Consider the following 42,761-nt stretch of genomic DNA (forward strand, 5'->3'; position numbering starts at 1 on the left):
CCGCAGCCTGAACATGTTCAGCCTGATCGCCCTCGGAACCGGTGCCGCCTATCTCTACAGCGTAGCTGCCACGCTCGCGCCCGGCCTCTTCCCCGCCGGGTTCCGGGGCATGGATGGCGAGGTCGCCGTCTATTTCGAGGCAGCCGCCGTCATCACCGTGCTGGTCCTGCTCGGCCAGGTACTGGAATTGCGGGCGCGCGAGCAGACCGGCGGCGCCATCCGCGCCCTGCTGAACATGGCGCCGAAGACCGCGCGGCGCCTGACGGCCAATGGCGAGGACGAGGAGATCCAGCTGGCGGAGGTGCGGGTCGGCGACCGGCTGCGGGTGCGCCCGGGCGGGAGCGTGCCGGTGGATGGCGAGGTGCTGGAAGGCAGCGGCGCCGTCGATGAATCCCTGGTCACCGGCGAATCCCTGCCGGTGGAGAAGGCGCCCGGCTCCAAGCTCATCGGCGGCACGGTGAGCGGCACCGGCGCGCTGGTGATGCGGGCGGAGAGGGTGGGGGCGGACACCATGCTCTCGCGCATCGTCGCCATGGTGGCGGAGGCGCAGCGCAGCCGGGCGCCGATCCAGCGCCTGGCCGACAGGGTCGCCGGCTGGTTCGTACCGGCGGTGGGCGCCGTGGCGGCGCTAGCCTTCCTCGCCTGGGCCGTCTGGGGCCCGTCTCCGGCGCTCTCCCACGGGCTGATCGCGGCGGTCTCCGTCCTCATCATCGCCTGCCCCTGCGCGCTCGGGCTCGCCACGCCCATGAGCATCATGGTGGGCGTCGGCAAGGGCGCAGGCGCGGGCGTCCTCATCCGGAATGCCGAGGCGCTCGAGCGCATGGAGAAGGTGGACACGCTGGTCGTGGACAAGACCGGCACGCTGACCGAGGGCCGGCCCAGGGTTGTGGCCGTGGTCCCGGCGCCGGGCCTGACCGAGGCCGAGCTGCTGCCGCTCGCCGCCAGCCTGGAGCGGTCGAGCGAGCATCCGTTGGCCGCCGCCATCCTCGCCGCGGCCAGGGAACGCGGCATGGCCTTCGGCGAGTCCGCCGATTTCGCCTCCGCCACCGGCAAGGGCGTGACCGGCATGGTGGCGGGGCGCCGGGTCGCGCTGGGCAATGCGCGGCTGATGCAGGAGCTCGGCGTAGAGCTGGGTGAACTGGCCGCCCGGGCGGAGGAGCTGCGGCGCGAGGGCGGCACCGCGCTCTTCCTGGCCGTGGACGGCAGGCCCGGCGGCGTCATCGCGGTGGCCGACCCGGTCAAGGCGACGACGCCGGCCGCGCTGGCGAGCCTCCGCGCCGAGGGCATCCACATTCTCATGCTGACCGGCGACAACCGCATCACGGCCGAGGCGGTCGCCCGCAGGCTCGGCATCGAGGAATTTCAGGGCGACGTTTTGCCGGAGGACAAGCACCGCATCGTCCGCGAGCTGCGCGCCCAGGGCAGGGTCGTCGCCATGGCCGGCGATGGGGTGAATGACGCGCCGGCCCTGGCCGAGGCCGATATCGGCATCGCCATGGGCACCGGCACGGATGTGGCGATGCAGAGCGCCGGCGTGACCCTGGTCAAGGGCGACCTCGCCGGCATCGCCCGGGCACGGAAGCTGTCCCATGCCGTGATGCGCAACATCCGGCAGAACCTGTTCTTCGCCTTCCTCTACAACGCGGCCGGGGTGCCGCTGGCCGCCGGGGTGCTCTACCCCGTCTTCGGCCTCCTGCTCAGCCCGATCGTCGCGGCGCTGGCCATGGCGCTCAGCTCGGTGTCCGTCATCGGCAACTCGCTGCGGCTGCGGCGGGTGCCGCTATAGCGGTACGCTGCCGCAGCGGCGGCGCGGCTACCCCTCGCGCTTCAGCCCCCGCTCCACCACCCGGGCATAGAGCGCGGCACCATAGGGAATGGCGGCGTCGTTGAACTGGTAGCGGGGGTTGTGCGGCATCGCCCCCTCCCCGTTGCCGACATGGATATAGGCCCCCGGCACCTTCTCCATCATGAAGGAGAAATCCTCGGAGCCCATGCCCGGCGGCTTGTCCCGGGCCACCTGCGCCTCGCCCACCAGCTCCAGCGCTGCGGCGGCGATTGCCTCGGTCGCCTCCGCATCATTCACCGTCGGCGCGAAGATCAGCCGCCAGTCCAGCCGCGCCGTGGCCCCGAACCCTGCCGCCACGCCGGCCGCGACGCGCTGCAGCCCTTCCTCGATCTGCTGCGCCACCTCGCGGGAGAAGAAGCGGGCGGTGCCGGAGATCGTCGCGGTTTCGGGGATGACGTTGTAGGCCTCACCGCCCACCACCTTGGTCACGCTGATCACCGCCGCCTCCCGCGGATTGATGTTGCGGGAGACGATGGATTGCAGCGCCGCGGTGATATGACAGGCGGCCAGCACCGGGTCGATACTGACCTCCGGCCGCGCGCCATGCGCGCCGCGGCCGGCCACATGGACGTCGAAGAAGGCGCCGCCGGCGGCGGTCGGCCCTGGGCGGATGGCGTATTCGCCCACCGCCATGCCGGGGCGGTTGTGCATGCCGAAGATCTGGTCGCAGGGGAAGCGCTCGAACAGCCCGTCCTCCAGCATGGCCAGCGCGCCGCCGCAGCCTTCCTCTCCAGGCTGGAAGATGAAATGGACGATACCGTCGAAGTTCCGCGTCTCCGCCAGATACTTCGCGGCGCCGAGCAGCATGGTGGTGTGCCCGTCATGCCCGCAGGCATGCATCTTCCCCGGCACGGTGGAACGGTAGGGAACCTCGTTCAGCTCCTCCATCGGCAGCGCGTCCATGTCGGCGCGCAGCCCGATGGCGCGGTTGCCCCTGCCACTGCGCAGCACGCCCACCACGCCGGTGCCGCCGACGCCGCGATGCACCTCGATGCCCCAGCTCTCCAGCTTTTCCGCCACGATCGCCGCCGTCCTGTGCTCCTGCATGCCGAGCTCCGGATGGGCGTGCAGATCCTGGCGGATGGCGGTCAGCTCGGCATGGTGGCGGCGGATGGCATCGAGTGCGGACATGGCGGGGCCCCTGGCGCGAAAGCCGACATTGTGCCGCGCCGCGCGCCCCGCCGCTAGGCGCCGCGCCTCAGGCCAGCGCCACCTCCCGGTACCCGTCCGCCGCGACCTCCTCGCACCATTCCCGGTAGGCCGGTGCGCTGCCGGTATAGCGGGCGACGACGCGCTGCTGCTTGCCGGCGACGTTGCGGTTCACCCCCGTCATCCAGCTATCCACCTCCATGGAGAGCAGCCCCCTGGCGCAATCCATCACATGCGCCATCCAGGCAGCGGTGCCCTTCTCCCCGGCCTCCGCCCGCTGCTTCCCCGCCGCCTGCATATGGCCGAGCAGGCGGGAGACCCAGTCCACATTGTACTCGATGCTGCGCGGAATGTTCCCCAGCGCGGTATGCGGGCCGAGCAGCATGAACATGTTCGGGAAGCCCGGCACCATCATGCCGACGAAGCTCCGCGCCCCGCCCGCCCAGGCCTCCTTCAGCGTGCGGCCCCCGGTCCCGCGGAAGTCGATCCGGTCGAAGGCGCCGGTCAGCGCATCGAAGCCGGTGGCGTAGATGATGATGTCGAACTCGAATTCGCGCTCAGCGGTCTTCAGCCCGGTCGGCGTCACCTCGGTGATCGGCGTCGCCCTGGTGTCCACCAGCTCCACATTCGGCTGATTGTACACCTCATAGTACCGCGTCTCCAGCGGTACCCGCCGTGTGCCGAAGCCGTGATTCGTCGGAATCAGCATCTCCGCCACCTTCGGGTCCTTCACCCGCTGGCGGATCTTGTTGGCGACGAAGGCGGACATCTCGGCATTCGCCGTGCGGTCCGTCAGCATGTCGCGGAAATTGCCCACCCAGATGCCGAAACCGGGGGAGTTGTAGAGCTTCTCCCAGAATTCCTCGCGCTCGGCCTGGCTCACCTCGAAGGTCGCCCGCGGATCCGGCGTGTGCAGGAAGCAGGAGAAGGTCTCCTCGCAGCGGCGGAAGATCTCGTCGTAGCTGGCCTTGATCTGCGCCTGCTCCTCCGGCGTGATCTTGCGGTTATGCAGCGGCGCGCACCAATTCGGCGTGCGCTGCAAGACGGTGAGATGGCCGACATCCTTCGCCACCTCCTGGATGGTCTGCACCCCCGTCGCCCCGGTGCCGATGACGGCAACGCGCTTGCCGGCGAAGCTGATCGGCTCCTTCGGCCAATGCGCGGTGTGGAAGGCGCGGCCCTGGAAGCTTTCCATCCCCGGGTAATTCGGCAGCGTCGGCGCCGAGAGCGCGCCGATCGCGGTGATGAGGAAGCGCGCGCTGTGCTTTGCCCCGCCTTCCAGCGTGACCGTCCAGGTGAGGCTCGCCTCGTCCCACTCGGCCGCGGTGACGCGGCTGTTGAACTGGATGTCCCGCCGCAGGTCGTATTTGTCGGCGACGAAGTTCAGGTAGCGCTCGGTCTCCGGCTGCGGCGCGAAATGCTCGGACCAGCTCCATTCCTGCAGCAGCTCCTTGTCGAAGGAGAAGCCGTAGGAATAGCTCTCGGAATCGAAACGGGCGCCGGGGTAGCGGTTCCAGTACCAGGTGCCGCCGACGCCGCTGCCGGTCTCGAACACCCTGGCCTTCAGGCCGAGCTGCCGCAGACGGATGAGCTGGTACATGCCGGACATGCCGGCGCCGATGATGATGGCGTCGAAATCAGGGGCGGGCATGGCTTGGGTCCTCCGTTTGCCCGAAGCTAGGCCGCGGAGGATGCAGGGGGAAGGGGCGGGGGCTTTGCGCTGGCGCGAGGGCAGGGGGCGCTGCCCCCGTTGGCGGCAGTGCCGCCAACCCGCCGGGGCCAGGACCTGGCCCCGGACCCCGGTTCGGGTCTGGCAGGCTTGAACACAAGGGGCGGGCCTTCACCAGAAGGGAACAGGGGCCGGCTCCCCGGGCGAAGGCTTGCATCATCCATGTCAGGGCCTGCACGAGGGCATCGAGGGCCTGTCCCAACAACCCAGAACTACGCGAATCCCGCTCCCGCAACGGCCGTTGCGCCGCGCCTGTCGCTCACCCCGGGGCGGAAAGCCGCAGCCGGACCTCGGCGGCTGCGTCGCCTCCAACACCATCCGCATCCTCGCTGCCTCGTTCGGGCCAGGCTTTGGCTTGGAATTCCACTTGAAAATAGGAAAATATTCTGTTACGCTCGCGCCTATGCCTCACACCCACCTCCGCCCCCACCGCTATACTCCGAACCGCCCCTGGCAGCCGATGAGCGACGAGGAATGGCTGGCCCTCGCGCCTTACGTCCTCCGCCGCTCCGGCCCCGGCCGTCCCATCCCGGAACTCCGCCAGCGGATGGACGCCATCTTCCACCTCGCCTGCAGCGCCGAGCCCTGGCGCGCCCTGCCGCCCGCCTTCGGCAAGCCGGACACCGTCTCCCGCTGCTTCCGCCGCCTGACCCATGCCGGGCTCTGGCAGCGCCTGCTGCGCGCGCTGGTGGATTTGTCCGAAACCCACACGCTGCGCGCCATCGAGGCCTGGATCACCCGCGCCTGCCGCCGCGCCGCGCGCATCCTCGGCCTCGGCTTCATCGTGCTGATCCGCCGCCTCGGCCTCCGCTCCGCCCTCAACGGCCCGCCCTGGCTGCTGCCGGACCCGGAATTCGCCGAGAAGCTGGTCCACGCCATCCCGGAGCTGGATGCGCCCACCCAGGCTGGCTTCCGCCGCTTCTGCTGGCGATTGCGCATGCTGCTGCGCCTCCATCGCGTCGCCATGGGCCGCAGCCGCATCCCTCGCTGCCTCCGCCTCGCCTGGGCCTGAGCCACCGGATTGCGCCTCGCGCCCTGGGACGGCATGCTTCCCCGTCGCGGCGACCACCGCGCTATAACCGGCGGTTTATAACCGCCCGCGAGGAGAGCCCCATGGCCTATCCCAAGGTCCAGCTTCATATCGACGGCACTTGGCGTGCCGCCCGTTCGGGCAAGACCATCCCCGTGCTGAACCCAGCGACCGAGGAGGTGATCGGCGAGGTCGCCCATGCCGGCCGCGATGACCTCGACGAGGCGCTGGAGGCCGCCGAGCGCGGCTTCGCCGCCTGGAAGAAAGTCTCCGCCTTCGAGCGCGCCAAGCTGATGCGCAAGGCCGCCGACCTGCTCCGCAGCCGCGCCGATGAGATCGCGAAGCTGATGACCATGGAGCAGGGCAAGCCGCTGCCCGAGGCGAAGGCCGAGACCCTTGCCGGCGCCGACATCATCGACTGGTTCGCCGAGGAAGCTCGCCGCGCCTATGGCCGCGTCATCCCGGCCCGGGCCGAGGGCGTCTACCAGCTCGTCGTCAAGGAGCCGGTCGGGCCGGTCGCTGCCTTCACGCCGTGGAACTTCCCGATCAACCAGGTGGTCCGCAAGCTCTCGGCGGCGGTCGCCACCGGCTGCTCCATCATTGTCAAGGCGCCGGAGGAAACCCCGGCCTCCCCGGCCGAGCTGGTCCGCTGCTTCATCGATGCCGGCCTGCCGAAGGGCGTCGCCCAGCTCGTCTACGGCATCCCGGCCGAGATCAGCGAATACCTCATCCCCCACCCCACCATCCGCAAGGTGACCTTCACCGGCTCGACGCCGGTCGGCAAGCAGCTCGCCGCGCTGGCGGGCAAGCACATGAAGCGGGTGACGATGGAGCTCGGCGGCCATGCCCCGGCCATCGTCTTCGACGATGCCGATCTCGACCTCGCCGCCCGCACCCTGGCCGCGGCGAAGTTCCGCAATGCCGGCCAGGTCTGCGTCTCGCCCACGCGCTTCCTGGTGCAGGAGAAGCTCTACGAGCCCTTCGTCGAGAAATTCGTCGCCCATGCCAAGGCGGTGAAGGTCGGTAACGGCCTGGAGGAGGGCGTGCAGATGGGCCCGCTGGTGCATGAGCGCCGCATCCCCTGGGTCGAGGGGCTGATGGCCGATGCCCGCCAGAAGGGCGCCGAGGTGCATACCGGCGGCGAGCGGATCGGCAACAAGGGCTATTTCTACGAGCCAACCGTGCTGACCGGCGTCGGCAAGGACGCCCGGATGATGAATGAGGAGCCTTTCGGCCCCCTCGCCATGATCGCCCCCTTCAAAGAGTTCGACGAGGTGGTGGAGGAGGCCAACCGCCTGCCCTACGGCCTCGCCAGCTACGCCTTCACCCGCAGCGCCAAGACGGCGAACGCCATCGCGGCCAAGGTCGAGAGCGGGATGATGACGATCAACCATCTGGGCCTTGCCCTGCCGGAGGTACCCTTCGGCGGCATCAAGGACAGCGGCTACGGCTCGGAGGGCGGGTCCGAGGCAATCGAGGCCTATCTGAACACGAAGTTCGTGTCGCAGGCCGGGCTCTGAGCCATGCCGGCCGGGGCCACGGCGGGGGTGAGGCGGCGACGCCCTGCCCTGCCAAGGGCCCTGGCCACCCTGTTCCGGCACGGCGGGCAGGGCCAGGGACCTGATGGCAGCCCCGGCCTTTCCGCCGAGCGGAGCGCCAGGGCGGGCGTACCTGTCGCGGCAAGGGCCTACCGGCGATGGTGGCGAATAGGTCCTGGCGGGCGACATGCATGGTCGATCTCCGTGCGGCATCGCAACACGCAAGCTGCGTACCGACTGGGAAAGCGGTGGCGAGGCCACGGCGCCGAATACCAGTGATGGCCGAGCGGATGTCGCCGGCCACCATGCCTGAGCGGTATCCTGGCTCCTGTGGAGCATGACCGGCGTTGGGCGGCCGATGGCGGCAGCCTGGACCGCACAATGGCGGCACGGCGCCTACCGTATGGCGTTTCGCGGCAGTGGCTATAGAAGGCCGGTCAACTACGCAGGAATTCCAGCAGCGCGGTAGCCACGGCCTCTGGCTGTTCCTGCTGCACCCAATGGCCGGCGTCGGGGATGAGTGTGACCTTCTCCATACGGGTGCAGGCCGCGCGCTGCATCCGCTCCAGCGCGCCCGGCACCTGCTGGGTGCCCCAATCGCTGGCGCCGGCGATGAAGGTGGCCGGAATGTCGATGGTGCGGCCGGCGAAGACCTCCGCCTCTGCCTCGAACAGCCCGCTGGTGCGGCAACGATACCAATTCAGCCCGCCCTGGAAGCCGGTTCGCGCGTATTCGTCGCTGTAGACGCGAAGTTCCGCCTCGGGCAGCCAGCGGCAAGCGGCGATTGCGGCCTCGGTTGGCATCTCCGGCGCCACCTGCGCCGCCATGCCGCGATCGAGATCCATGACATAGTAGCGTGGCAGCTTGGCCAGTTCCCCCGCTGTCCAGCCGGCGAGAAGAAAGGGCCGGTTCGCTGTCCAGTCCGCGCTTTTCACATGGTAGTAGGCCCGGAGAAAGGCATGCAAGCCCTGGGGCGCCTGCCACATCTCCGCATTGGCCGGCGGCGTCGAGTAATACCACTGGTAGTGCTTGCGGCCGAGTGCGGTGAGGGCTGCATGCACATCCGCTGGCCTGGGGCGTGGCGCCTCACCGAGCGGCAGCGGCGGCACGCCGGTGAAGGGGGCACTCATCAGCGCGACGCGGCGGAAGATGTCGGGCCGCAGCAGCGCGCACCAGGCAGCGACAGGAGACCCGAAATCATGGCCGACCACCGCGGCCGCCTCTCGATGGCCCAGGGCGGCGACCAGCCCTAGCGCATCCCGCACCAGATTCAGCATGCGGAAGGGGGCAAGGTCGGTATCGTATTCCGCGCTCCAGCCCTCGGTGCGGCCATAGCCGCGCTGGTCCGGCGCCACCACGTGGTAGCCGGCCGCCGCCAGGGCCGGCATGACCTTGCGCCAGGAATAGGCCAGTTCCGGGAAGCCGTGCAGCAACAGCAGAAGCGGCCGGTCTGACTGCTCATGCCCCGCTTCCAGCAGGTGTAGTCGCAGCCCGTTGATGCCTTCGATATGGCGGGCGCGCAGGCCGGGCGGCAGCAGCGTGACGTCGAGCGGTGCGATCATGGCCGTTCCCCTTTGGCGCCATGATGCCGGAGCGGGAAGGCGCGTTCAAAATCCGCTTCGTCAAAGCCGGCGTCTTGCCGCGATTGGCCGTGAGCCTTGGGGGCAAGGGAGCAGCCTTCGCCAACTGCCTCATCGGCGGGCGGCAATGTAGGGCTTGGGCGTCTCCCCGGCTCAGCCATGGCCCTTTGCTTACCCCGACCGCGGTCAAGTTTCGCTTGCGGGCTCAGGGCGGCGGATCGGGTAACGCTTTGCCTCATTCTACAATGCATTCCAGGCCGCGGCGGGCGAAGGCGACCGACAGCTCCCCCACCTGTGCCGCATTTGCTGCGGCTGCCGTGCCAGCCCGTGCCCGGGCCGCGATGCCTTCGAAAATCACGGCGAAGCGGAACATCGCAAAGGCCAGGTGGAAAGGCTGCAGGCGGGGCGCCGGCCTGCGGCGGCTGGCATAGTAATGCGCCACGAACTCGTCCTCCGCCGGAATTCCGAGCGCGGCGAGGTCAAGGCCCCGCATGCCGCCATATTCCTCCGGCAGGCTTCGCCAGGCGATGAGGCTGAAGGCGAGGTCGGCCAGCGGATGGCCGATGGTCGATAGCTCCCAATCGAGGACGGCCACCACATGGGGCTGGGTGGGGTGGAAGAGCACATTGCCCGGGCGGTAATCGCCATGGACGATGGCCGTGACGCCATCCTCGGGCGGAATATGGGCGCCCACCCAGGCTGCGAGCCGTGACAGTTCGGGAATCTCTCGGAAGCGTTGCGCCTCCCACTGCTTCGTCCACCGGCCGACCTGGCGTTGGAAGTAGCTACCCGGGCGGCCGAACCCTTCCAGCCCCACGGCCTCCCAGTCCACGTCGTGCAGCCGTGCCAGGGTCTCGGCAAAGGCGAGATACATGCCGCGCCGTTCCGTGACGCTGGCACCAGGCAGATCGCAGCGATCGAAGACGCGGCCCTCGACGCGTTCCATGACGTAGAAGGGGGTCCCCACCACATCCGGCTCCGCATGGAACAGCACCACCGGTGGAACCGGCACATCGGTCGCCGCCAGCGCCTGCAGGACACGGGCCTCCCGGTCAACGGCGTGGGCGGAAGGGAGGACCTCACCCGGCGGCTTCTTGCGCAGGACCAGGCGACGATTGGCATAGGTCACGAAGAAGGTCGGGTTGGACTGTCCGCCGGAGATCCGCGCCAGCGATATGGTGCCCTCCAGGCCCGGAACGGCCCCGCGCAGGAAGGCATCAAGCCGTGCCGTCTCGAATTCCACCGCCTCGGTCACGCTCGCTTTCCCTCCCTGCCGTCGCGTGACAGCATGGCGTTGGCCGTGCAGCACGGCAACAGCAACGGGTCAGGCTGTTGCAGGGCAGGTGCCCGGGAGGCGCAGGTCGGGGTTGTTGCGCTTCCATAATGCGAGGCCGAGAAGGTGACCTGCGCCGAGGAGCGTTGCCGAAGCTACGGCCCTTCCACGAAGGCCATGATCTCGCCGAAAAGCCTCTCCGGGGCGTCGACCCGCATGGAGTGGCTGCTGTCCTCCAGGATCAGGAGGCGCGAGCTGGGGATCAGCTTATGGATCTCCTCAGAGAATTCTGGCGGGCAGATCCAATCATGGCGGCCGGCGAGAATCAGGGTCGGTGCCGTGATGCGCCCGAGCTCGGGCCGCAGGTCGAAATGGCGCAGGAAGCCGTCCGGGCGGAAGGCGCGGTTCAACGCTTCCGGCGAGTGAATGGTCCTGGCGATGCCGTCCTCGGCGGCGGCCGCATCGAAGCGCAGCGAATAGAGCGGGCCCATCACGCGGTAATACTGCTTCAGCTCTGCTTCATCCTTGAACCCGCCCTGCCAGACCTTGGCGCAGAGGGCCTGCTGTTCTGGCGAACCCCGCTCCACCAGGATCTCCTGGGCCCGCGGGATGAAGCCGCCATGCGATGCGGTGACTACCAGGACGAGATGCGAGACAGCGTCCGGGTAGCGCGCCGCATGAGCCATGGCCACCATCCCGCCATAAGAGGTGCCGATGGACACGATGGGACCGCAGCCGAGATGACAGCGAAGCGCCTCCATGTCCTCGACATTCTCATCCAGGGTCCAGCGCGCAGGGTCACCGCGGCCCGAGCGGCCCTGGCCCCGGTGGTCGAAATAGACGACCTGCATGGCCTTGGTCAGTGCGGCGTAGCTGGGCTTGAAGCCGCTGTGATCGGAACCAGGGCCGCCATGCACGGCAAAGCCGACAGGGCGCTTACGCATTTGCGACCCTTCGGGGATGAAGCCGGCACCTTCAATGTCGAAGAAGATCCTGGTATCGCGGATTTCAGCATACATGCGGCCTCTCCTCCGAATGGCGCCCGCCCTGGCTCCGGGCCCAGCCTCAATCGGCCGTGGCGCCGGACGCGCGGATGATCGGGATCCAAAGCGCCAATTGCTCATCCCAGAACGGCGCCAGCATGGCGGCGCCGTCGCCGCGTGGGTCAACACCGGCCTCCTGCAGCCTTCGGGTCTGGCTCTGCACGGCGGCAATGCTGGCCGCCTCCAGCCGGGCCAGCAGGGCTGGAGGCGTGGCGGCAAGGGCGAAGATGGCGTGCCAATTATAGGTCTCGTAGCCGGGCAAGCCTGCCTCCAGCGCCGTTGGCACCTCTGGCAGGGCAGGGCTGCGCTCGGCCGTGGTCACGGCCAGCGCGCGCACCTGGCCGGCGCGCACGGCCGGGATGACGCTGGCCATGGTGTCGACCATCATGTCGACCGTCCCGGCGACGAGGTCCGCGAAGGCTGGCCCGGATCCGCGATAGGGCACATGCGTGGCCACCGCACCGGCGCGGCTTGCCAGCAAATGCGCCGAGAGATGCGTAATGGTGTGCCGGCACCGGAGGAGGCATAGGTGATGCGGCCCGGCTCGGCCCGCATCCTGGCGATCAGTTCCTGCAGGGTCCGGATCGGCAGCCTCGGATTCACCATCACGATGTTCGGCAGGGTGCCAATGAGCACCAAGGGCGCGAATGCCCGACGCACGTCGAAGGACAGGTTGCGGTAGAGGCCGGCGTTCAGCACCGCCGAGGAGAGGGTGTGGAAGATGAAGGTGTAGCCGTCCGGAGCGGCGGCCAGAGCGGCTTCGGAGCCGATCACCCCTCCGGATCCCCCTCGGTTCTCGACGACGACGGGTTGGCGAAGCGCCTCCTGCATGCCGAGTGCGGTGATGCGGGCGACGACATCGGCGGAACCGCCCGCGGCGAAGGGCACGATCATGCGAAGCGAATGGCTCGGAAACTCCGCCTGGGCGCGGGCAATGGCGGGCAAGGTGAGACCGGCGAGAATGCTGCGGCGGAACATGGACAGATCCTCGGCTTCTTGCCTCCTTCACTAGGCGGTGCGGCCTCAGCGGAGCAATACATCTCGTTGCCTTAGCGGAGAGCTCTGGGGCCGATTCCGCCATCGAGCATGGTCGACCAAGCCTGTTCGGGTTGGTGTTCGGGATCCGGAAGCTGATTCCACACCCGGAATCGAGGCGTTCCCTCCTTGCGCTTCGGCGCTCGGCCAAGCGGTGCGGCCCGGGTCGACTGTTTCCGCTTCGGTGTGAGTCGGTACCTGCCTCCAGCCTTGGCCTCTGGCGTCAGGAGCCGGAATCGTATCGAGTGCAGGCGGGGACGAAGTGACCCTGGGAGCCTTGGGCTCTGGGTGTTCCGCGCTGCCGAACCGAGAGCGCCTACCGGCAAGGGCATCGCGTCTTCGGCTCAGAATTCGCCTATTACACGAGGTATGCCGGAAGCAAATGATTGTCTACGATCCGGTGTTACAAGCGGGTCACGCTTGGCCGGTGAGATGCGCCGCCTCGCGACCGGCGGTTTTGCGGCAGCGGCTTCGGCTGTATGAAGGCCGTTCGAGGACGGAGACCCGAATGGGCGAGGCTGAGACCCGGCCGGCCGAGGACGATATCGAAGTCAAATCCTTCGAGGACGCCCTGGCGGAGCTGGAAGAGATTGTGAAGACGCTCGAGGGCGGGAAGGGCAGCTTGGCCGAAGCCATCGAAAGCTACGCGCGCGGCGATGCCCTGCGGCGGCATTGCGAACGCAAGCTTGCCGAGGCCGAGGCGAAGCTGCAGGCGGTGGTCGAGGCTCCACCCGGGCTCAGCTTGCGGGACGTGGAGTAGCCCATGCCCGCCGCTACCCTGACGGCCGCCATGGCGCAGGCCGCCTACGAGATCGACGAAGCGCTGAAGATGCTGCTGCCGCCGGAGGAGGGGCCGGAGGCGCCCCTCTTCGCGGCCATGCGCTATGCCTGCATCGGCGGCGGCAAGCGCCTGCGCGGCTTCCTGGTGCTGGAAGGCGCCCGGCAATTCGGCGTGGCCCGCAGCGCGGCGCTGCGCGTCGCGGCCGCCATCGAAATGGTTCATGCCTATTCCCTGGTGCATGACGACCTGCCGGCGATGGACGACGACGATCTGCGCCGCGGCAAGCCGACCGTGCACAAGGCCTTCGACGAGGCGACCGCCATCCTCGCCGGGGACGCCCTGCAGAGCCACGCCTTCACCGTCCTCGCGGAAGAGGACACGCATAGCGACCCGGGCGTGCGCGCCGAACTGGTGCGCTGCCTGTCCAAGGCGGCCGGGCCGCGCGGCATGTGTGGCGGGCAGATGCTGGACATGCTAGCCGAAGCCGCCAACGCGCCGCTGGACGAGGTGGCGATCGGCCGGTTGCAGACCTTGAAGACCGGCAAGCTCATCGAATTCTCGGCCGAAGCCGGGGCGGTGCTCGGCAAGGCGCCGGCGGCGCTGCGCCATGCGCTGCTCGCCTATGGCAGAGATCTGGGCGCAGCCTTCCAGATCGCCGATGACATCCTGGACGCGACCGCGACCGCTGAAGAGGCGGGCAAGGCAACCGGCAAGGATGCGGTGGCAGGCAAGGCAACCCTGGTCGGGCTGCTGGGTCTGGACCGGGCCCGGTTGCAGGCGGAGCGGCTAGTGCTGCAGTCGAAGGGCCATCTTGACGGTTTCGGCGAGCGCGCCGACCTGTTGCGCATGTTGTCCGATTTCGTGATCGAGCGGAGGAGCTGATGTCCCCCCCACCCTCCACGCCGCTCCTCGACCGGGTGAAGTATCCGGCCGATCTCCGCAATTTCTCCGGTGAGCAGCTGAAGCAGCTGGCGGATGAGCTCCGGGCCGAGACGATCCATGCGGTCAGCCAGACCGGCGGGCATCTCGGCGCCTCGCTCGGCGTTGTCGAGCTCACGGTCGCGGTCCATGCGGTGTTCGACACGCCGAAGGACCGGCTCATCTGGGATGTCGGCCACCAGGCCTATCCGCACAAGATCCTGACCGGGCGGCGCGGCCGCATCCGCACGCTGCGTCAGGGCGGGGGGCTCTCCGGCTTCACCCGCCGCAGCGAAAGCGAGTACGACCCCTTCGGCGCGGCGCATTCCAGCACCTCCATCTCCGCCGGCCTCGGCATGGCCGTGGCCAGCGATCTGCTCGGCCGGCCGCGCAATGTCATCGCGGTGATCGGCGACGGCGCGATGAGTGCCGGCATGGCCTATGAGGCGATGAACAATGCCGGCGCCAACAAGTCGCGCCTGCTGGTGGTGCTGAACGACAACGACATGTCGATCGCGCCGCCGGTCGGGGCGATGAGCGCCTACCTCTCCAAGGTCGTCTCCTCCCGCCCCTTCGTCTCCATTCGGGAGATGATGGCGAAGCTCGCCCGGCTGTTCCCCGGTCCCCTGGAGCGGGCTGCGAAGCGCGCCGACGAGTATGCCCGCGGGCTGCTGACCGGCGGCACGCTGTTCGAGGAGCTGGGCTTCTACTATGTCGGCCCGATCGACGGGCACGACCTCGACCATCTGCTGCCGATCCTGCGCAATCTCCGCGACACGGAGATGCAGGGACCGATCCTCCTGCATGTGGTGACGAAGAAGGGCAAGGGCTACGCCCCGGCCGAGGCGAGCGCCGACAAGTACCACGGCGTGCAGCGCTTCAACGTCGTCACCGGCGAGCAGGTAAAGGCCCCGCCCGGGCCGCCGAGCTACACCAAGATCTTCGCCAATGCATTGATCGCGGAAGCGGAAGCCGATGAGCGCATCGTCGCGGTCAACGCGGCCATGCCCTCCGGCACCGGCCTGGATGCCTTCGGCAAGCGCTTTCCGAAGCGCACCTTCGATGTCGGCATTGCCGAGCAGCATGCCGTCACCTTCGCCGCGGGCATGGCGACGGAGGGGCTGAAGCCGTTCTGCGCCATCTACTCCACCTTCCTGCAACGGGCCTATGACCAGGTGGTGCATGACGTGGCGCTGCAATCCCTGCCGGTGCGCTTTGCCATGGACCGTGCCGGGCTGGTCGGCGCCGATGGCGCGACCCATGCGGGGAGCTTCGACATCGCCTATCTCGGTTGCCTGCCGAACATGGTGCTGATGGCTGCCGCTGACGAGGCGGAGCTGATGCACATGGTGGCCACCGCCGCGGCGATCGATGACCGCCCCTCGGGCTTCCGCTATCCGCGTGGCGAGGGGGAAGGCGTGCCCTTGCCGAAGCGCGGCACGCCGCTCGAGATCGGCCGTGGGCGGATCGTGAAGGAAGGCACCACTGTTGCCATCCTGTCCTATGGCGCCAGGTTGCGGGAATGCCTGAAGGCAGCCGAGGAATTGGGCGCGCGCGGCCTCTCGACGACCGTCGCGGATGCGCGCTTTGCGAAGCCGCTCGATACGGCGCTCGTCGAGCGCCTGGCACGTGAGCATGCGGTGCTGATCACCATCGAGGAAGGCTCGGTGGGCGGCTTTGGCAGCTTTGTATTGCAGCACCTGGCCTGGACCGGCTTGCTGGATCGGGGGCTGAAGGTGCGGCCGATGGTGCTGCCGGATCGCTACATCGATCACGACAGCCCCAGGAAGCAATATGATGAGGCCGGGCTCAACGCCGCCCATATCGTCGCGGCGGCGGTTGCCGCGCTCGGCAGCGACACGGCGGTACGGCCCGTCCGCGCCTGACCGATCGGCATCGCATCCTGCTTAATTGGTGCCGGGCATGAGCCCGGCACCCTTCGCGCCTTGGATCAAAGCGGGGGGACAAGTTCCGCCCGCAATGTCCGGGCTGCCTGCACCAGATTGACGACGGCAGGCCGTACCTCGGCCCAATTCCGAGTCTTGCAGCCGCAATCGGGGTTCAGCCAGAGCCGCTCGGCCGGGAGGCAGGCCAGGGCGCTGCGGGCGAGCGTTACCATCTCCGAGACCTGCGGCACCCGCGGGCTGTGGATGTCCCAGACGCCCGGGCCAATAGCGTTCGGATAGGCGAATTCGGTGAAGGCGCGCAGCAGCTCCATGCGGCTCCGCGCTGTCTCGATGGAGATCACATCGGCGTCCATGGCGGCGATGGCGTCGAGGATGTCCTCGAACTCGCTGTAGCACATATGGGTGTGGATCTGCGTGGCATCGCCGGCAGCGCCAGCCGTCAGGCGGAAGCAGGCCGTGGCCCAGCGCAGATAGTCGGCGCGCTCCGATCGGCGCAGGGGCAGCCCTTCCCGGAAGGCAGGCTCGTCGATCTGGATGATGCCGATGCCGGCAGCCTGCAGATCCGCAACCTCCTCCCGCAAGGCCAGGGCGATCTGGCGACAGGCAGCTTTGCGGGGGATGTCCTCGCGGACGAAGGCCCATTGGAGCATCGTCACCGGCCCGGTCAGCATGCCCTTCACCGGCCGCCGCGTCAGCGACTGGGCATGGCTGGACCAACGCACCGTCATCGGCTTCGGTCGCCGGACATCCCCCCACAGGATCGGCGGCGAGACGCAGCGGCTGCCATAGGATTGCACCCAGCCATGCTTGGTGATGGCGTAGCCCTCAAGTTGCTCGGCGAAGTACTTCACCATGTCGTTGCGTTCGAACTCCCCATGCACCGGAACATCCACCCCGATGGCGTCCTGCCAAGCGATGGAGTCGGCGATCAGGTCGCGCATCTGTGCCTCGTAGGCGGCAGGGTCCGAATTGCCGCGCAGTGCTTCCGCACGGGCAGCGCGCACCTCGGCGGTCTGGGGCAGGGAGCCGATGGTGGTCACCGGCAGGGGCGGCAACCGGAACTTCGCCTGCTGGACGGCGGCGCGCACCGGGAAGGGGCTGGGGCGCTGCTCCATCTCTGGCGTGATTATGGGCGGGGTTGCTGCCGGTGGCTGCTCGGCCAGGATGGCGTCGCTGGCCGTCAGGGCAGCGGCGGCAACGGCCTCGCCCTCGTCCAGCGCCCGGGCCAGCAGCGCGACCTCGGCCAGCTTCTCATCCGCAAAGGCAAGGCGCCGCCGCAGCGAGGGATCGAGGGCGGTCTCCTCCCGCAGGCTGTGCGGCACATGCAGGAGGGAGCAAGAGGGCGCGAGCATCAGCCGTCGGGCGCCGCCGGGCCGCGCCGTCGCGCGCCGCGCCAGGGCAAGGGCGGCGCGCAAATCCGTGCGCCAGACATTGCGGCCATTCACCAGTCCGAGCGAGAGCCACTGCTCCTCCCGCAATAGGCCGAGCGCGACGTCAAGCTGGCCGGGGTCGCGCACCAGGTCGAGATGCAGCCCGGCCACCGGCAGGCTCGCGGAGAGGGCGAGATTTTCCCGCAAGCCGCCGAAATAGGTGGCCAGCAACAAGTCCAAGCCGGGGGCGGCCGCGGCCAGAGCGTGATAGGCCGTGGCATAGGCCTCCGCCGCGCCAGCCGGCAGGTCCGTGGCTAGGCAGGGTTCATCCATCTGCACCCAGCCGGCCGAGGCATCGCCGAGCTCCCGCAGGAGCTGCCCATAGGCCGGCAGCAGCGCCGGCAGCAGCGCCAGCGGGTTGGCGCCGTCCTCGCCCTTGGCCAGGAGCAGGAAGGAGACCGGGCCAAGCACGACCGGCCGGGTCCGGCACCCGTGCCGCAGCGCCTCCTCGAACATCCTGCGCCAGGGATTGTCATGCAGGGCGAAGCGCATCTCGGATGACAGCCGGGGCACAAGGTAGTGGTAGTTCGTGTCAAACCACTTGGTCATTTCGAGCGGCTGGGCGGCGGGGTCGATGCCGGTCCTTGGCTCCTCGGCAGTGCCCCAGGCCCCGCGCGCTAGGGCGAAGAGAGTGAGAAGGCTGACGGGGCCTTCGCCCTTCCAGCCATAGCCCGCCGGGATGGCGCCGAAGGCGCAGGCTGTCTCCAGCACATGGTCGTATAGGGCGAAGTCACCGGACGGGACGTGGCTGATCCCGCTGCCCTGTTGCAGAGCCCAGGCTTGACGACGGAGGGCAGCAGCCTCTCGCTGCAGGCCGTCGGTATCGATGCGCCCGGCCCAATACGCCTCGAGCGCACGCTTCAGCTCACGGCGCGGCCCGATGCGGGGATAGCCGAGATTGGCGGCGATGGTCATCGCAAACGGTCTCCATCCCCGGTGCACCCAGCCCGGTTGCAAGGTTGCGGTGCGACGCCGGTCGGGCGGTCGCCGGCGTTGGCAGGTCTCCTGGCTCGCGGGTCACAGCCTTCGCCCCGCCTTCCCGCGCCATAGCGCAGTGGCCCGCCCCGTTCGGAGCGGAAGGAGCGGCAGCTCGCCGCCGACAGTTGCTGGGGCAGCCACCGACTGAGCGTTGCTACGCCGCACGGTGTTCCCTCTCTCGTCCATTCGCATGGAACCAGCGCCATATAAGTATATGTTTATGTTGATTGGGGCGCAAGGGGCCGGAACTGGCGAGCCGGCCCGATCTCCTCTATGGCCGTGGCCATGCAGAACACGGAATTCGGCGGCGGAAAGGGCCCGAAGGCGCGGAGCCGAGCCGACGCGCTGTTGGTCGACCGCGGGCTGGCGGAGAGCCGAACGCGAGCCCAGGCGCTGATCCTCGCCGGCAAGGTCTTCTCCGGAGAGCGACGGATCGAGAAGCCTGGCCAGCTTCTCCCCGAGGGCTTGCCGCTCGAGGTCAGGGGCCAGGATCACCCCTGGGTCTCCCGCGGTGGGGTGAAGCTGGCGCATGGCCTGGCGCATTTCGGCCTGTCGCCGGCCGGGCGGATCTGCCTCGACATCGGGGCTTCGACCGGCGGCTTCACCGACGTGCTGCTACGGCACGGCGCCACGCGCGTTTACGCCGTGGATGTCGGCCATGGCCAGCTCGCCTGGACATTGCGCAATGATCCGCGGGTTGTGGTGAAGGAGCGGGTGAACGCCCGCTACCTGAATGCCGCCGAGGTGCCGGAAGCACCGGAGGTGCTGGTCTGCGATGCCAGCTTCATCGGGCTACAGACCGTGCTGCCGGCACCGCTCGGCCTTTGCACGCCGGGGGCCTGGGCAATTGCACTCATCAAGCCGCAGTTCGAGGTGGGGCCTGCTATCGCTAAGGGAGGCGTGGTCCGGGATGCGGCGGTGCATCAGGCCGTCTGCGACCGAATCCGGTCCTGGTGGTCCGAGCTGCCTGGCTGGCGGGTGCTGGGCGTGGAACCCAGCCCACTGCTGGGGCCGGAGGGCAACCGGGAGTTCCTGATTGCTGCGGAGCGCGCGGAATGACGCAGCGCAGCAATGAGGCTATATCCAGGGCATGATCGACATCTCGCCCCCCGAGGCCCGGTTCCCCGGGCTGCAGACCGCCGCCATCCCACCCGCCCTGCAAGCGGAGGGCTGGAAGCCCGTGCCGGCCAAGGATTACCCGGCGATGATCGGCCCCTTCTTCGCCCGCCGGGCCGGGGAGGGGTGGGAGTATGCCTTCCTGCCGGAGCAGCGCCACCTGAACATTGGCGGCGTCGTCCATGGCGGCATGCTGATGAGCTTCATGGATGACGTACTCGGCATGACGGTCTGGGAGAAGATCGGCCGCAAGCCAGTGACGACGGTGCAGCTCAACCACCATTTCATCGCGCCCGGTAAATTGGGTGAGCTGGTAACCGGCCGCGGCGAGGTGATGCGGGCGACCCGAAGCGTGGTCTTCATCCGCGGCACCCTGGTCTCGGGCGGCAAGGTGCTGGTGCATGCCGACGGGCTGTGGAAAATACTGGGGAGCTAACCACCCAGGGGAACGCCATGCGCAGCGCCGTCATCGTCTCCACCGCCCGGACGCCGATCGGCCGGGCCTATCGCGGCGCCTTCAACGATACGCAGGCCCAGGCGCTGGGCGGGCATGTCATTGCCGCGGCGGTGCAACGGGCGGGGGTGGCGCCGGAGGAGGTGGAGGACGTGGTGCTCGGCGCCGCGCTCCAGCAGGGCTGCCAGGGCAGCAATTTCGCCAGACAATGCGCCTTGCGCGCCGGGTTGCCGGACAGCATTCCCGGCATGTCCCTGGACCGGCAATGCTCCTCCGGCCTCATGGCGATCGCCACCGCGGCGAAGCAGATCATCGCGGATGGCATGCAGGTGGCGGTGGGTGGGGGGCTCGAATCGATCTCCCTGGTGCAGAACGACAAGATGAACCGGCACCGCACCAGCGACCCCTGGCTGATCGAGCATGTGCCGCAACTCTACATGTCGATGCTGGAAACGGCGGAGATTGTGGCGGAGCGCTATGGCATCTCACGTGAGGCGCAGGATGCCTATGCGCTGCAAAGTCAGCAGCGCACTGCCGCCGCCCAGGCGCGTGGTGCCTTTGAAGCGGAAATCGTCCCCATGCCATCCGTCATGGCAGTAACGGACAAGGCCAGCGGCGCCATGACCATGAAGGAGGTGACGCTGAGCCGTGATGAGGGGAACCGGCCGGAGACGACGATGGAGGGGCTGGCTGGGCTGAAGCCGGTGCTGGCGGATGGCCAGCGGGTGAAGCAGGGCCGCTTCATCACGGCGGGCAATGCCAGCCAGCTTTCCGACGGCGCCAGCGCCGCCCTCCTCATGGAGGAGAAGGAAGCCTCGCGTCGCGGCCTGCATCCGCTCGGCATCTATCGCGGCATGGCGGTGGCGGGATGCGACCCGGCCGAGATGGGCATCGGGCCGGTTTTCGCCGTGCCGAAGCTGCTGGCGAAGCATGGTCTCAAGGTCGAGGATATCGACCTATGGGAGTTGAATGAAGCCTTCGCCTGCCAGGTGATCCATTGCCGCGACCGGCTTGGCATTCCGAATGAGCGGCTGAATGTGAATGGCGGCGCGATTTCCATCGGCCATCCCTACGGGATGAGTGGCGCGCGCATGACCGGACATGCGCTGATCGAAGCCAAGCGCCGGGGCGGGAAATATATTGTGGTGACGATGTGCGTCGGGGGTGGCCAGGGGGCGGCGGGGTTGTTCGAGGTCGCCTGAAGTCGCTTCCGGTGGCCGGGGCGGCGGCGCTCCAGGAGCCCGCCTTGCCCATTAGCTCCTGGCGAAGCGGCAATGTGCCGCGCGACGCATCCGTGGCCAGTGGACGTCCTCTGGCAAGCGGGAAGAGTGCATCGGCCCACCGCCTTTTCGGGCCCATCCACCTGCGCCGATCGCACGTGGCCGCCCCTGCGTCGCGGATAAAAATCAACCTACGGTTGTGGGCGTCGCTGGTCCGTTCCATCAAACTATCGTGATATTCGAAATTACTTTCGCCCCAATATCGTGAAATGAGCGGAAGTGGGAGGAGTGGTGTTCCCGCTTCCCCCGAGGGCGCTGAAATAATAACAGATCGTATAAGAAATTCGCGCCTTCGCGATCAGGGGCGGCCGCCAAAATCCCCATACTGAGAAGGGTCTGTTGCAGCCGTTGCGGCTCCTCCCGGGCTGCCTTAGGGCACCGCGCATCGTTGGCCTTGCCGCGTCGGAGGTCGAGATCACAGTTCCAGCTAGCGGCGCCCGGAGGCGCAGAAATTCGCCGCAAGTTCATACCTTGCCGTCGGCGGCGTCCGCCGTCCGGGCCTCCGGGCGGCGGCGGCCCGGATCGCCATAACCGCCCCCGCCGGCCGTCTCGATGACAACCCGATCTCCCTTGTTCAGCCTCGTGACGATCTTGGAGGGAATGACCTCCCGCCTGCCATCGGCCCGATGGATGACGCTGACGGCGCGGGCCCCCTCGCCACCGCCAAACAGGCCGGGGGCGGCGCTGAAATGCCGTTCGCTCCGATGGGTGAAGGAAACGTCGTCCACCAGCGCCTCATATTCCCGGATGGTGCCGAGGCCGCCACGCCACTCGCCATCGCCGCCGGATCCGGGGCGCAGGGCAACGCGGTTGAGGCGGATGGGCGTTTCCAGCTCCGCCGCCTCGGCCGGCAAGTTCATGCAGTTCGTGGCGTCGGTCTCGATGACGTCCACGCCGTCATGGCCACGGGCCGCACCGCTGCCACCGGCGATCAGGTCGCCGGTGACGAAAGGGGTGCCATCCGCCTTCCGCCCGCCGAAGGCGACGATCACCATCTGCCCGGCGGAGGGAGCAGGGATCCGATCCGGCAGCACCCCCGCCAGGGCGCCGATGATCGTGCCCGTGATGCGCTTGATGGTGGAGGTCCGGGCATTGACCGGCGCGGGCTCGCGTGGATTCACCAGCGTGCCTTCCGGCAGATGCAGGCTGATGGGCCGGAAGCAGCCGCCATTTGTGGGAATCCTGGGATCGGTCAGTGCACGGACGGCAAAGCAGGCGGCGGCGAGGGAGCCGGAGGGCACGCAATTCAGCGGACCGCGCACCTGGGCCGAGGTACCGGTGAAGTCGATATGGATGGCGTCGCCAGCGATGGTCACGGCGACCTCGATCCGGATCGGCTTCTCCAGCTCCACCCCGTCATTGTCCAGCCAATCGACATGGCGGTAGGTGCCGTCCGGAATGGCGGAGAGCGCCAGCCGGGTCATGCGCTCCGAGCGGTCGAGCAATTCGTGGAACATGGCCGTCAGCGCATTGCTGCCCTGCCTCTCCGCCAGTTCCGCGACCCGCCGCGCACCGATGGCGCAGGCCGAGACCTGGGCATGCAGGTCGCCCATCACCGTATCGGGAATGCGGACATTCTGCCGGATCATCGCTTCCAGGGTCGCATTCACCACGCCGCGGTCGCGGAATTTCAGGGGCGGGATGCGCAGCCCTTCCTGAAAGATCTCGGTGGCGTTGGTCGGCACCGAGCCGGCGGACAGTCCGCCCATATCCTGGTGGTGGGTCATGGCCGCGGCATAGGCGATGATGCGGCCCTGGACGAAGATCGGCTGGACCACGGCGATGTCCGGCAGATGGGTGCCGCCGCAATACGGGTCGTTCAGCACGTAGCTGTCATCCGGCTGCATGGTCGCAGGGGGAAATTGCCGCAGGATACGGGCGACGGCCGGGACCAGCGTCGCCAGATGGATGGGGATGGAGCAGCTCTGCGCCAGGGTCTGTCCATCTGCGGTGAACAGTCCCGCCGAGGCATCCAGCCCCTCCTTCACGATGGGCGAGAAGGAGGAGCGCAGCAGGGTGGACTGCATCTCGTTGGCGATGCCTTCGAGGCGGTGCCGCGTTACCTCGACGGTGATGGGGTCGACATTGGCCGTGCTGAAGGTGCTCATCGCCGCGCCTCCTTCTCCATCAGCAGTGCGCCGCCAGGGCCGAGGCGCGCCGTCCAACCCGGTTCCACCAGCGTCGTGGTGTCCGACTGCTCGATGATCGCGGGGCCGGGGATGTGGTCGCCTGGCCGGATCGACTCGCGCTGCCAGATCGCGGCGGGGACGGCGGTGGAGAATTGCCGAACCCGGATCAGCCGCGTGCCCGGCGGTGTCGCCTTGCCCTGGCGAAGGCCGATGCCGCTGGCCACGCTGCCCGCGCGGGAGCGGTGGACGCTGCGCAGGTTCACGAATTTGGCTGGCAACTCCGGCGCATGGCCATAGACCCGGTGATGCGCTGCGAGGAAGGCTGCGTAGGCCTCGCCGGCAGGGTCGGCGGCGTCCAGCCGCAGCGGCACTTCCAGCCAATAGGATTGGCCGATGTAGCAGAGATCGGCTGCATGGCTGATCGCTACCTCCGTCTCCGCCAGCCCTTCCGCTTCGGTCAAGGCGCGGCAGCGCGCATCCAGCTCGGCGAGGGCGGGGCGCAGCAGGGCCGGGTCCAGTCCGATGCAGGCATGCGGGAAGGCTGCGGCGACCTCATGTTCCACCGGCGCGCCAAGCAGCCCCGCGGCGGCCAGGACGCCGGGATGCGGCGGAATGATGATGGTGGAGATGCCGAGATCCTCGGCGAGCGCGCAGCCATGCATCGGCCCGCCGCCGCCGAGCGGCAGCAGCGCATAGCCGCGCGGGTCGATGCCCCGCCCGATCGAGACCAGCCGGATCGCCTCCGCCATCTGCGCATTCAGCACGCGGTGGATGCCGAGCGCGGCCTCCTCGAGCGTGAGGCCAAGCGGCCGGGCCACGGTGCCTCCCACCGCCTGCCGCGCCAGCTCCGGCTGCAGCCGCAGCGTGCCGCCGGCGAAATGCTGCGGATCGACATAGCCCAGCACGACAGAGGCATCGGTCACCGTTGCCCTGGTACCGCCCCGGCCATAGCAGGCCGGTCCGGGCTCCGAGCCTGCCGACTCCGGGCCGACGCGGAGCGAGCCGGCGGCGTCGATCCAGGCCAGGCTGCCGCCGCCCGAGCCGATGGCGGTGACATCTACCATCGGCACCCGCACGGTGAAGCCGTCGATCTGCCCCTCGGCGCGGATCAGCGGCATGCCATCCGAGATCAGGGCGATATCGCAGGAGGTCCCACCGATATCGACGGTGATGAGGTCGCGGAAGCCGGCATTCAGCCCGACATCGAGGCCGCCGACCACGCCGCCCGCGGGCCCGGAAAGGAATAGGCGCACCGGTCTCCGCCGTGCGATGGCCGAGGACATTAGCCCGCCGCGCGACTGCATCACCTGCAGCGTGGCCGTCACGCCGGCCGCCGCCAAGCCGGATTCCATATCCTCCAGATACTCGGCGACCAGGGGCTTCACATAGGCGTCGAACGCCGTGGCACAGACGCGTTCATATTCGCGAAAGGCGGGATCGACCTCCGAGGAGAGCGAGACAGGGAGCCCCGGCGCCATCTCGGCGATGATCTCGGCGATGCGCCGCTCATGCGCCGGGTGCAGGAAGGCGAAGATCAGGCAGACGGCTATCGCCTGGACATCCTGCGCCAGCAGCTCCGCCACGGCCCTGCGGACGCCGGCCTCGTCGAGCGGCACCAGCACCTGCCCCTGCGCGTCCACCCGCTCCCGCACCTCCCTCCGGAAGCGTCCCGGCGCGAGGAAGGCGGGCGTTTCGGTATGCAGCACCAGATCGTACATCTGGTGGCGCATCTGCCGGCCGATCTCGATGACGTCCTTGAAGCCCTCCGTGGCGATCAGTCCGAGGCGCGCGCCCTTGCGTTCCAGCACGGCGTTGGTGGCCACGGTGGTGCCATGGGTGAAGCGGCCGATGGCGCCGGCGGGTACCTGCCATTCCGCGCCGGCGGTGCCGAGCGCGGCCAGCACGGCGCGGCTGGGATTGCCCCTGGTGGTCGGCACCTTGGCCAGGCGGATGCTGCCATCCGGGGCGCGGCAGACCACATCGGTGAAGGTGCCGCCGATATCGATGCCGAATTCGTAGCCTGCCATAGGCTCCCCGCCATCTCGCCCGCCGGGGAAGCTAAGCAAGGATTGCACCGGATGGGAAATCCGGCCGCCCGGGCTTGACCCGGCCCGGCGCCGGGGGCGCAATCGGGATGGGGAGGGACTCATGGAAAACACCGACTACCTCGTCATCGGCGCCGGCTCCGCCGGTTGCGTGGTGGCCAGCCGGCTGAGCGAGACCACGGCGAGGGTGACCCTGCTGGAGGCCGGGCCGAGCGATTGGTACCCCTGGATCCACATCCCCGCCGGCATGCTGAAGCTGGTGCGCAATCCGCGCGTCAACTGGATGTATGCGACCGAGCCCGAGAAGGGCAGCAATGACCGGGCGATCCATTGGCCGCGCGGCCGCGTGCTCGGCGGCTCCTCCTCCATCAACGGCATGCTGTACGTGCGCGGCAACCCGGCGGATTTCGACCTCTGGGCCCAGATGGGCTGCCGTGGCTGGAGCTTCGAGGATGTGCTGCCCTTCTTCCGCAAATCCGAGCACTACGTGCAGGGCGGAGAGCCGGAATATCGCGGGCAGGGGGGCGAGCTGCGGGTGGAGGATTACCGGACCATCCTGCCGCTGACCCATCGCTTCGTCGAAGCGGCACAGCAGGCTGGGCATGTGTTCCGCAAGGATCTGAACGGGCGGGAGCAGGAGGGCGTCGGCTATTCGCAGATGACGCGGAACGGCCGGTTCCGCGGCTCGACGGCCCGCACCTTCCTGGCCGCCGCCAAGGGCCGGCCCAATCTGCGGATCGAGACCGACGCTATCGCCACCAGGTTGCTCTTCGAGGGGCGGCGCTGCGTCGGGGCGCGCTTCCGCCAGGGTGGGGCGGAGCGCGAGATTCGCGTGACGAAGGAGGTGATCCTGTCCGGCGGCGCCGTGAATTCCCCGCATCTGCTGCAGCTCTCGGGGATCGGCCCGGCGGCGCATCTGCAGGAGATTGGCGTAGGGGTGCTGCAGGATATGCCGGCGGTGGGCGCCAATCTGCAGGACCATTACGTCGCGCGGGTGCAGCATCGGGTGAAGGGCGAGATCTCGACCAACCAGCTCGCCCGCGGCTGGCGGCTGATGCGGGAGGCCCTGCGCTACGCGGTGCAGGGCCGCGGCGCGCTCACCTTCGGCGTCACCACGGCCCAGGTCTTCTGTCGCTCCCGCGAAGGCCTGGTGAGCCCGGATCTGCAGTTGCTCTTCACCCCGGCCACCTATGAGCGGGACGTGGTCGGGACGCTGGAGAAGGAGCCGGGCATGACCGTGGCGGTCTGCCCGGTGCGGCCGGACAGCCGCGGCACCATCCTGGCCCGCTCGGCCGATCCGCTGGAGAAGCCGGCCATCCGGCCGAACTACCTCGGCGTCGCCTCGGACCAGCAGGTGATGGCGGTGGGCATCCGGCTCGCCCGGCAGATCCTGGCAGCCCCGGCAATCGCCAAGCTTAGCGCCTTCGAATTGATGCCTGGCCCGGAGGTGACGACGGATGAGGAACTTGTCGCCTATATGCGGCAATACGGTTCGACCATCTACCACCCGGTGGGCACCTGTCGCATGGGGGAGGACCCCGGAAGCGTGGTGGATAGCCGGTTGCGGGTGCGCGGCATCGGCGGCCTGCGCGTCATCGACGCTTCCGTGATGCCGACCCTGACCACGGGCAACACCAATGCACCGACCATCATGATCGGCGAGAAGGGAGCGGCGATGATCCGGGAGGACATGGCCGCCTGAGCCCGGTCCCCATCGGCGGCCCCCCGTCTTTCGGAGGGCGCCGTCCCCGGAAGGCCATGCTTGCCCGGCGGCCCGATCCGCGTCACGCTCGGTCCATGGAGCGGGCGTCCGACATCACGGAACTGAAGCGGCTGCTGGGCGCTGCGGAGCGCGCCGTGGTCTTCACCGGCGCCGGCATCAGCACCGAATCCGGCATTCCGGATTTCCGCAGCCCCGGCGGCATCTGGACTCAGATGAAACCCATCATGTTCCAGGATTTCTGTGCCTCTGTCGAGGCACGGCGGGAAACCTGGCGCCGCCGCTTCGCCTCGGACCCGGTGATGCGCGCCGCAGAGCCCAATCGCGGCCATCGCGCCGTGGCCCGGCTGGTGCGGGAGGGCAAGGTCTCGGCCGTCATCACCCAGAACATCGACGGGCTACACCAGGCCTCCGGCATTCCGGACCGCCAGGTGATCGAACTGCACGGCAACACCACCTACGCCACCTGCCTGGATTGTGCCGCGCGCTACGAGATCGCCGAGCTCCGCCTGGCCTTCGAGCGCGATGGGGATGTGCCGGAGTGCCGGGCCTGTGGCGGCTTCGTGAAGCCGGCAACCATCAGCTTCGGCCAATCCATGCCGGAAGCCGCCATGCTGCGGGCGGAGCAGGCGGTGCGGGCGGCCGATCTCTGCCTTGTCCTCGGCTCCTCCCTGGTCGTCTATCCGGCGGCCGGCTTCCCTGAAATGGCGAAGCGCCAGGGGGCGAAGCTCGTCATCGTCAACCGTGAGGAGACGCCGCTCGATCCCTGGGCCGATCTGGTGATCCATGCGGGGATCGGGGACGTGATGGGGGAAGCGGTCGGCACCAACTAGGGGAGTTGCGCCATGCGATTGGGGGTCATGCTGCCGCTCTCGGATATCGGCGGCGCGCCGGCGGTGGTGCGGGACTTCGCGCTGGCGGCCGAGGAGATCGGCTTCACCAATCTCGGCCTCGCCGACCATGTCCTCGGAGTCAACGCGGCATCGCGGCCGGATTGGGGGGACCGCAACACCTCCGCCGACCTGTTCCACGACCCCTTCGTCTGCTTCGGCTTTCTGGCCGCGCTCTGCAGGGGCACGACGGAATTCTCCACCCAGGTGCTGATCCTGGCGCAGCGCCAGGCGGCGCTGGTGGCGAAGCAGGCGGCCTGCCTCGACGTACTCTGCGACGGGCGCTTCCGCCTCGGCGTCGGGGTCGGCTGGAACCCGGTGGAATTCACCGCCCTGAACGAGAATTTCCATAATCGCGGCCGGCGCAGCGCGGAGCAGGTGCGGGTGATGCAGGCGCTGTGGGCGGAGCCGCATGTCACCTTCGAAGGGCGCTGGCACAAGGTGGAGGATGCCGGGATCAACCCGCTGCCGGTGCACCGCAGGGTGCCGGTCTGGTTCGGTGGCCATGTCGAGCAGACGCTGGAGCGCATCGCGACGCTCGGCGATGGCTGGATCATGAACGCCTATGGCCCGGGCCCGGAGATCGAGGCGGCCTGGGGAGAGATCCGCCGCCAAGCGGAAGCGGCCGGGCGCGATCCGGCGCAGATCGGGCTGGAGGTCTGGATCTCCGGCGGTGGCGGCGACGAGGCGAGCTGGGCGGAGGAGGCGCGTTACTGGAAGCGGTTCGGCGCCACGCACCTGACCCTGACCAACACCTTCAACCGCCGCCGGCACAAGCGCATTCCGGGCCGCTCCGTGGCCGAGCATCTGGCGGTGATGCGCCGCTTCCACGACGCCGTGGCCGGTCTGGCCTGACCATGGCGCGGCGCATCGCGGTCGGCCTCGGGCTGATGGAGTTCCCCTTCTCCGGCGCTGCTGCCTTCTGGCGCTGGGTGGATCTCTGCGAGCAGGGCGGCGTGGACAGCCTGTGGCAGACCGACCGGATCGTCAGTCGCCAGCCCATTCTGGAATGCATGACGACCCTCGCCGCCCTGGCGGGTCGGACGCGCCGCCTGAAATTCGGCGTCAACGTCGTCTCCCTGGCGATGCGGGAGCCGGTGCTGCTGGCGAAGCAATGCGCCACGATCGACGTGCTCTCCGAGGGCCGGCTGCTGCCCGGCTTCGGCATAGGCAGCCCGCTGGCGCCGGAATGGTCGGCGCTGGGGCTGGACCCGAAGGAGCGTGGCCGGCGGACCGATGAGGCGCTGGAGATCATCGGCCGTCTCTGGCGCGGCGAGACCCTGAATTTCGAAGGCCGGCACAACCGGCTGCGGGAGGTGAGCATCTCCCCCTTGCCGGTGCAGCCCGATCTGCCGATGTGGATCGGTGGTGGCTCCGAGGCGGCGATCCGGCGGACGGCCCGGTATGGCACCGGCTGGCAAGGCGGGCCGGAGACGCCGGAGGAGGCGGGCGCCGTGGTGGCCGCCATCCGCGCCGCGCTGCGGGAGACGGGGCGGGAGATCGATGCGGACCATTATGGCGCCGCCTTCGCCTTCCGCTTCGGCCCGCAGGACGAGCCGGGAATTGCACGGTTCCGTGCGGCCTATGAGCGGCGGACCGGGAAGAGTGCCGAGGGCCGGTTCGTCACGGGCGATGCGGCGGCGATCCTGGCCCGCATTGCGGCCTATGTCGAAGCCGGCATCTCGAAGTTCATCCTGCGCCCGGTGGCGGGCGACGATGCCGAGATGCAGAAGCAAAGCCGGCTTCTGATCGAGACGGTGTTGCCGGAGGTGACGAGGATCTGGCCGAAATCCGGCTAAGCGGTGCTTGGATGGTGGGCAGCATGGTTACGGCTGGGACCGGTTCACCCGTTGCCGATATGGATGTCGATCAGGTCAGCCATCTCATCCCGGTAGCCAGGATGACTAGGGTCGCGGACCACGCGGTGCAGTCGGGCGCGGTCGATGCCCGCCTCGACGAGCGCATCCTCCAGCATCTGCAGCCGCATCTGCAGCATGGCGGCAGGCATTGGGCCGCCGGCCGGGTCCGCTTGACCGATCAGCTGTAGCGGGGCTTCGGCCTGGGCCCTGGCAGTTTCCGCCACCCGGGCGACGGTCTTCTTCGCCTCGTTGTCGAGCAGGGCGGACCAAGGGGTGAAGCTGACCACGATGCCGGTCCCGAGCCCCTGGAGGCGGCGCACGATATTCGGGTGGATGGCCCAGGGATGGCTGAAATCTGCCTGGTCGCCGGCATGGTAGCGCCAGAGCGCATCGACTTCCGCGGATTCCCGGCAGGTGACGATCTCGAAGCTCGTCTCCGGCGGCAGGGTGTTGGCCAGCAGGTCGTCCAGCAGATCCACACCCGCCACCAGCCAGGTGATGCCTTCGAATTGGGCTAGGATAATGTCGGGCATTTTGGGGTCCTCAGCAGCCGCGACCGGGTACTTACACGATCCTAGGGCAGGAACCCCAGGCATGGAACGTCGGAGCGTTGCTGCTCCGGAAGATGTCCGTGGGTGACATGCCCGGACCGGCCGTATCGGCCAGGCCCGCGGCGCAGGCGACAGGCCATCCGGCGACGGCTGCCCGCTTGCCGGCGATCCAGCACTGCGGCTCAGGCGGCAAGCTTTCTGATTTTGTCGACTAGCTTGCCGGTCTCCTCGTTGAGCGCCTCCAGCTTGTTCCAGCTCGGGGCGATATCGGGGCCGCTCGGCCATTTCGCTAGCCTGAAGTCTGCCCGTCCGGCACGGACCAGAGTGAGCCAGCCATTGAGCAAGGTATTCGTCTCGGAAATTTCCGTCGAGATCTCGTCGATGCGCTTCGGATATTTGCCAAAGCACTCGACCAGATCGTTCATCGCCTCCCGCATCGCCTTCTGTGCAGGGCTTTCCTTAGTGGCCGGCTTCTGAGCCTGGAGGCTGGGAGGACGGGCCTTCATCCATTTCTGGATGTTTTTCAGCTCCCCCTGGAAGGTGCCGACCAGCTTCTCGGCCGGGTCCACGACCTTGATGATCCAGGCTTCGTCCTTGCCGCCCTTCGGCGGCAGCGGGGGGGCTTTCGGCCCGGTCAGGGACTCGGCTGCGGGCTTCAGGTCCCGCAGGCCCTGGTCAAGCCCCTGGAACACTTTCAGGATTGCCCTGATCTTCTCCATGGTGGCGAGGAATTTCGGCGTCGCCTTGTCGTCCTTCGGATCGTAGCCCTCGGGCGCCTGCTGGTCCGCGCCGCAAAGCTCATCGATGGTGGCGTCCATGAGCTTGGTCAGGGATTTCTTGTAGGGGGCGAGCTCCTTGTTGAGCTGCGCCTGCGCTGGCTTCAGGGCGGAGGGCGGTACATTGCCCTTGGCGGTAATCTTGTTCTCCTTCAGGACCTCGTCGACCACGTAGCTGATGGTCCCGAAGATGCCATGCGAAGCCTTGTCGAAATCCTTTTCGATGTCCTTGAGCGTGACATGGTTGTCTTCGGTCTTGACCATCTTGTCGTAGGTGAAGGTCGGCAGTTCCAGCAGGTTTTTGAACAGGTGTGAGAATTTGCCGTCATAGCGGTCCAGGTACTTGATACTGATCTTGACCTTCAGGTCTGCCATCTTCGCCCCCACGACCAGTCGCCGAATGAGCCCAGCCGAAATCTATCTGATACCGTAGCGGTCTCATTGGCGTTGGCAACTGTTTGGCGATGTTACGCAGGTCACTTGCAATCCATCGGTGGGCGAACGATCCTTCCGGCCCGATGACGGGGCCGCTTGTGCGCCGCCATCGCCCCAGGTTCCGCGAAAGGGTAGCTGCCATGTGCATCACCTGCCTCGCCGGCGTCGCGCGCCGGCCCTGGCCATGCCGCTGACCCTCAGCCTGGCGGGCCAGGGGCCGCTCGGGCCGGTGCAGGAGGTGCGGTCGCTCGATCGCGGCAGCCTGTCGCTAGGCCGCGGGCCGCAGAATGACTGGGTGCTGCAGGACGCCTCGGCGCAGCTTTCCAAGCTGCACTGCACCATCGCCTTTGTCGGCGGCAATTACGTGCTCACCGATGTCAGTACCAATGGCGTCTTCCTGAACGGCGCGCCGGAGCGCATGCCGCGCGACAGCCAAGTGGTGCTGCAGGAGGGGGATGAGTTCCGGCTGGGCGATTACGTGGTGCGGGTGTCGACACAGGGGCCGGCGCCGGCGGCCTTTGCGCCGGCTGCTTCCACCCTGGTAGCCGGGGACCCCTTCGCGGCGGATCTGCTGGAGAACCCCCTTGGGGCGCCGGTGCCCGGCTTCTCCCATCCGCAGCGGATCGAGGCGCCGATGCCGCGCGGCCTGGACCCCTTCGACATTGCTGAGGAGAGCAGGCCGACGGCGCCGGAAATCGACAGATTCCATGGACGGGACGCCGACCCCTCCTGGAGTGGTGCAGCGCAGCGCGACAATGCCGATATCGGCAACCACTACTTCGCCGCCCCGCGTGTGGTAGCACAGCCGACCCTCAGCGATGCCGATCTGGATGCGCTCCTCGGGGATCTGCCACTGGGCCCGGCAGCGGCAAGCCCTGCGGTGCCGCCGACACCCCTCGCACCAGTTCCTGCGGCCATACCGGGACAGCCCGTCGGACTGCAGCCCCCCGCCGCAGCCCCATTGCCGGCGGATATCGACTTTGATGAATTGCTGGGCGACCTGACCCCAGGCCAGGGCTTCAGCCCGGTACCGCCCGTGGCGCCGCCGCCGGGGCCGGCCGCGCCGCCGATGACGGTGGACGTCTCGGCAGTCCCTCCGGTCGTCGGCTCGGCACCAATGGTGGCGCCGGTCCCGCCGCCCGCGGTGGCGGAAATGCCAGCGATGGCACCATCCCCGGCACCGGCACCGCCTATTGTTGCTCACCTTGCCCCGGTGCTTGCGCCTGCTGCCGAGAGCGCCAATCCCTTCGACGAGCCGGACCGGCCCGGGCTCGCCTTGGCCGTCCCGGCGGCGCCCACGGCGCAAGCTGCCTTGCCGCCCGCGGTGGCGCCGACGCAAGCTATGCCTGCCGCAGCGGCGCCGGGCGCGGGGACGGCGGTGGACGCAACGCGCCTGCTGGCCGCCTTCCTGGAGGGCGCGGGGCAACCGAAGGTCGATCTCGCCGGCCAGGATCCGGAAGCCTATTTCCGTCTGGTCGGGCAGTTGATGAAGGCCATGGTCGAGAACCTGCGCGACGTCCTGATGTCACGCGCCGAGGTCAAGCGGGGCTTCGGGATCGAGCAGACCATGCTGCAAGTCCGGAACAACAACGTGCTGAAGTTCTCGGTGACGCCCGAGGATGCGGTGGCCGCGATTCTGCAGCCCGGCCGGCCCGGTTACCTGCCGCCGCTGAAGGCGACGGAGGATGCGTTCCGCGATTTGCGCTCCCATCAGCTGGCGGTCATGGCCGGGGTTCAGGCGGCGTTGGTCGCGCTGCTGAAGCGCTTCGACCCGGCGGCGATCGAGGCCCGGATCACCGGCGCCGGGCTGCTGGGCAATCTTCTTCCGGGGAGCCGCAAATCCCGGACCTGGGAGCTGTTCTGCAGCACCTATGCGGACATCGCGCGCGAGGCAGAGGAAGACTTTCAAGCGGTATTCGGCCGCGAATTCGCCCGAGCATATCAGGAACAAGAAAAGAAACTCTAGAAGTTCGCGGTCGGTACGGCCGAGGCAGCACGCGTGGCGTTCATGGCGGCGTTCACAAATCGCGGGAAGGTGACGTTTCGATGGGGTGGAACCGTTCCACCCCTGGGCGAAACCTGCGGGGTTGAGATACACTCGCGGTGCTGCCGGGGGGCGACAAGGCCGGGAGCAAGCCGCCGGCCTCCCGGTGGTCGTCTTGGGGGGATTTGCATGGCGCATACGGTACTTCGCTTCGCCTGGCTGATCGGGCTCCTGGCGGGAATGTCGGCCTGTGCCCCGCCGCCGCCGCCCCCGCCGACCGTGGTGAACCTGACCCTGGAGGCAACATCGGATGTGAATCCGACGGAAAGCGGGGCCGCGGCACCGGTGCAGTTGCGGGTTTACCAGCTCACCTCGACCGCGGCCTTCAACGGGGCGGAATTCTTCGCGCTGCTTGACCGCGACGCCGCCACCTTGGGCGACCAGCTTGTGCGCCGGGAGGATTTCATCCTGGCGCCTGGCGCCACCGTGACCAGTACCCTGAACCCGGAGGCGCGAGTCACGACGCTTGGCCTGTTCATGGGCGTGCGCAGCATGGATGGCGTGGCTTGGCGCGGCACCTGGGCCGTCCCGCCCAATAAGACCAGTGCCATCACCGTCACCGCCGCGAAAGCCGGCGTCACCGTGGCGCCGACGCCATGACGCGGCGGCGGCCGGCAGCGCGACGGAGCGCCTGAAATGGGCTGGGACAACAAGGTCATCTGGAGCGAGGGGCTGTTCCTGCAGCCGCAGCACCTGCAGCAGCAGGACCGCTACGTGGAGCGTCTGGTGCGCGCCAGCACGGCGGGGCTGCGTCCCTTCGCCTGGGGGCTGACGACCCTCGATATCGACCGCGACCTGCTTACCCTGGGGAAATTCGCGACGCGAGCCATCTCCGGCATCCTGCCGGACGGCACCCCTTTCGCTGCGCCCGGCGACCTTGACCCGCCGCCGCCAATCGATCTGCCGGAGACGGCCCGCAATTCCATCGTCTACCTCGTGCTGCCAGCCCGCCAGCCGGGGGTGATCGAGACGGCGCCCGCCGATGTGACGGAGACTGTGGCCCGCTATGCCGCGGCCGAGCACGAGGCAGTGGATACCAATGCCGGCTACCAGTCCAACGCCACGATTCCGGTGGGCAAGCTGCGGCTGCGCTACGCGCTGGAACATGAGGCGCGCCAGGGCATGGCCGAGATCGGCTTGGCCCGCATCGTCGAGGTGCGCTCCGACAAATCGGTGATGCTGGACGAGAACTATATCCCGCCGGTGCTGCTGAGCAGCGCCTCCTCCGTCCTGGGCGGCTTCGTCACACAGGTGCAGGGGCTGGTGCATCACCGGGCTGAGGCGCTGGCCGGCCGGGTTTCCGAGACGGCGACGCGAGGGGCGGCGGAATTCGCGGATTTCCTCCTGCTCCAGCTCTGCAATCGCAACGAGCCGGTGCTGACGCATATGGCGGCGACGCTGGGCCAGCTCCATCCGGAGACCTTCTACCGCTATGCGGTCGGCCTCGCTGGCGAGCTTGCGACCTTCACCGAAAGCCGCAAGCGGCCCGCGGTGTTCCCGCCCTACCGGCATGAGGATCTCACCGCGACCTTCCGCCCGGTGATGGCGGCGATTCGTCAGTCGCTCTCCGCGGTGCTGGAGCAGACCGCGGTGCCGATCCCGCTGCAGGAACGGAAATTCGGCATCCGCGTCGCGCCGATTGCCGACCATTCGCTGGTGACCAATGCCACCTGGGTCCTGGTGGTCACGGCGCAGATGCCGGCCGAAACGCTACGTCGCAACCTGCCCAACCAGATCAAGATCGGGCCCGTGGAGCAGATCCGCGAGCTGATCAACGTGGCGCTGCCAGGGATTGCGGTGCGGGCCTTGCCGGTGGCGCCGCGGCAACTGCCCTACTACTCCGGCGCCTCCTATTTCGAGCTGGACCGTAGCGGCCCCTATTGGGCGGCGCTGTCCCGTTCCGGTGGCGCGGCGCTGCATCTCTCCGGGGAGTTCCCGGGCATCAATATGGAATGCTGGGCGATCAGAGGGTGATGCGCGATGTCCGATGATCCCTTCGCCGAACCCGAGGACAGCGATCGCACCGTCATCCGGCCGCGGCCGGGCGGCCGTCCTGCCACGCCGCCGCCGATGGCCGCGCCGGCGCCTGCCATGGCGGCGGGCGGGCCGGCGGGGCCGATGGTGGCCCTACCGGTCATTGGGGTGAATCCGCTGGCCGCGGCGGCGGCGCCGGTCATGGGGGCAGCCATCCGCCTGCTGGGTCGCTTCCAGCATCCCCAGCCGGACCAGCTCCGCCGCAGCATGGTCGAGGCCGTCCGCGAGTTCGAGCGGCGGGCATTGGCCACGGGCCTCGACACGCAGTCGCTTCGGGCGGCGCGCTATGCGCTTTGCGCCATGATCGACGACATGGTGCTCTCCACGCCCTGGGGCGCCAACAGCCCTTGGTCGCAGCAAAGCCTGACCAGCATCTTCCACAATGAGGTTGCCGGCGGCGAGCGCTTCTTCGAGATCCTGAAGCAGATGGAGGAGGATCCGGCCCGCCACGGCCAGGTGGTGGAGCTGATGTATCTCTGCCTCTCCCTCGGCTTCGTCGGTCGCTACCGGGTGCAGCAGCGCGGCATTGCGTCGCTCACCGAATTCCGCGATGCACTCTATCGTGTCATCCGGCAACGTCGGGGCGAATTCGAGCGCGAGCTCTCGGTTCGGTGGCGGGGCATCCCGGCCGGGCACAAGCCGCTGGCGCAGCGCGTTCCGCTTTGGCTGATCGGCACGGTTACCGCCTTCCTGCTGGCCTGCATCTATCTCGGCTTCAATTTCTCCCTGGCGGGTGACGCAGATGCCCTGGCGGGCCGCTACGCGCAGTTGCCGCCCTCGGCCCCCCTGTTGCCGCCGCGGCCGCCGGGCGCGCCGCCTCCGCCGCCGGCCCAACCGGCACCGCCGCCGGCTCCCTCCGCAGCGCTGCCGCGACTGCGGAGCTTCCTGGCGCCCGAGATCCAGCAGCGGCTGGTGGATGTGCTGGAGGATAGTCAGACCATCACCATCCGCGTCGCCAACAACAACATGTTTGCCTTGGGCCAAGCATCGCTGAACGCGCCTGCTATCCCGCTGCTGGAGCGCGTAGCGCAGGCGTTGAATGATGAGGTTGGAGCGGTCCTGGTGACCGGCCATACCGACAGCTCGCCAATCCGTACGGCGCGCTTCCCCTCCAACTGGCATCTCAGCCAGGCGCGGGCGGAGACGGTGGCGCGGCTGGTCGCCGGCAAGCTCGCCAATCCCAACCGGGTCCGGGCAGAGGGTAAGGCCGACACCCAGCCCATTGCTTCGAACGAGACGCGGGAGGGGCAGCAGGCCAACCGGCGCACCGATATCATTCTAGTGAAAGCGGGGGACTCCCAGTGAGCGGCTTCCTCTCCATCCTGTTCTCCCGCTGGGTCGTCACCTTCATCGGCGCCCTGCTGATCAGCCTGCTGGTCTGGTTCTTCGGGGATCTCCTGGCGGTCGGCGAGGCGCGGCCCCTGGGCTCGGAGCTGGCGCGGATCATCACGATCGTCGTCATCTTCGTCCTGTGGCTGCTGAACAACCTGCTGCGCCTGTATCGCCAGCAGCAGAAGGACAAGAAGCTGGTCGAAGAGGTCGCGGCCCCTCCGACCCAGGCGGAGCTGGATGCCGCGGCCTCAGCCGACGAGGTGAACCTGCTGGCGACGCGCCTCAAGGAGGCGCAGCAGGCGCTGAAGAAGGCGGGCATGGCCAGGCGGTTCGGCACCGCGCTGTACCAGCAGCCCTGGTACATGTTCATCGGCCCGCCCGGCTCCGGCAAGACCACGGCACTGGTGAACTCCGGGCTGAATTTCCCGCTGGCCGACAAGGGCGCGGTGCAGGGTGTCGGAGGCACGCGGAACTGCGACTGGTGGTTCACCGATCAGGCCGTGCTGATCGACACGGCTGGCCGCTACACCACCCAGGACAGCCAGGAGACCGTGGACAGCAAGTCCTGGCTCGGCTTCCTCGGCCTGCTGAAGAAGCATCGGCCGCGGCAGCCGATCAATGGCGTCATCCTTGCCATCAGCTTGTCGGATCTCTCCTCCATGAAGGAGAGCGAGCAGTCCGAGCATGCGCGAACCATCCGGAACCGGATCCGGGAGCTGCATGACCAGCTCGGGGTACGGATGCCGGTCTATGTCATGTTCACGAAGGCAGACCTCATCGCCGGCTTCGTCGAGTTCTTCGACAGTATGGGCAAGGACGAACGCGAGCAGGTCTGGGGAATGACTTTCCCCTTGGACGCCGGGAAGGATCCCGGTAACGCTGCGGTGGGCAGGTTCGGCGCCGAGTACGACGCGCTGCTGCAGCGCCTGACCGACCGGATGCTGGAGCGCGTGCACCAGGAGCCGGACATGCAGCGCCGGGCCCTGATCTATGGCTTCCCGCAGCAGATGGCGTCCCTGCGGGAAACCGCACAATCCTTCCTGACGGCGATCTTTCAACCGAGTCGGCTGGAAGCACCCGCCCTGCTGCGCGGCGTCTATTTCACCTCGGGCACTCAGAACGGCATGCCGATGGACCGGCTGCTCGGGGCCATGGCCAGCAATTTCGGCCTGCAGCGTCAGGCGGTGACGGCCTTCAGCGGCCAGGGGCGCAGCTACTTCCTCACCCGGCTGATGAAGGAGGTGGTGTTCCTCGAGAGTGGACTGGTCGGGCTGGACCCACGGCTGGAGAAGCGCAACCGCCTGGTCTGGGGCGGCGCCTATGCTGCCGCGGTGGTGGCCCTGCTGGCGATGATCGGCATCTGGTTCTACAGCTGGCTCGGCAACCGGGACCTGATCGCAGCGGCGCAGCTCGGCCTGACGAATTACGAGGCGCAGCTCAACATCCTGCGGCAAGATCCTGCGCCGGCCACTGATTTGCGGCCTACGCTGCCACCGCTGGCCACCCTGCGCGGCTTGCCCGGGGGCTATGGCGAGCGGGAAAAATCCACCCCCGTCAGCCTCACCTTCGGGCTGTGGCAGGGAACGCGGCTTGGGGCGCAGGCACAGCAGGGGTATCGGCATGCGCTGAACATGCTTCTGTTGCCCCGGCTCCTCGCACGAGTCGAGGCCGGGATGCGCACCAATATCGGCAATCTCGACTACCTCTACACCGCGCTTAAGGTCTACCTGATCCTCGGGCGGCGTGGACCGCTGGATGCCGATCTGGTGACAGATTGGCTCACCACCGACATCGACCGCGACCTGCAGGATGACGAGACCGCCCGGACAGCGGTGCTGGAGCATATCGCCGCGCTGATCGAGCAGCCGGTCGAGGAAGTGCCGCTCGACAACGTGCTGATCGACCAAGTGCGGAACGTGCTGCGGCAGATGCCGCTGGCGCAGCGCAGCTATCAGCGGATCCTCGCCAGCCAGCCGGTGAAGGCTCTGCCGGAATGGCGCATCGGCGATGCGGCCGGGCCCGCGGCGAATCGCATCTTCGTCCTGCGCTCCGGCCGGCCGCTCACGACTGGCGTAGACGGGATCTATACCTATCGTGGCTACCACGAGACCTTCCTGCCGCTGCTGCCCGAGGTGCTGCAGGACGTCACCGAAGCCACCTGGGTGCTGGGTGGTCGGGATGAGATCCAGGTGACGGATCTGCGGCGCATTTCCCAACTCCGGCGCGACGTTCAGGCGCTCTATTTCGACGACTATATCCGTCGGTGGGATGCGGTGCTGGCCGATGTCCAGATGCGGTCCTTCCAGACCACCTCCGACGCCCTGGACGTACTCAACACCCTGTCTGGCCCGGTCTCGCCCTTCCGCAACCTGCTACAGGCGATCGCGACCGAGACCAATCTGACCAAGACCGATGACATCGAGGCTGCCGGATCCCGGGCGGCGCGCGAGTTGCGGCCGGCGGCGCAGCGCGAATTGCTGCGGAACCTGTCGACCCGGCAGCGGCAGGTTGCCATGGCGTTGCAGGCCGGCTTCCGGGCGGAGGATGCCCGCACGCCAAATCCGGCCGAGCGAGTGGACGAGCATTTCCGCCGCTTGCGGGAATTCGTCGGCACGCCGCAGCGGCCAGGCGAGATGGAGCAGGTCATCGCCAAGATGTTGCAGCTCTACCAGGGCTTCAGCCAGGCCGCAGCGGGGGGGGGGGCTGGTCTGCTCGGCGCCGCAGCGGGAGGCGGCGGTGTGGGCGGTGGAGGCAGCCTGCCATCGCAGTTGCAGACTCTGGCCCGTAGCCTGCCAGCGCCCATCGACAACATGGTGGCCGCGACGGCACGTAGCAGCGCGACCGTCACTGCGGCCGGGGCACGTGCGCAGATCGCGGAAAATTGGCGGTCCAATATTGCCCCTTTCTGCGCGACGGCACTGAACAACCGCTACCCCTTCGTCGTCAGCAGCCCGATCGATGTGCCGCTGGATGACTTCACCAGGCTGCTCGGCCCCGGTGGCATGATCGACAGCTTCTTTACCCAGAATCTCCGCGCCTTCGTCGATACCGCCACCAGGCCCTGGCGGTGGCAGTCGGTCGATCAGGCGCAGCTGGGCTTTTCGGCCGACAGCCTAGCGCAGTTCCAGCGCGCGGCGGAAATCCGGGAGGGTCTCTTCACCGCGGGCCCGAACATGGTGGTGCGGTTCGAATTGCTGCCGGTGTCGCTCGACCCCTCCTTCGGCCAGGTCAGCATCGATCTGGACGGGCAGGTGCTAACCTATGCGCATGGTCCGCAGCAGCCCATTCGTATGCAATGGCCGGGCCCGGCTGGGCGCAACCAGGCGCGGCTCACGATGACCCCGACCGCCGGCGTTCCGAGCATCACGGAAAGGACCGGACCCTGGGCCCTGTACCGGCTGCTCGATACGGCGCGTGTGACCTCGGACGGGCAGCCGGACCGCTTCACGGTCACCTTCAATGCTGGCGGCCGTACCGCGGTGTTCCGGCTGACCGCCAGCAGCGTGATGAATCCTTTCACCATGACGGCGATGCGGCAGTTCCGCTGCCCCTCCGGCCTTTAGGCCGGCGAACGCCCAGTTCAGGATCAGGCAAGAATGGTCGACCTGCTCAATCGCCACGTCGAGATCGCGGTCAGCCCGGATCCCGGCTTCAAGCTGTTCTTCGACCGCATGGTGGGCACGGAGGAACTGGGCAGGCCATTCCGCTATGAGGTCGATCTCGTCAGCACCTCCGCCACCAAGGCGGATCTGCTTGCCGTCATCGGTTCGAAGATGACGTTGAAGATCCTGCTTCCCGACGAGACGAGCTACCGCTACTTCAACGGCGTCATTACCCGCGCCGCCTATCTGGGACAGGGCGGTGGCTATGAGCGCTACCGTTTTGAGTTGCGGCCGATGTTTTGGCTGCTGTCGCAGCAGGTGAAGTGCTTCATCTACCAGCAGAAGACATTGGTCGACATCATCAAGCAGGCGCTCTCAGACGCGGGTATGAGCGGCCAGTTCGAGACCGCGATCGTCGATGCGACGTCCCTTCCCGTGCAGGAGTTCGTGGTCCAGTACCGGGAAAGCACCTTCGACTTCGTCAGCCGGTTGATGGAGGAGGTGGGCATCTACTACTACCACAAGCACGTCGACGGGTCGCACACATTGGTGCTGACCGATGATGCATCCTCTCACCAGCCGATCCCCGGCGCGGCAGAAATTAGCTATTTCGAGCCGGACCACACCTATCGGCGCAAGGAAGACCATATCTGGGACTGGCAGACGACGGTGAACATCACGCCGGCGCTCTATGTCCAGCGTGACTATAATTTTGAGACTTCGGGGACTGACCTCACCTCCCAGCTCCGGCTCGCGCCCTCGCATAGCGCCCACAACGCCTATGAAGTTTATGACTACCCTGGCAGCTACGCCACGACCTCCGAGGGTAGCAAGATCGCAGCAATCCGCATGCAGGAGCTGGCGGCGCCGCGGAAGGCGGCGCAGGGCGAAGGCAATGTCCGCTCGCTCAGCACGGGTCACACCTTCACCCTGAAGGAATTCGGCGACGAGTCGCAGAACATCTCCCATCTGGTCATTGGTGCCAGCTACTTCATGACCGTCGAGGAGACGAGCGGGGAAGGCGGGGAGACGCGCGACACTTTCCGCACCGTCTTCCAGACCGTTCCGGCAACGACGCCATGGCGGCCGCGGCGGCTGACACGACGGCCGGTGATCACCGGGCCGCAGACCGCCAAGGTGGTCGGCCCGGCCGGCAATGACGACATCTATACGGACAGGTATGGGCGGGTGAAGGTCCAGTTCCCCTGGGACCGCGCCGGCACCAATGACGAGAATTCGTCCTGCTGGATCCGTGTCTCCCAGCCCTGGGCCGGCCTCGGCTATGGCGGCATCATCCTGCCACGCATCGGGCAGGAGGTGGTGGTCGAGTTCCTGGAGGGCGATCCCGACCGCCCCATCATCACCGGCCGCGTCTACAACGATGCGCAGACCGTGCCCTATGCCCTTCCAGCCGAGAAGACCAAGTCCACTCTGAAGAGCAAGTCATCGCCGAATGCCGATGGCTTCAACGAACTCCGGTTCGAGGACAAAGCGGGTTCGGAAGAATTCTTCATGCATGCGCAGAAGGACATGAACATCGTCGTCCTCAACGACCAGACCACCACCATCGCGAAGAATCGTACGGTGACCATCAACGATGTTGATGACACCCTGACGGTGAAAACCGGCAAGCGGACCGTCACCATCAAGGCCGACCATACGGTGACGGTCCAAAGCGGCAACCAGGCCATCAACGTCGATACCGGGAACCAGACCACCACCATCAAGACCGGGAATCATGAGCTGAAGGTCAGTGCCGGCACGAGCAAGATCGACGCGGCACAGAGCATCACCCTCATCGTGGGGGGGACGAAGGCGGTGCTGGATACCAGTTCCATCACCCTGTCGATCGGCGGCAGCACCATCAAGATGGATGCCATGAGCATCAAGCTCAGCGCAGGCGCGAGTTCGGTGGAACTCGGCCCCGCCGGCGCCAAGATGAGCGGGGCACCGAACGCCGAGGTGTCCGGCGCCGCCATGGCCAGCATTTCCGGCGCGCTCGTGAAGATCAATTAATGCGGCTGCTCGCTGCCTGTTTCGGCAGGCTTGGGGTGGCGGCTGCACCCTACGGTAACGGCTGCCCCGCGTGCTGCTGGAGCGGCTGCACGGCGCCGACAAGTTGGACTGGAGCCGGGCCTCGCTGGACAGCGCCTCTGTTCCGGCGAAAAGGGGGGAGCGGCAACCGGCCCAAATCCGACGGACCGCGGCAAAGCAGGCACCAAGCGGCACGTCGTGGTCGACGGCCATGGCACCCCGC

General features: G+C 67.9%; 31 protein-coding genes, 1 pseudogene and 1 riboswitch. Of the genes and pseudogenes, 20 read left to right on the forward strand and 12 right to left on the reverse strand.

Features of this window, described 5'->3' with window-relative positions:
* Nucleotides 1-1,786: copper-translocating P-type ATPase (locus NJ376_RS17380; protein WP_252954549.1), on the forward strand; the 1,786-nt coding region annotated here is incomplete at its 5' end.
* A gap of 27 nt (nucleotides 1,787-1,813) precedes the next feature.
* Here the strand turns inward: NJ376_RS17380 and NJ376_RS17385 are convergent.
* Together NJ376_RS17385 and NJ376_RS17390 are read right to left on the reverse strand one after the other, a co-directional pair.
* Nucleotides 1,814-2,977, reverse strand: a complete 1,164-nt coding sequence (locus NJ376_RS17385) for a M20 aminoacylase family protein (protein WP_252954550.1) — start codon at nucleotides 2,975-2,977, stop codon at nucleotides 1,814-1,816.
* A 67-nt stretch (nucleotides 2,978-3,044) separates the two neighbouring features.
* Nucleotides 3,045-4,646 (reverse strand): flavin-containing monooxygenase, encoded by a 1,602-nt coding sequence (locus NJ376_RS17390; protein ID WP_252954551.1) that lies wholly within the window; start codon nucleotides 4,644-4,646, stop codon nucleotides 3,045-3,047.
* Nucleotides 4,647-5,184: 538 nt separating this feature from the next.
* Here NJ376_RS17390 and NJ376_RS17395 point away from each other — a divergent pair.
* Nucleotides 5,185-5,736 carry a transposase gene (locus NJ376_RS17395; RefSeq protein ID WP_252954552.1) on the forward strand — a complete coding sequence of 184 codons (552 nt, stop codon included), beginning with the start codon at nucleotides 5,185-5,187 and terminating at the stop codon, nucleotides 5,734-5,736.
* 101 nt (nucleotides 5,737-5,837) lie between these two features.
* A complete protein-coding gene (locus tag NJ376_RS17400; protein ID WP_252954553.1) occupies nucleotides 5,838-7,274 on the forward strand; it encodes an NAD-dependent succinate-semialdehyde dehydrogenase in 1,437 nt (478 codons plus the stop codon).
* A 455-nt stretch (nucleotides 7,275-7,729) separates the two neighbouring features.
* On the opposite strand, the gene NJ376_RS17405 is transcribed toward NJ376_RS17400, so the two are convergent.
* The 5 genes from NJ376_RS17405 to NJ376_RS17425 all read right to left on the reverse strand — a co-directional run bounded on the left by NJ376_RS17405 (nucleotide 7,730) and on the right by NJ376_RS17425 (nucleotide 12,166).
* Nucleotides 7,730-8,854 carry an alpha/beta hydrolase gene (locus NJ376_RS17405; protein WP_252954554.1) on the reverse strand — a complete coding sequence of 375 codons (1,125 nt, stop codon included), beginning with the start codon at nucleotides 8,852-8,854 and terminating at the stop codon, nucleotides 7,730-7,732.
* A 253-nt stretch (nucleotides 8,855-9,107) separates the two neighbouring features.
* A complete protein-coding gene (locus NJ376_RS17410; RefSeq protein WP_252954555.1) occupies nucleotides 9,108-10,127 on the reverse strand; it encodes a phosphotransferase family protein in 1,020 nt (339 codons plus the stop codon).
* 173 nt (nucleotides 10,128-10,300) lie between these two features.
* Nucleotides 10,301-11,164, reverse strand: a complete 864-nt coding sequence (locus tag NJ376_RS17415; protein WP_252954556.1) for an alpha/beta fold hydrolase — start codon at nucleotides 11,162-11,164, stop codon at nucleotides 10,301-10,303.
* Nucleotides 11,165-11,210: 46 nt separating this feature from the next.
* Nucleotides 11,211-11,645 carry a Bug family tripartite tricarboxylate transporter substrate binding protein gene (locus NJ376_RS17420; protein WP_252954557.1) on the reverse strand — a complete coding sequence of 145 codons (435 nt, stop codon included), beginning with the start codon at nucleotides 11,643-11,645 and terminating at the stop codon, nucleotides 11,211-11,213.
* Nucleotides 11,573-12,166, reverse strand: coding sequence for a Bug family tripartite tricarboxylate transporter substrate binding protein (locus NJ376_RS17425; RefSeq protein WP_252954558.1), 594 nt, complete (start codon nucleotides 12,164-12,166; stop codon nucleotides 11,573-11,575). The genes NJ376_RS17420 and NJ376_RS17425 overlap by 73 nt, the downstream gene beginning before the upstream one ends.
* 565 nt (nucleotides 12,167-12,731) lie before the next feature.
* On the opposite strand from NJ376_RS17425, the gene NJ376_RS17430 reads away from it, so the two are divergent.
* The 3 genes from NJ376_RS17430 to dxs are packed head-to-tail and all read left to right on the forward strand — an operon-like array spanning nucleotide 12,732 to nucleotide 15,808.
* Entirely contained in the window at nucleotides 12,732-12,983 is a 252-nt protein-coding gene (locus NJ376_RS17430) for an exodeoxyribonuclease VII small subunit (protein ID WP_252954559.1), read from the forward strand.
* A gap of 3 nt (nucleotides 12,984-12,986) precedes the next feature.
* Nucleotides 12,987-13,886 carry a polyprenyl synthetase family protein gene (locus tag NJ376_RS17435; RefSeq protein WP_252954560.1) on the forward strand — a complete coding sequence of 300 codons (900 nt, stop codon included), beginning with the start codon at nucleotides 12,987-12,989 and terminating at the stop codon, nucleotides 13,884-13,886.
* On the forward strand, nucleotides 13,886-15,808 hold the full coding sequence (gene dxs / locus NJ376_RS17440) for a 1-deoxy-D-xylulose-5-phosphate synthase (protein ID WP_252954561.1): 1,923 nt from the start codon (nucleotides 13,886-13,888) through the stop codon (nucleotides 15,806-15,808). Before NJ376_RS17435 ends, dxs begins: the two co-directional genes overlap by 1 nt.
* 65 nt (nucleotides 15,809-15,873) lie before the next feature.
* Here the strand turns inward: dxs and metE are convergent, their stop codons facing one another.
* Entirely contained in the window at nucleotides 15,874-18,174 is a 2,301-nt protein-coding gene (gene metE, locus NJ376_RS17445; protein WP_252954562.1) for a 5-methyltetrahydropteroyltriglutamate--homocysteine S-methyltransferase, read from the reverse strand.
* Between the two features lie 63 nt (nucleotides 18,175-18,237).
* Nucleotides 18,238-18,453: riboswitch (cobalamin riboswitch) on the reverse strand.
* 69 nt (nucleotides 18,454-18,522) lie between these two features.
* On the opposite strand from metE, the gene NJ376_RS17450 reads away from it, so the two are divergent.
* The 3 genes from NJ376_RS17450 to NJ376_RS17460 are packed head-to-tail and all read left to right on the forward strand — an operon-like array spanning nucleotide 18,523 to nucleotide 21,009.
* Nucleotides 18,523-19,296, forward strand: a complete 774-nt coding sequence (locus NJ376_RS17450) for a TlyA family RNA methyltransferase (RefSeq protein WP_252954563.1) — start codon at nucleotides 18,523-18,525, stop codon at nucleotides 19,294-19,296.
* Between the two features lie 31 nt (nucleotides 19,297-19,327).
* On the forward strand, nucleotides 19,328-19,789 hold the full coding sequence (locus tag NJ376_RS17455) for a PaaI family thioesterase (protein WP_252954564.1): 462 nt from the start codon (nucleotides 19,328-19,330) through the stop codon (nucleotides 19,787-19,789).
* A gap of 17 nt (nucleotides 19,790-19,806) precedes the next feature.
* Nucleotides 19,807-21,009 (forward strand): acetyl-CoA C-acyltransferase, encoded by a 1,203-nt coding sequence (locus NJ376_RS17460; protein ID WP_252954565.1) that lies wholly within the window; start codon nucleotides 19,807-19,809, stop codon nucleotides 21,007-21,009.
* Between the two features lie 542 nt (nucleotides 21,010-21,551).
* On the opposite strand, the gene NJ376_RS17465 is transcribed toward NJ376_RS17460, so the two are convergent.
* Together NJ376_RS17465 and NJ376_RS17470 are read right to left on the reverse strand one after the other, a co-directional pair.
* Nucleotides 21,552-23,195 carry a hydantoinase B/oxoprolinase family protein gene (locus NJ376_RS17465; RefSeq protein ID WP_252954566.1) on the reverse strand — a complete coding sequence of 548 codons (1,644 nt, stop codon included), beginning with the start codon at nucleotides 23,193-23,195 and terminating at the stop codon, nucleotides 21,552-21,554.
* A complete protein-coding gene (locus NJ376_RS17470; RefSeq protein ID WP_252954567.1) occupies nucleotides 23,192-25,243 on the reverse strand; it encodes a hydantoinase/oxoprolinase family protein in 2,052 nt (683 codons plus the stop codon). The genes NJ376_RS17465 and NJ376_RS17470 overlap by 4 nt, the downstream gene beginning before the upstream one ends.
* A 121-nt stretch (nucleotides 25,244-25,364) precedes the next feature.
* On the opposite strand from NJ376_RS17470, the gene NJ376_RS17475 reads away from it, so the two are divergent.
* From NJ376_RS17475 to NJ376_RS17490, 4 genes are all read left to right on the forward strand, one after another.
* Nucleotides 25,365-26,963 carry a GMC family oxidoreductase gene (locus NJ376_RS17475; RefSeq protein ID WP_252954568.1) on the forward strand — a complete coding sequence of 533 codons (1,599 nt, stop codon included), beginning with the start codon at nucleotides 25,365-25,367 and terminating at the stop codon, nucleotides 26,961-26,963.
* A gap of 95 nt (nucleotides 26,964-27,058) precedes the next feature.
* A complete protein-coding gene (locus NJ376_RS17480; protein WP_252954569.1) occupies nucleotides 27,059-27,814 on the forward strand; it encodes an SIR2 family NAD-dependent protein deacylase in 756 nt (251 codons plus the stop codon).
* A 12-nt stretch (nucleotides 27,815-27,826) separates the two neighbouring features.
* Entirely contained in the window at nucleotides 27,827-28,726 is a 900-nt protein-coding gene (locus tag NJ376_RS17485; protein WP_252954570.1) for an LLM class F420-dependent oxidoreductase, read from the forward strand.
* Between the two features lie 2 nt (nucleotides 28,727-28,728).
* Nucleotides 28,729-29,670 (forward strand): LLM class flavin-dependent oxidoreductase, encoded by a 942-nt coding sequence (locus NJ376_RS17490; RefSeq protein ID WP_252954571.1) that lies wholly within the window; start codon nucleotides 28,729-28,731, stop codon nucleotides 29,668-29,670.
* A 44-nt stretch (nucleotides 29,671-29,714) separates the two neighbouring features.
* On the opposite strand, the gene NJ376_RS17495 is transcribed toward NJ376_RS17490, so the two are convergent.
* Nucleotides 29,715-30,263 (reverse strand): OmpA family protein, encoded by a 549-nt coding sequence (locus tag NJ376_RS17495; protein WP_252954572.1) that lies wholly within the window; start codon nucleotides 30,261-30,263, stop codon nucleotides 29,715-29,717.
* Nucleotides 30,264-30,463: 200 nt separating this feature from the next.
* Nucleotides 30,464-31,432, reverse strand: coding sequence for a hypothetical protein (locus NJ376_RS17500; protein ID WP_252954573.1), 969 nt, complete (start codon nucleotides 31,430-31,432; stop codon nucleotides 30,464-30,466).
* 244 nt (nucleotides 31,433-31,676) lie between these two features.
* Between NJ376_RS17500 and tagH the strand changes: the two genes are divergently transcribed.
* The 7 genes and pseudogenes from tagH to NJ376_RS17535 all read left to right on the forward strand — a co-directional run.
* Nucleotides 31,677-33,458, forward strand: a complete 1,782-nt coding sequence (gene tagH / locus NJ376_RS17505) for a type VI secretion system-associated FHA domain protein TagH (protein WP_252954574.1) — start codon at nucleotides 31,677-31,679, stop codon at nucleotides 33,456-33,458.
* A gap of 207 nt (nucleotides 33,459-33,665) precedes the next feature.
* A complete protein-coding gene (tssJ, locus tag NJ376_RS17510; RefSeq protein ID WP_252954575.1) occupies nucleotides 33,666-34,136 on the forward strand; it encodes a type VI secretion system lipoprotein TssJ in 471 nt (156 codons plus the stop codon).
* A 36-nt stretch (nucleotides 34,137-34,172) separates the two neighbouring features.
* Complete coding sequence (gene tssK, locus NJ376_RS17515) at nucleotides 34,173-35,510, forward strand: type VI secretion system baseplate subunit TssK (RefSeq protein WP_252954576.1); 1,338 nt, start codon at nucleotides 34,173-34,175, stop codon at nucleotides 35,508-35,510.
* Nucleotides 35,511-35,516: 6 nt separating this feature from the next.
* The gene (gene icmH / locus NJ376_RS17520) at nucleotides 35,517-36,875 is read left to right on the forward strand and encodes a type IVB secretion system protein IcmH/DotU (RefSeq protein ID WP_252954577.1); all 1,359 of its coding nucleotides are present in this window, start codon (nucleotides 35,517-35,519) and stop codon (nucleotides 36,873-36,875) included.
* Nucleotides 36,872-40,465, forward strand: coding sequence for a type VI secretion system membrane subunit TssM (gene tssM / locus NJ376_RS17525; protein WP_252954578.1), 3,594 nt, complete (start codon nucleotides 36,872-36,874; stop codon nucleotides 40,463-40,465). Before icmH ends, tssM begins: the two co-directional genes overlap by 4 nt.
* Before the next feature lie 33 nt (nucleotides 40,466-40,498).
* Nucleotides 40,499-42,520, forward strand: coding sequence for a type VI secretion system Vgr family protein (locus NJ376_RS17530; protein ID WP_252954579.1), 2,022 nt, complete (start codon nucleotides 40,499-40,501; stop codon nucleotides 42,518-42,520).
* 58 nt (nucleotides 42,521-42,578) lie between these two features.
* Nucleotides 42,579-42,761, forward strand: a pseudogene (locus NJ376_RS17535) (IS5/IS1182 family transposase); the annotation flags it as partial.

Source organism: Siccirubricoccus soli, from assembly GCF_024178315.1.
In the GTDB taxonomy this organism is placed as follows: Bacteria; Pseudomonadota; Alphaproteobacteria; order Acetobacterales; family Acetobacteraceae; genus Siccirubricoccus; species Siccirubricoccus soli.

Coding starts and splice junctions, on each gene's coding strand:
- NJ376_RS17385 (WP_252954550.1), bottom strand. CDS start 2,977: ATGTCCGCACTCGATGCCATCCGCCGCCACCATGCCGAGCTGACCGCC.
- NJ376_RS17390 (WP_252954551.1), bottom strand. CDS start 4,646: ATGCCCGCCCCTGATTTCGACGCCATCATCATCGGCGCCGGCATGTCC.
- NJ376_RS17395 (WP_252954552.1), top strand. CDS start 5,185: ATGAGCGACGAGGAATGGCTGGCCCTCGCGCCTTACGTCCTCCGCCGC.
- NJ376_RS17400 (WP_252954553.1), top strand. CDS start 5,838: ATGGCCTATCCCAAGGTCCAGCTTCATATCGACGGCACTTGGCGTGCC.
- NJ376_RS17405 (WP_252954554.1), bottom strand. CDS start 8,854: ATGATCGCACCGCTCGACGTCACGCTGCTGCCGCCCGGCCTGCGCGCC.
- NJ376_RS17415 (WP_252954556.1), bottom strand. CDS start 11,164: ATGTATGCTGAAATCCGCGATACCAGGATCTTCTTCGACATTGAAGGT.
- NJ376_RS17425 (WP_252954558.1), bottom strand. CDS start 12,166: ATGTTCCGCCGCAGCATTCTCGCCGGTCTCACCTTGCCCGCCATTGCC.
- NJ376_RS17430 (WP_252954559.1), top strand. CDS start 12,732: ATGGGCGAGGCTGAGACCCGGCCGGCCGAGGACGATATCGAAGTCAAA.
- NJ376_RS17435 (WP_252954560.1), top strand. CDS start 12,987: ATGCCCGCCGCTACCCTGACGGCCGCCATGGCGCAGGCCGCCTACGAG.
- dxs (WP_252954561.1), top strand. CDS start 13,886: ATGTCCCCCCCACCCTCCACGCCGCTCCTCGACCGGGTGAAGTATCCG.
- metE (WP_252954562.1), bottom strand. CDS start 18,174: ATGACCATCGCCGCCAATCTCGGCTATCCCCGCATCGGGCCGCGCCGT.
- NJ376_RS17450 (WP_252954563.1), top strand. CDS start 18,523: ATGCAGAACACGGAATTCGGCGGCGGAAAGGGCCCGAAGGCGCGGAGC.
- NJ376_RS17455 (WP_252954564.1), top strand. CDS start 19,328: ATGATCGACATCTCGCCCCCCGAGGCCCGGTTCCCCGGGCTGCAGACC.
- NJ376_RS17460 (WP_252954565.1), top strand. CDS start 19,807: ATGCGCAGCGCCGTCATCGTCTCCACCGCCCGGACGCCGATCGGCCGG.
- NJ376_RS17465 (WP_252954566.1), bottom strand. CDS start 23,195: ATGAGCACCTTCAGCACGGCCAATGTCGACCCCATCACCGTCGAGGTA.
- NJ376_RS17470 (WP_252954567.1), bottom strand. CDS start 25,243: ATGGCAGGCTACGAATTCGGCATCGATATCGGCGGCACCTTCACCGAT.
- NJ376_RS17475 (WP_252954568.1), top strand. CDS start 25,365: ATGGAAAACACCGACTACCTCGTCATCGGCGCCGGCTCCGCCGGTTGC.
- NJ376_RS17480 (WP_252954569.1), top strand. CDS start 27,059: ATGGAGCGGGCGTCCGACATCACGGAACTGAAGCGGCTGCTGGGCGCT.
- NJ376_RS17485 (WP_252954570.1), top strand. CDS start 27,827: ATGCGATTGGGGGTCATGCTGCCGCTCTCGGATATCGGCGGCGCGCCG.
- NJ376_RS17490 (WP_252954571.1), top strand. CDS start 28,729: ATGGCGCGGCGCATCGCGGTCGGCCTCGGGCTGATGGAGTTCCCCTTC.
- NJ376_RS17495 (WP_252954572.1), bottom strand. CDS start 30,263: ATGCCCGACATTATCCTAGCCCAATTCGAAGGCATCACCTGGCTGGTG.
- NJ376_RS17500 (WP_252954573.1), bottom strand. CDS start 31,432: ATGGCAGACCTGAAGGTCAAGATCAGTATCAAGTACCTGGACCGCTAT.
- tagH (WP_252954574.1), top strand. CDS start 31,677: ATGCCGCTGACCCTCAGCCTGGCGGGCCAGGGGCCGCTCGGGCCGGTG.
- tssJ (WP_252954575.1), top strand. CDS start 33,666: ATGGCGCATACGGTACTTCGCTTCGCCTGGCTGATCGGGCTCCTGGCG.
- tssK (WP_252954576.1), top strand. CDS start 34,173: ATGGGCTGGGACAACAAGGTCATCTGGAGCGAGGGGCTGTTCCTGCAG.
- icmH (WP_252954577.1), top strand. CDS start 35,517: ATGTCCGATGATCCCTTCGCCGAACCCGAGGACAGCGATCGCACCGTC.
- NJ376_RS17530 (WP_252954579.1), top strand. CDS start 40,499: ATGGTCGACCTGCTCAATCGCCACGTCGAGATCGCGGTCAGCCCGGAT.